Origin of the sequence: Agromyces bracchium (assembly GCF_009709675.1) — a bacterium.
Taxonomy (GTDB): Bacteria; Actinomycetota; Actinomycetes; order Actinomycetales; family Microbacteriaceae; genus Agromyces; species Agromyces bracchium.
Genome location: NZ_WMLB01000025.1, coordinates 1 through 57,671, shown reverse-complemented (window position 1 = coordinate 57,671; position 57,671 = coordinate 1). Strand labels below are relative to the sequence as shown.

The 57,671-nt window shown below is 70.7% G+C and carries 51 protein-coding genes and 1 tRNA gene (1 of these 52 running past the window's edge); 38 read left to right on the top strand and 14 right to left on the bottom strand.

From position 1 onward, the window contains the following. From polA to rpsA, 3 genes are all read left to right on the top strand, one after another. A protein-coding gene (gene polA / locus GJ743_RS11670; protein ID WP_328289105.1) for a DNA polymerase I crosses the window boundary here: on the top strand, positions 1-959 show its 3' end. Its footprint begins 1,729 nt before the window's first position; the window shows 959 of its 2,688 coding nt (coding positions 1,730-2,688); its start codon lies off the left edge, out of view; the stop codon is at positions 957-959. A gap of 89 nt (positions 960-1,048) precedes the next feature. Next, the gene (locus tag GJ743_RS11665) at positions 1,049-2,713 is read left to right on the top strand and encodes a DUF885 domain-containing protein (RefSeq protein WP_155052100.1); all 1,665 of its coding nucleotides are present in this window, start codon (positions 1,049-1,051) and stop codon (positions 2,711-2,713) included. A gap of 230 nt (positions 2,714-2,943) precedes the next feature. Beyond that, entirely contained in the window at positions 2,944-4,392 is a 1,449-nt protein-coding gene (gene rpsA / locus GJ743_RS11660; RefSeq protein WP_155052099.1) for a 30S ribosomal protein S1, read from the top strand. Positions 4,393-4,497: 105 nt separating this feature from the next. On the opposite strand, the gene GJ743_RS11655 is transcribed toward rpsA, so the two are convergent. Further along, positions 4,498-5,106 (bottom strand): DUF4126 domain-containing protein, encoded by a 609-nt coding sequence (locus tag GJ743_RS11655; RefSeq protein WP_155052098.1) that lies wholly within the window; start codon positions 5,104-5,106, stop codon positions 4,498-4,500. A gap of 58 nt (positions 5,107-5,164) precedes the next feature. On the opposite strand from GJ743_RS11655, the gene coaE reads away from it, so the two are divergent. From coaE to GJ743_RS11595, 12 genes are all read left to right on the top strand, one after another. After that, a complete protein-coding gene (gene coaE / locus GJ743_RS11650; RefSeq protein ID WP_328289104.1) occupies positions 5,165-5,782 on the top strand; it encodes a dephospho-CoA kinase in 618 nt (205 codons plus the stop codon). 108 nt (positions 5,783-5,890) lie between these two features. After that, a complete protein-coding gene (gene uvrB / locus GJ743_RS11645; RefSeq protein ID WP_155052097.1) occupies positions 5,891-7,954 on the top strand; it encodes an excinuclease ABC subunit UvrB in 2,064 nt (687 codons plus the stop codon). Positions 7,955-8,061: 107 nt separating this feature from the next. Beyond that, on the top strand, positions 8,062-10,953 hold the full coding sequence (gene uvrA / locus GJ743_RS11640) for an excinuclease ABC subunit UvrA (RefSeq protein ID WP_328289103.1): 2,892 nt from the start codon (positions 8,062-8,064) through the stop codon (positions 10,951-10,953). A gap of 2 nt (positions 10,954-10,955) precedes the next feature. Next, the gene (uvrC, locus tag GJ743_RS11635; RefSeq protein ID WP_155052096.1) at positions 10,956-12,926 is read left to right on the top strand and encodes an excinuclease ABC subunit UvrC; all 1,971 of its coding nucleotides are present in this window, start codon (positions 10,956-10,958) and stop codon (positions 12,924-12,926) included. Between the two features lie 42 nt (positions 12,927-12,968). After that, positions 12,969-13,841 (top strand): RNase adapter RapZ, encoded by an 873-nt coding sequence (rapZ, locus tag GJ743_RS11630; protein WP_155052095.1) that lies wholly within the window; start codon positions 12,969-12,971, stop codon positions 13,839-13,841. Positions 13,842-13,884: 43 nt separating this feature from the next. Next, a complete protein-coding gene (gene whiA, locus GJ743_RS11625; protein ID WP_328289102.1) occupies positions 13,885-14,865 on the top strand; it encodes a DNA-binding protein WhiA in 981 nt (326 codons plus the stop codon). Between the two features lie 127 nt (positions 14,866-14,992). Then, the gene (locus tag GJ743_RS11620) at positions 14,993-15,619 is read left to right on the top strand and encodes a superoxide dismutase (RefSeq protein WP_155052094.1); all 627 of its coding nucleotides are present in this window, start codon (positions 14,993-14,995) and stop codon (positions 15,617-15,619) included. A 98-nt stretch (positions 15,620-15,717) separates the two neighbouring features. Then, a complete protein-coding gene (gap, locus tag GJ743_RS11615) occupies positions 15,718-16,722 on the top strand; it encodes a type I glyceraldehyde-3-phosphate dehydrogenase (RefSeq protein WP_328289101.1) in 1,005 nt (334 codons plus the stop codon). Between the two features lie 11 nt (positions 16,723-16,733). Next, the gene (locus GJ743_RS11610; RefSeq protein WP_328289100.1) at positions 16,734-17,948 is read left to right on the top strand and encodes a phosphoglycerate kinase; all 1,215 of its coding nucleotides are present in this window, start codon (positions 16,734-16,736) and stop codon (positions 17,946-17,948) included. Then, complete coding sequence (tpiA, locus tag GJ743_RS11605; protein WP_155052093.1) at positions 17,939-18,727, top strand: triose-phosphate isomerase; 789 nt, start codon at positions 17,939-17,941, stop codon at positions 18,725-18,727. Before GJ743_RS11610 ends, tpiA begins: the two co-directional genes overlap by 10 nt. 128 nt (positions 18,728-18,855) lie before the next feature. After that, positions 18,856-19,107 carry a preprotein translocase subunit SecG gene (secG, locus tag GJ743_RS11600; protein WP_067947350.1) on the top strand — a complete coding sequence of 84 codons (252 nt, stop codon included), beginning with the start codon at positions 18,856-18,858 and terminating at the stop codon, positions 19,105-19,107. 10 nt (positions 19,108-19,117) lie between these two features. Continuing rightward, positions 19,118-19,483, top strand: coding sequence for an RNA polymerase-binding protein RbpA (locus tag GJ743_RS11595; protein WP_166548841.1), 366 nt, complete (start codon positions 19,118-19,120; stop codon positions 19,481-19,483). A gap of 89 nt (positions 19,484-19,572) precedes the next feature. On the opposite strand, the gene pgl is transcribed toward GJ743_RS11595, so the two are convergent. From pgl to tkt, 6 genes are read right to left on the bottom strand one after another with little or no spacing between them, the layout of a single operon-like run. After that, positions 19,573-20,343: a 6-phosphogluconolactonase gene (gene pgl, locus GJ743_RS11590; protein WP_155052091.1), complete on the bottom strand. Its 771-nt coding sequence runs from the start codon at positions 20,341-20,343 to the stop codon at positions 19,573-19,575. Beyond that, a complete protein-coding gene (locus tag GJ743_RS11585) occupies positions 20,340-21,305 on the bottom strand; it encodes a glucose-6-phosphate dehydrogenase assembly protein OpcA (RefSeq protein WP_155052090.1) in 966 nt (321 codons plus the stop codon). Before GJ743_RS11585 ends, pgl begins: the two co-directional genes overlap by 4 nt. After that, entirely contained in the window at positions 21,302-22,843 is a 1,542-nt protein-coding gene (gene zwf / locus GJ743_RS11580; RefSeq protein WP_155052089.1) for a glucose-6-phosphate dehydrogenase, read from the bottom strand. Before zwf ends, GJ743_RS11585 begins: the two co-directional genes overlap by 4 nt. 13 nt (positions 22,844-22,856) lie before the next feature. Next, positions 22,857-24,461 carry a glucose-6-phosphate isomerase gene (locus GJ743_RS11575; RefSeq protein WP_328289099.1) on the bottom strand — a complete coding sequence of 535 codons (1,605 nt, stop codon included), beginning with the start codon at positions 24,459-24,461 and terminating at the stop codon, positions 22,857-22,859. Further along, positions 24,458-25,567, bottom strand: a complete 1,110-nt coding sequence (gene tal / locus GJ743_RS11570; RefSeq protein WP_155052088.1) for a transaldolase — start codon at positions 25,565-25,567, stop codon at positions 24,458-24,460. The genes GJ743_RS11575 and tal overlap by 4 nt, the downstream gene beginning before the upstream one ends. A gap of 24 nt (positions 25,568-25,591) precedes the next feature. Further along, a complete protein-coding gene (gene tkt, locus GJ743_RS11565; protein WP_328289098.1) occupies positions 25,592-27,688 on the bottom strand; it encodes a transketolase in 2,097 nt (698 codons plus the stop codon). Positions 27,689-27,974: 286 nt separating this feature from the next. On the opposite strand from tkt, the gene GJ743_RS11560 reads away from it, so the two are divergent. Then, the gene (locus GJ743_RS11560) at positions 27,975-28,895 is read left to right on the top strand and encodes a heme o synthase (RefSeq protein WP_155052295.1); all 921 of its coding nucleotides are present in this window, start codon (positions 27,975-27,977) and stop codon (positions 28,893-28,895) included. A gap of 53 nt (positions 28,896-28,948) precedes the next feature. Here the strand turns inward: GJ743_RS11560 and GJ743_RS11555 are convergent, their stop codons facing one another. Beyond that, positions 28,949-29,887 carry a COX15/CtaA family protein gene (locus GJ743_RS11555; protein WP_328289097.1) on the bottom strand — a complete coding sequence of 313 codons (939 nt, stop codon included), beginning with the start codon at positions 29,885-29,887 and terminating at the stop codon, positions 28,949-28,951. Between the two features lie 245 nt (positions 29,888-30,132). On the opposite strand from GJ743_RS11555, the gene sufB reads away from it, so the two are divergent. From sufB to GJ743_RS11525, 6 genes are all read left to right on the top strand, one after another. Then, the gene (gene sufB, locus GJ743_RS11550; protein ID WP_155052087.1) at positions 30,133-31,551 is read left to right on the top strand and encodes a Fe-S cluster assembly protein SufB; all 1,419 of its coding nucleotides are present in this window, start codon (positions 30,133-30,135) and stop codon (positions 31,549-31,551) included. A gap of 3 nt (positions 31,552-31,554) precedes the next feature. Then, the gene (gene sufD / locus GJ743_RS11545; protein WP_155052086.1) at positions 31,555-32,736 is read left to right on the top strand and encodes a Fe-S cluster assembly protein SufD; all 1,182 of its coding nucleotides are present in this window, start codon (positions 31,555-31,557) and stop codon (positions 32,734-32,736) included. A 1-nt stretch (position 32,737) separates the two neighbouring features. Further along, positions 32,738-33,064 carry a non-heme iron oxygenase ferredoxin subunit gene (locus GJ743_RS11540; RefSeq protein ID WP_328289096.1) on the top strand — a complete coding sequence of 109 codons (327 nt, stop codon included), beginning with the start codon at positions 32,738-32,740 and terminating at the stop codon, positions 33,062-33,064. A 65-nt stretch (positions 33,065-33,129) separates the two neighbouring features. Then, positions 33,130-33,897 (top strand): Fe-S cluster assembly ATPase SufC, encoded by a 768-nt coding sequence (gene sufC, locus GJ743_RS11535; RefSeq protein WP_155052085.1) that lies wholly within the window; start codon positions 33,130-33,132, stop codon positions 33,895-33,897. A gap of 19 nt (positions 33,898-33,916) precedes the next feature. Beyond that, positions 33,917-34,246: a metal-sulfur cluster assembly factor gene (locus GJ743_RS11530; protein WP_092669939.1), complete on the top strand. Its 330-nt coding sequence runs from the start codon at positions 33,917-33,919 to the stop codon at positions 34,244-34,246. An 89-nt stretch (positions 34,247-34,335) separates the two neighbouring features. Further along, positions 34,336-35,157 (top strand): methyltransferase domain-containing protein, encoded by an 822-nt coding sequence (locus GJ743_RS11525; RefSeq protein ID WP_155052084.1) that lies wholly within the window; start codon positions 34,336-34,338, stop codon positions 35,155-35,157. A gap of 28 nt (positions 35,158-35,185) precedes the next feature. Here the strand turns inward: GJ743_RS11525 and GJ743_RS11520 are convergent, their stop codons facing one another. From GJ743_RS11520 to GJ743_RS11505, 4 genes are all read right to left on the bottom strand, one after another. Next, positions 35,186-35,416, bottom strand: a complete 231-nt coding sequence (locus GJ743_RS11520; RefSeq protein ID WP_155052083.1) for a hypothetical protein — start codon at positions 35,414-35,416, stop codon at positions 35,186-35,188. Then, on the bottom strand, positions 35,416-35,862 hold the full coding sequence (locus GJ743_RS11515) for a GNAT family N-acetyltransferase (RefSeq protein ID WP_155052082.1): 447 nt from the start codon (positions 35,860-35,862) through the stop codon (positions 35,416-35,418). The genes GJ743_RS11520 and GJ743_RS11515 overlap by 1 nt, the downstream gene beginning before the upstream one ends. After that, a complete protein-coding gene (gene valS, locus GJ743_RS11510) occupies positions 35,859-38,453 on the bottom strand; it encodes a valine--tRNA ligase (protein WP_155052081.1) in 2,595 nt (864 codons plus the stop codon). The genes GJ743_RS11515 and valS overlap by 4 nt, the downstream gene beginning before the upstream one ends. 191 nt (positions 38,454-38,644) lie before the next feature. Next, positions 38,645-39,985: an MFS transporter gene (locus GJ743_RS11505; RefSeq protein WP_328289095.1), complete on the bottom strand. Its 1,341-nt coding sequence runs from the start codon at positions 39,983-39,985 to the stop codon at positions 38,645-38,647. Between the two features lie 90 nt (positions 39,986-40,075). Here GJ743_RS11505 and GJ743_RS11500 point away from each other — a divergent pair, with 90 nt between their 5' ends. The 5 genes from GJ743_RS11500 (at position 40,076) to ndk (ending at position 46,331) form a co-directional block, all read left to right on the top strand. Further along, on the top strand, positions 40,076-40,426 hold the full coding sequence (locus GJ743_RS11500; RefSeq protein ID WP_328289094.1) for a GntR family transcriptional regulator: 351 nt from the start codon (positions 40,076-40,078) through the stop codon (positions 40,424-40,426). 286 nt (positions 40,427-40,712) lie between these two features. Then, positions 40,713-44,051 carry an isoleucine--tRNA ligase gene (gene ileS, locus GJ743_RS11495; protein WP_155052080.1) on the top strand — a complete coding sequence of 1,113 codons (3,339 nt, stop codon included), beginning with the start codon at positions 40,713-40,715 and terminating at the stop codon, positions 44,049-44,051. Then, the gene (locus GJ743_RS11490; RefSeq protein ID WP_155052079.1) at positions 44,048-45,421 is read left to right on the top strand and encodes a bifunctional folylpolyglutamate synthase/dihydrofolate synthase; all 1,374 of its coding nucleotides are present in this window, start codon (positions 44,048-44,050) and stop codon (positions 45,419-45,421) included. Before ileS ends, GJ743_RS11490 begins: the two co-directional genes overlap by 4 nt. Next, positions 45,418-45,912, top strand: a complete 495-nt coding sequence (locus GJ743_RS11485) for a DUF4233 domain-containing protein (RefSeq protein WP_155052078.1) — start codon at positions 45,418-45,420, stop codon at positions 45,910-45,912. Before GJ743_RS11490 ends, GJ743_RS11485 begins: the two co-directional genes overlap by 4 nt. Then, positions 45,909-46,331, top strand: coding sequence for a nucleoside-diphosphate kinase (gene ndk / locus GJ743_RS11480; RefSeq protein WP_155052077.1), 423 nt, complete (start codon positions 45,909-45,911; stop codon positions 46,329-46,331). Before GJ743_RS11485 ends, ndk begins: the two co-directional genes overlap by 4 nt. A gap of 96 nt (positions 46,332-46,427) precedes the next feature. On the opposite strand, the gene GJ743_RS11475 is transcribed toward ndk, so the two are convergent. After that, positions 46,428-47,051, bottom strand: a complete 624-nt coding sequence (locus GJ743_RS11475; protein WP_155052076.1) for a vitamin K epoxide reductase family protein — start codon at positions 47,049-47,051, stop codon at positions 46,428-46,430. A gap of 272 nt (positions 47,052-47,323) precedes the next feature. Here GJ743_RS11475 and GJ743_RS11470 point away from each other — a divergent pair, with 272 nt between their 5' ends. Continuing rightward, a complete protein-coding gene (locus GJ743_RS11470; protein WP_155052075.1) occupies positions 47,324-50,047 on the top strand; it encodes an Rne/Rng family ribonuclease in 2,724 nt (907 codons plus the stop codon). Here the strand turns inward: GJ743_RS11470 and GJ743_RS11465 are convergent. Next, complete coding sequence (locus GJ743_RS11465; RefSeq protein ID WP_155052074.1) at positions 50,033-50,314, bottom strand: DUF4031 domain-containing protein; 282 nt, start codon at positions 50,312-50,314, stop codon at positions 50,033-50,035. The genes GJ743_RS11470 and GJ743_RS11465 overlap by 15 nt on opposite strands. 239 nt (positions 50,315-50,553) lie before the next feature. On the opposite strand from GJ743_RS11465, the gene rplU reads away from it, so the two are divergent. From rplU to GJ743_RS11415, 10 genes are all read left to right on the top strand, one after another. Next, entirely contained in the window at positions 50,554-50,862 is a 309-nt protein-coding gene (gene rplU, locus GJ743_RS11460; RefSeq protein ID WP_166548834.1) for a 50S ribosomal protein L21, read from the top strand. Positions 50,863-50,883: 21 nt separating this feature from the next. Then, complete coding sequence (gene rpmA, locus GJ743_RS11455) at positions 50,884-51,141, top strand: 50S ribosomal protein L27 (protein ID WP_067948501.1); 258 nt, start codon at positions 50,884-50,886, stop codon at positions 51,139-51,141. A gap of 72 nt (positions 51,142-51,213) precedes the next feature. Beyond that, positions 51,214-52,749, top strand: coding sequence for a GTPase ObgE (gene obgE / locus GJ743_RS11450; protein WP_155052073.1), 1,536 nt, complete (start codon positions 51,214-51,216; stop codon positions 52,747-52,749). Further along, complete coding sequence (proB, locus tag GJ743_RS11445) at positions 52,746-53,531, top strand: glutamate 5-kinase (RefSeq protein ID WP_155052072.1); 786 nt, start codon at positions 52,746-52,748, stop codon at positions 53,529-53,531. The genes obgE and proB overlap by 4 nt, the downstream gene beginning before the upstream one ends. A gap of 46 nt (positions 53,532-53,577) precedes the next feature. Further along, a complete protein-coding gene (locus GJ743_RS11440; RefSeq protein ID WP_155052071.1) occupies positions 53,578-54,858 on the top strand; it encodes a glutamate-5-semialdehyde dehydrogenase in 1,281 nt (426 codons plus the stop codon). A 69-nt stretch (positions 54,859-54,927) separates the two neighbouring features. After that, entirely contained in the window at positions 54,928-55,146 is a 219-nt protein-coding gene (locus tag GJ743_RS11435) for a hypothetical protein (RefSeq protein ID WP_155052070.1), read from the top strand. A gap of 16 nt (positions 55,147-55,162) precedes the next feature. Then, a complete protein-coding gene (nadD, locus tag GJ743_RS11430) occupies positions 55,163-55,762 on the top strand; it encodes a nicotinate-nucleotide adenylyltransferase (protein WP_155052069.1) in 600 nt (199 codons plus the stop codon). Continuing rightward, positions 55,759-57,030 carry a hypothetical protein gene (locus tag GJ743_RS11425; protein WP_155052068.1) on the top strand — a complete coding sequence of 424 codons (1,272 nt, stop codon included), beginning with the start codon at positions 55,759-55,761 and terminating at the stop codon, positions 57,028-57,030. The genes nadD and GJ743_RS11425 overlap by 4 nt, the downstream gene beginning before the upstream one ends. 52 nt (positions 57,031-57,082) lie before the next feature. After that, positions 57,083-57,490 carry a ribosome silencing factor gene (rsfS, locus tag GJ743_RS11420; protein WP_155052067.1) on the top strand — a complete coding sequence of 136 codons (408 nt, stop codon included), beginning with the start codon at positions 57,083-57,085 and terminating at the stop codon, positions 57,488-57,490. 79 nt (positions 57,491-57,569) lie between these two features. Then, a tRNA-Ala gene (locus GJ743_RS11415) sits at positions 57,570-57,645 on the top strand. Positions 57,646-57,671 lie beyond the last annotated feature (26 nt).

The following is a 57,671-nucleotide window of genomic DNA, read 5'->3' as shown; positions in this document are numbered from 1 at the left end:
GGGCGCTCGCCGACCTGCAGGAGACGAATCCGCACCCGTTCCTCGGCCTCCTCCTCGAGCACCGCGATGCGACCAAGCTCCGGCAGATCGTCGAGACGCTCGACAAGTCGATCCAGTCCGACGGCCGCGTGCACACGAGCTACGTGCAGGTCGGCACCACGACGGGCCGCATCTCCTCGACCGACCCGAACCTGCAGAACATCCCGGTCCGCACCGAGGAGGGGCGGCGCATCCGCGCCGCGTTCACGCACGGCGCCGACTACGTCGAGCTGCTGACGGCCGACTACTCGCAGATCGAGATGCGGATCATGGCGCACCTCTCGGAGGATCCGGGGCTCATCGAGGCCTTCCACTCCGGGGAGGACCTCCACCGATTCGTGGGCGCACGCATCTTCGACGTCGACCCGGGCGAGGTCACGCCGCTCATGCGCACGAAGGTCAAGGCGATGTCGTACGGGCTCGCCTATGGGCTCAGCGCCTTCGGCCTGTCGAAGCAGCTGCGCATCGATCGCGCCGAGGCGACGCAGCTGATGAAGGACTACTTCGAGCGATTCGGCGCCGTCCGCGACTACCTGCGCGGGGTCGTCGCCCAGGCGAAGCTCGACGGGTACACCGAGACGATCTTCGGCCGACGCCGTCCGTTCCCCGACCTGAACAGCCCGAACCGGGTGCTGCGCGAGAACGCCGAGCGTGCCGCGCTCAACGCACCGATCCAGGGCTCAGCCGCCGACATCATGAAGTTCGCGATGATCGGCGTCGAGCGCGAGCTGCAGGAGCGCGACCTCCGTTCGCGCATGCTCATGCAGGTGCACGACGAGCTCATCTTCGAGGTGGCCGCGGGCGAGGGCGACGAGCTCGAGGCGCTCGTGCACGACCGGATGGCGCATGCCACCGACCTCCTCGTGCCCCTCGACGTGCAGGTCGGGCGCGGGCGCGACTGGGAGGACGCGGCGCACTGAGCCCGACGCCGACGCCCCTCGCCGGGTTCGGACCCGAGGCCTCCTCGCGACTTCGCGGACGCGGCATCCGCTCGTCTAGGCTCGCCGTCATGGCCACCGAAGACCGCGCTCCCACGGACGTCGACCGCATCGCCGAGGAGTGGGTCGACACGATCGTCGTGCTCAATCCGACCGTCGGCACGTACATCGGTCGCACCGACCAGGACCACCGGCTTCCGGACTTCTCGCCCGACGGCCACGAGGCCCGCATCGCGGCCGTCCGAGCGACGCGAGCGGCGCTCGAGGCGGCGAACCCGGTCGACGACGTGGACCGGATCACGGTGGCCGACCTCGGAGGCGAACTCGGGCTCGACCTCGGGGCGGACGCCGCCGGGCTCCACCTGCGCGACCTCAACGTCATCGCGAGCCCCGCCCAGGAGATCCGCGAGGTCTTCGACCTGATGCCCACCGCCGCCGAGGAGGACTGGGCGCGGATCGCCACGAGGCTGGGTGCGGTCGCCGGAGCGATCGACGGATACGTCGAGACGCTCCGCCTCGGAGTGGAGCGCGGCATCGTGCCGGCGGTCCGACAGGTCCACGAGGTCGCGGTGCAGGCACGGCGTCATGCGCGGCACGACGGGTTCTTCCCCACCTTCATCGGGGGCGCGGGCGCGGTGGCCGGCGAGGCGCTGCGACGCGACCTCGACGCGGGCGCCGCGGGCGCCGCATCAGCCTACGGCCGTCTCGCCGAGTTCCTCGAGGTCGAGCTCGCGCCGCGCGCGGGCGAGGCCGACGCGGTCGGCCGCGAGGTCTACGCGCTCCGGTCCCGTCACTTCCTCGGCGCGGTGATCGACCTCGACGAGACGTACGAGTGGGGCATCGAGGAACTCGCCCGGATGGTCGCCGAGCAGGAGGCCGTCGCCGACCAGATCCTCCCGGGTGCGAGCGTCGAGGAGGCGGTCGCGCACCTCGAGTCCGACCCGGCGCGCAAGCTCGTCGGCACCGACGCGCTGCAGCGATGGATGCAGGAGACGAGCGACCGTGCCGTCGCAGAGCTCGGCGCGACCCAGTTCGACATCCCCGAGGAGATCCGCACGCTCGAGTGCCGCATCGCGCCGACCCAGGAGGGCGGCATCTACTACACGGGTCCGAGCGACGACTTCACGCGCCCGGGGCGCATGTGGTGGTCGGTGCCCGAGGGCGTCACCGAGTTCGACACCTGGCGCGAGAAGACCACGGTGTACCACGAGGGGGTCCCGGGCCATCACCTGCAGATCGGCCAGGCCGTCGTCAACCGGCGGCAGTTGAACACCTGGCGACGCCAGCTCGCCGGCACGTCGGGGCACGCCGAGGGCTGGGCGCTCTACGCCGAGCGGCTCATGCAGGACCTCGGATACCTCGACGACCCGGCCGACCGGCTCGGCATGCTCGACGGGCAGCGGATGCGAGCGGCGCGCGTCGTGCTCGACATCGGCGTGCACCTCGGCAAGCAGCGTCCGGACGGTGAGGGCGCCTGGACGGGGGAGTACGCGTTCGAGTTCATGGGCCGGAACGTGAACATGCCGCCCGAGTTCGTGCGCTTCGAGGTGCACCGCTACCTCGGCTGGCCCGGACAGGCGCCGTCGTACAAGGTCGGGCAGCGGATCTGGGAGCAGCTGCGCGACGACGTGCGCCGGCGCGAGGGGGAGCGCTTCGACATCCGCGCCTTCCACCGCCGGGCGCTCTCGCTCGGCGGGGTCGGGCTCGACACGCTGCGGGGTGCGCTGGCGGCGTGAGGCGGACCCGCCCGACCATCGGTATCGCGCGCCGACGGGGCGTGGGCGACCGGGGGTGCGGCGCCGGCGGCTCGCATCGCGACACGCCCGGGTTGCCCGGCGCTGCCGTGTCCCGCTAGGATGGAGCGTCACTCGTGTGACGATCCTGTCCGCCTGCCCGTCGCGGACCAACCAAAGACACCGCTCTTCCCGCGTCGGGCCCGATACTGTCCATTCGGAGCATCCACTACATGACAACCGCAACGACCAAGGCGCCCAAGCAGGTCGCGATCAACGACATCGGATCTGCTGACGATTTCCTCGCCGCGGTCGAGAAGACGCTCAAGTTCTTCAACGACGGCGACCTCATCGAGGGCACCGTCGTGAAGATCGACCGCGACGAGGTCCTCCTCGACGTCGGCTACAAGACCGAGGGTGTCATCCCCTCGCGCGAACTTTCCATCAAGCACGACGTCGACCCCAGCGAGGTCGTCGAGGTCGGCGACACCGTCGAGGCCCTCGTCCTCCAGAAGGAGGACAAGGAAGGCCGCCTGATCCTGTCGAAGAAGCGCGCGCAGTACGAGCGCGCGTGGGGCGACGTGGAGAAGATCAAGGAGAACGACGGCGTCGTCACCGGCTCGGTCATCGAGGTCGTCAAGGGCGGCCTCATCGTCGACATCGGCCTCCGCGGCTTCCTGCCCGCGTCGCTCATCGAGCTGCGCCGCGTCCGCGACCTCACGCCGTACCTCGGCCAGGAGATCGAGGCGAAGATCCTCGAGCTCGACAAGAACCGCAACAACGTGGTCCTGTCGCGTCGCGCCCTCCTCGAGCAGACCCAGTCGGAGTCGCGCTCGACCTTCCTGCAGAACCTCCACCCGGGCCAGATCCGCAAGGGTGTCATCTCGTCGATCGTCAACTTCGGTGCGTTCGTCGACCTCGGTGGCGTCGACGGTCTCGTCCACGTCTCGGAGCTCTCGTGGAAGCACATCGAGCACGCGTCCGAGGTCGTCGAGGTCGGCCAGGAGGTCACCGTCGAGGTGCTCTCCGTCGAGCTCGACCGCGAGCGCGTCTCGCTGTCGCTCAAGGCGACCCAGGAGGACCCGTGGCAGGTCTTCGCGCGCACGCACGCGATCGGCCAGGTCACCCCGGGCAAGGTCACGAAGCTCGTCCCGTTCGGTGCGTTCGTCCGCGTCGCGGACGGCATCGAGGGCCTCGTGCACATCTCGGAGCTGTCGGGCCGTCACGTCGAGCTGGCCGAGCAGGTCGTTTCGGTGGGCGAGGAGGTCTTCGTCAAGGTCATCGACATCGACCTCGAGCGTCGCCGCATCTCGCTCTCGCTCAAGCAGGCCAACGAGGGCGTCGACCCCGAGGGCACCGAGTTCGACCCGGCGCTCTACGGCATGCTCACCGAGTACGACGAGCAGGGCAACTACAAGTACCCCGAGGGCTTCGACCCCGAGACCAACGAGTGGCGCGAGGGCTTCGAAGCCCAGCGCGAGAAGTGGGAGCAGGAGTACGCTGCAGCCCAGGCTCGCTGGGAAGCGCACAAGAAGCAGGTCGCGGCCTCGCTCGCGGCGCAGGCTTCGGACGACTCGTTCTCGTCGGGCACCTCGTCGTACTCCAGCGAGTCGGCCGGCGCGGGCACCCTCGCCGACGACGCCTCGCTGGCGGCGCTGCGCGAGAAGCTCTCGAGCAACTAGTCGCGACGCGCGGCTCGCGCTGCGCGAACGGCACACGGAAGGCCGGTCCCCTCGGGGGCCGGCCTTCCGGCGTCTGCACGCCTGCGCCGTGGGGCGCGTCCCGGTTCAGGGGCCGGATGCCGCGGCATCCCGTCGTCGTCGCCGGTCGCGCCGGCGCCGCGCGAGCACGACGAGGAGCGCGATCATGATGACGAGCGCGATGATGACGAGCAGGGGAGCGAGCAGTGCGGCGATCGACAGCGAGACGCTCCCGACGTCCTCGATCGAGCTCGCGATCGGTGCGCCGACGCCCGCGGTGGACGCGTTGACGACGGGCCGTGCCGCAGCCTTGGCGACGTGGACGCCCAACGCGAGCACGACGCCGACCGCGACCGGGATCCAGTCGGGCGAGGAGAAGAATGCCTCTGGATCCTGCACGGCGACGGTCGTCGCGCCGATGCCCGATCCGAACGCGAGGCCGCCCGCCGTCGGCCGGACGAACGTCTGGATCGCATCGTTCACGGAATCGAGCCCCGGGATCTTGTCGGCGACGACCTCGACGACGAGGAGGACGAACAGGATGAGGAGGACCCACTCGTTCGACAGCCACTCCCAGCCGGAGGGCAGGTCGACGAGGTCGGTCCAGCGGTCGAGCGCTCCGAGCAGGATGAGCGGGATCCAGGCGTTGAGTCCGGCCGCGAGCGCGAGGCCCGATGCGGTCAGCACCTCGAGCATCCGCGTCTCCCGTCGCCTCGCCTTCGGGTGAAGTGTCGCACACCAATAGAGTGGTGGTGTGTATCTGATCGGCCTCACCGGCGGCATCGCGTCGGGCAAATCCACCGTTGCGCGTCGGCTCGTGGAGCACGGCGCCATCCACCTCGACGCCGACCAGCTCGCCCGCCGCGTCGTCGAACCGGGAACGACCTGCCTGGAGGAGATCGTCGCCGCGTTCGGCGAGGAGGTCCGGAAGCCCGACGGGACCCTCGACCGGCAGCGGCTCGGCGATCTCGTGTTCCACGACGACGACGCGCGAGCCAGACTGAACGCGATCGTGCATCCGGCGGTCCGCGAGCTCTCCGCCAAGCTCATCGCGAAGGCCGAGGCCGAGGACCCGCAGGCCGTCGTCGTGTACGACGTCCCGCTCCTCGTCGAGGCGCAGGTCGACCACCCGTTCGACCTCGTCGTCGTCACGAGCGCCCCGAAGCGGGCGCAGGTCAAGCGACTGGTCGAGGAGCGCGGCCTCGATCCGATCCAGGCCGAGGCTCGCGTCGACGCGCAGGTGAGCGACGAGGAGCGACGCGCGGTGGCGGATGTCGTCATCGACACGGGCGGCACGATCGCGCACACCATGAGCCAGGCCGACGCGCTGTGGGTCGACATCGACCGGGCGAGGCGCGCCAAGCACGCCTGATCGGTCCCGGCCCGCGGGCCGACGGGCGGGCGTCGCGTCGAGACGGTCGGGGGTACGCCCTCGGCGTACCCGGCCCGCGTGTCGGTGGGCCGACCTAGACTCGAATCCATGCAGTCGACCCGTTCCGTGCGCCCGTTCGAGGTCGTCAGCGAGTACGCGCCGAGCGGCGACCAGCCCCAGGCGATCGCCGACCTCGCGGCGCGCATCAACGCGGGCGAGACCGACGTGGTGCTGCTCGGCGCGACCGGCACCGGCAAGTCCGCCACGACGGCGTGGTTGATCGAGCAGGTGCAGCGGCCGACGCTCGTGCTCGCGCACAACAAGACGCTCGCGGCGCAGCTCGCGAACGAGTTCCGCGAACTCATGCCGAACAATGCGGTGGAGTACTTCGTCTCGTACTACGACTACTATCAGCCCGAGGCGTACGTGCCGCAGACCGACACCTTCATCGAGAAGGACTCGTCGATCAACGCCGAGGTCGAGCGGCTCCGCCATTCGACGACGAACTCGCTGCTCAGTCGCCGCGACGTGGTCGTGGTCTCGACCGTCTCGTGCATCTACGGCCTCGGCACGCCCGAGGAGTACCTCAGCGCGATGATGCCGCTCCAGGTCGGCCAGCGGGTCGACCGCGACTGGCTCATCCGCAAGTTCGTGTCGATGCAGTACCAGCGCAACGACGTCGACTTCTCGCGCGGCACGTTCCGCGTCCGCGGCGACACGATCGAGATCATCCCGGTGTACGAGGAGCACGCGATCCGGATCGAGATGTTCGGCGACGAGATCGAGGCGCTGCACAGCCTGCATCCGCTGACCGGAACGGTCGTCGCGAAGCTCGACGCGGTGCCGGTGTTCCCGGCGTCGCACTACGTAGCGAGCGTCGACGTCATGCAGCGGGCGATCGGCACGATCCGCGACGAGCTCGACGAGCGGCTGCAGGAGCTCGAGCGCGAGGGCAAGCTCCTCGAGGCGCAGCGGCTCCGCATGCGGACGACCTTCGACCTCGAGATGATGGAGCAGATCGGCTTCTGCTCGGGCATCGAGAACTACTCGCGCCACATCGACGGCCGTGCACCGGGCGAGGCGCCGCACTGCCTGCTCGACTACTTCCCCGACGACTTCCTCGTCGTGATCGACGAGTCGCACGTCACCGTGCCGCAGATCGGCGCGATGTACGAGGGCGACGCGTCGCGCAAGCGCACGCTCGTCGAGCACGGCTTCCGCCTGCCGAGCGCCCTCGACAACCGGCCGCTGAAGTGGGACGAATTCAAGGACCGGGTCGGCCAGACCGTGTACCTCTCGGCGACGCCGGGCAGGTACGAGATGGGCATCGCCGACGGCGTGGTCGAGCAGATCATCCGTCCGACCGGGCTCGTCGACCCCGAGATCGTCGTGAAGCCCAGCAAGGGACAGATCGACGACCTGCTCGAGGAGATCAGGGCCCGGGCCGAGCGCGACGAGCGCGTGCTCGTCACGACGCTCACCAAGCGGATGGCGGAGGAACTCACCGACTTCCTGACCGAGGCCGGCGTGCGCGTGCGGTACCTGCACTCCGACGTCGACACGCTCCGGCGCGTCGAGCTCCTGACGGAGCTGCGGGCGGGTGTCTACGACGTGCTGGTGGGCATCAACCTCCTCCGCGAGGGTCTCGACCTGCCCGAGGTGTCGCTCGTGGCGATCCTCGACGCCGACAAGGAGGGCTTCCTGCGGTCCTCGACCTCGCTCATCCAGACGATCGGTCGAGCGGCCCGCAACGTCTCGGGCCAGGTCCACATGTACGCCGACGTGATGACCGAGTCGATGCAGCTCGCGATCGACGAGACGAACCGGCGCCGCGACAGGCAGGTCGACTACAACCGCGTGAACGGCATCGACCCGACCCCGCTTCGCAAGCGGATCGCCGACATCACCGAGGTGCTCGCGCGCGAGGAGGCCGACACCGCCGCACTCCTCGCCGGGCGCGATGGGCGGAAGACCTCGCCGGTCCCGATGCGGCGCGACGGCATCGCCGCGGCGGGGGCGAACGACCTCGAGGAGCTCATCCGCGACCTCAACGACCAGATGCTCGAGGCCGCGGGCGAGCTGAAGTTCGAGCTCGCGGCGCGGCTGCGCGACGAGGTCTCGGAGCTGAAGCGTGAGCTGCGCCAGATGGAGAAGGCGGGGCACCTCGGCTGAACGCACGGGCGCGATCGCGCGACATCCGGGCGGACTTCGAACGTGTGTTCGCTCTCAGCAGGTGCGCTCACGGCGAGAGTGTCGGAGGCCGTTCGTAGACTCGTAGGGTGCCAGTTTCACGTCTCGATGCCCATTCGCGCCTGAGTGTCCGCGGGGCACGCGTCCACAACCTGCGTGACGTCGACGTCGAGATCCCTCGCGATGCGATGGTGGTGTTCACCGGCCTGTCGGGGTCGGGCAAGTCGTCGCTCGCGTTCGACACGATCTTCGCCGAGGGCCAGCGCCGGTACGTCGAGTCGCTCTCCGCATACGCGAGGCAGTTCCTCGGTCAGGTCGATCGGCCCGACGTCGACTTCATCGAGGGGCTCAGTCCTGCGGTGTCGATCGACCAGAAGTCCACCAACCGCAACCCGAGGTCGACGGTCGGCACGATCACCGAGATCTACGACTACATGCGGCTGCTCTGGGCGCGCATCGGCGTGCCGCACTGCCCGGTCTGCGGGGAGCGGATCCAGCGGCAGACGGTGCAGCAGATCGCCGACCGGCTCATGGAGCTCGAGGCGGGCACGCGCTTCCAGGTGCTGAGCCCCGTCGTCTCGCAGAAGAAGGGCGAGTTCGTCGACCTCTTCCGAGAGCTGTCCGGGCAGGGCTACTCCCGCGCGGTCGTCGACGGCGAGCTCATCCGCCTCGACGAGGCGCCCAAGCTGAAGAAGCAGGTCAAGCACGACATCTCGGTCGTCATCGACCGGCTCGTCGCCTCCGACGACATCCTCGGGCGGCTCACCGACTCGCTCGAGACCGCGCTGCGACTCACCGACGGCCTCGTGCAGGTCAACTACGTCGACCGCGAGGGGGAGGCCGCGTGGCAGACCTTCTCCGAGAAGCTCAGCTGCCCGAACCAGCACCCGATCGCGCTCACCGAGATCGAGCCGCGCACGTTCTCGTTCAACGCCCCCTTCGGCGCGTGCCCCGAGTGCTCGGGGCTCGGCACCCGCATGTCGGTCGACGAGGAGCTGCTGCTCGGCGACCCTGCGATGAGCATCGCGGAGGGCGTCATCCTCCCGTGGACCTCGCAGGGCAAGAGCCTCTACAACTACTACGAGAAGCTCCTCGACGGGCTGGCCCGCGACCTCGGGTTCTCGCTCGACACCCCGTGGGAGGAACTCGACGCGGACGCCCGTCACGCGGTGCTGCGGGGTGACAACTTCGAGGTGCGCGTGCGCTGGCGCAACCGGTACGGGCGCGAGATGAGCTACACCTCCGGCTTCGAGGGCGTCGTGCCCTACATCGAGCGGCAGTACCTCCAGGCCGAGACCGACGTGCAGCGCGCGCGCTGGGCCGAGTACCTCCGCGAGATCCCCTGCCCGGTCTGCCGCGGCGACCGGCTGAAGCCCGAGGTGCTCTCGGTGCTGATCCACGACGCGTCGATCGCCGACGTGTGCCGGCTCAGCCTGCACGATGCGAGGGCGTTCATGGACCGCCTCGAGCTGACCGACCGCGAGCAGGCGATCGCGGCCCAGGTGCTCCGCGAGATCAAGCTCCGACTCGACTTCCTCATCCGCGTCGGCCTCAGCTACCTCGACCTGGCGCGTGCCGCCGGCACGCTCTCGGGCGGCGAGGCGCAGCGCATCCGGCTCGCGACCCAGATCGGCTCGGGCCTGACCGGCGTGCTCTACGTGCTCGACGAGCCCAGCATCGGCCTCCACCAACGCGACAACCGTCGCCTCATCGACACGCTCGTGGCCCTGCGCGACCTCGGCAACACCCTCATCGTGGTCGAGCACGACGAGGACACCATCCGAACGGCCGACTGGATCGTCGACATCGGCCCGGGCGCCGGCGTGCACGGCGGCACGGTCGTGCACAGCGGCAGCTACGCCGACCTCATGAAGAACACCCGATCGCTGACGGGCGACTACCTCGCCGGTCGCAAGGAGATCGCGATCCCGCCGACGCGTCGCGCCGTCGACCCGTCGCGGGTCATCCGCGTCGAGGGTGCGCAGGCCAACAACCTGCGCGGCGTCGACGTCGAGTTCCCGCTCGGGACCTTCACCGCCGTCACGGGCGTGAGCGGGTCGGGCAAGTCGTCCCTCGTGAACGACATCCTGTACCGCGTGCTCGCCAACCGCCTGAACGGGGCGCGCAAGGTGCCCGGCAAGCACCGCCGCGTGAGCGGTCTCGAGCACCTCGACAAGGTGGTGCACGTCGACCAGGCGCCGATCGGGCGGACGCCGCGATCGAACCCGGCGACCTACACCGGCGTCTTCGATCGCATCCGCACGCTGTTCTCCGAGACGGCCGAGGCGAAGGCACGCGGCTACCTGCCGGGGCGGTTCAGCTTCAACGTCAAGGGCGGTCGCTGCGAGGCGTGCTCGGGCGACGGCACGATCAAGATCGAGATGAACTTCCTCCCCGACGTGTACGTCGCGTGCGAGGTGTGCGGCGGCCAGCGCTACAACCGCGAGACCCTGCAGGTGCACTACAAGGGCAAGAACATCGCCGAGGTGCTCGAGATGCCGATCAGCGAGGCGGCCGAGTTCTTCGAGCCGATCTCCGCGATCCACCGCTACCTCAAGACCCTCGTCGACGTCGGCCTCGGGTACGTGCAGCTCGGCCAGAGCGCGACCACGCTCTCCGGCGGCGAGGCGCAGCGCGTCAAGCTCGCCACCGAGCTGCAGCGTCGGTCGAACGGCCGCAGCGTCTACGTGCTCGACGAGCCGACGACGGGCCTGCACTTCGAAGACGTGCGCAAGCTGCTGAAGGTCCTCGGCAAGCTCGTCGAGAAGGGCAACACGGTGATCGTCATCGAGCACAGCCTCGATGTCATCAAGTCGGCCGACTGGATCATCGACCTCGGGCCCGAGGGCGGCTCCGGCGGCGGGCAGGTCGTCGCGACGGGCACGCCCGAGCAGGTCGCCGAGGTCCACGAGAGCCACACCGGGTACTTCCTGCGCGAGATCTTCGAGGCCGCCGCCGGCCCGGCGGTCGCCGCCAGCTGAGCATGGCGAGCACCGTCCCGTACCGTCCGCGTCCGGGCGAGATCCCGACGAACCCCGGCGTCTACCGGTTCCGCGACGCCGACCGGCGCGTGCTCTACGTCGGCAAGGCCATGAACCTGCGCGCCCGGTTGTCGAACTACTTCGCACCGCTCCACACCCTCCACGAGCGCACGCGTCGGATGGTGACGACGGCGGCCTCGGTCGAATGGACCGTCGTCGGCAACGACATCGAGGCGCTCCAGCTCGAGTACACGTGGATCAAGGAGTTCGATCCGCCGTTCAACGTCAAGTACCGCGACGACAAGTCGTACCCGTACCTCGCGGTGACCATGGGCGACGAGGCGCCGCGCGCGATCGTCACGCGCCGTCGCGGCATCCCCGGCGCGAAGTACTTCGGCCCGTACCCGAAGGTCTGGGCGGTGAACGAGACGCTCGACCTGTTGCTGAAGCTCTTCCCGATCCGCACCTGCAAGGACTCCGACTACAAGCGCGCGATGCAGACCGGCAAGCCCTGCTTCGCCGGCCAGATCGGGCGATGCTTCGGTCCCTGCTCGGGCCGGGTCACGATGGCCGAGCACCGGGCGAACGTCGACCGCTTCGTGGCGTTCATGCAGAACCAGGACCGCCGCATCATCACCGACCTGACGCAGCAGATGCGCGCGGCGGCCGCCGTGCAGGACTACGAGACCGCCGCCCGTCGGCGCGACGAATTGCAGGCGGCCGAGTCGTTCTTCGAGAAGAGCGCGGTCGTGCTCCGCGAGCACGTCGACGTCGACGTCTTCGGCATCGACCACGACGAGCTCGCCGCTGCGGTGCACCTGTTCATGGTCCGCGGCGGCCGCATCCGAGGCGTGCGGTCGTGGACCGTCGACACCGAGCTCGACATGAGCCTCGGCGACCTCGTCGATTCGGTCGTGCAGAACGCGTACGGCGACGACATCCGTCCCCCCGCAGAGGTCGTCGTGCCGGCGCTGCCCGACGACGCCGAGGCGCTCGAGGGCTGGCTGGCGGCGCTCGGGGGTCGGAAGGTGCGCCTCAGAGCCGCCCGGCGGGGCGACAAGGCGGCGCTGCTCGAGACCGCGACCCAGAACGCGCGCCAGACGCTCGTGCTGTACAAGACGCGGCGGAGCGCCGACTTCACCGCGCGATCGCGCGCGCTGGAAGACATTCAGGAGGCGCTCGGTATGGCCGACGCACCGCTGCGCATCGAGTGCTTCGACGTCTCGCACCTCAGCGGCACGAACGTCGTCGCCTCGATGGTCGTGTTCGAGGACGGCCTGCCGCGGAAGGACGAGTACCGGCGCTTCACGATCCCGAGCACCACCGACGACACCGACTCCATCCACCAGGTGCTCACGCGGCGCCTCGCCTACCTGACCGCGTCGGCGAACGGCGGGGGCGAATCGGATGCCGCGGGCGCCGGTCCCACGGAGGGCGGCACCGTGGCGCGGGTCGCCGAGACAGCCCTCGACCCCGCGGGCGACGGCGAGGTCGTCACGCCGACGCGCCGCGCGAAGTTCGCGTACCGCCCGAACCTGCTCGTGGTCGACGGCGGTCAGCCGCAGGTCACGGCCGCGGAGCGCGCACTCCGCGAATCCGGCGTCGAGGGGATCTACCTGTGCGGGATCGCCAAGCGCCTCGAGGAGATCTGGACCCCCGAGTCGGACTTCCCGGTCATCCTCCCGCGGAACAGCGACGCGCTGTTCCTGTTCCAGCGCATCCGCGACGAGGCCCACCGCTTCGCGATCACCCACCAGCGCCAGCGCCGCAAGCGCGACATCACGACGATCCTCTCCGAGGTGCCGGGGCTCGGGCCCGCACGTGTGAAGGCACTGCTGAAGCACTTCGGTTCGGTCGCCCGACTCCGTCAGGCCGACGAGTCCGCGATCGCGGAAGTGCCCGGCATCGGTCCGAGCCTCGCGGCGGCGATCCGAGCGCACCTGGAGGGAACGCGCCGCTCCGCCGCGGACTAGGCTGGACCACCGGGGGAACGCAGGAAGGGAGCGCCGAGCGAGATGACCGACGGCGATCGCCAGGAGATGCTCATCGTCACGGGGATGTCGGGAGCAGGCCGTTCCACCGTCGCCGACGCGCTCGAGGACCTCGGCTGGTACGTCGTCGACAACCTGCCGCCCCAGATGCTCAGGCCGCTCGTCGAACTGGCGCAACGGGCGGGGGCATCGCTGCCGCGGATCGCGGCGGTCGTCGACATCCGCGGCGGCACGTTCTTCTCGGAGCTGCAGGAGATGGTCGAGTCCCTGCGCGACAAGGTCGACGTCCGCGTCGTCTTCCTCGACGCCAACGACGCGGTGCTCGTGCGCCGATTCGAGTCCGTGCGCCGACCCCACCCGCTGCAGGGCGACGGCACGCTGCTCGACGGCATCACCGCCGAGCGCGCGAGGCTCGCCGAGGTGCGCGAATCGAGCGACATCATCGTCGACAGCTCCGACCTCAACATCCACCAGCTCGCCACGCTCGTCACCGAGACCTTCGCCGAGGAGGACCGCGCGGGCCTCCGCGTCATCGTCCAGAGCTTCGGATTCAAGTACGGCCTGCCGCCCGACGCCGACATGGTGGCCGATGCGCGGTTCCTGCCGAACCCGTTCTGGGAGCCCGAGCTGCGCGCGCACACCGGCGAGGACGCCGAGGTCGCGGACTACGTGCTCGGGCAGCCCGGGGCCCGCGAGTTCCTCGACGCGTACGTCGAGGCGCTCCGACCGGTGCTCGAGGGCTACCAGCGCGAGAACAAGCGCCATGCGACGATCGCGCTCGGCTGCACCGGCGGCAAGCATCGCTCGGTGGCCCTGGTCCGCGAGCTCGCGTCGCGACTGAGAACGATCCCCGGCCTCGCGGTCAGCATCAAGCACCGCGACCTCGGGCGCGAATGAACGGGCGCCCACCGCGCCGACGCAACACAGAGAGGACGACCACGTGGCCCTGACCGCTGAGGTGAAAGAGGAGCTGGCGAAGGTCGAGGTGACCCGGACCTCGGTCCGCGCCGCGGAGCTCGCATCGGTGCTCCGATTCGCCGGGGGACTCCACATCATCTCGGGGCGCATCGCCATCGAGGCCGAACTCGACGCGCCATCGATCGCGCGCAGGGTCACCCGCGACCTCGGGGAACTGTACGGCGTGCGGCCTGACGTCTCCGTCATCTCGGCGTCCGGCCTGCGCCGCACCAACCAGTACCTCGTGCGCGTGCTCGACGGCGGCGAGACGCTCGCGCGCCAGACCGGGCTGCTCGACGCGCGACGTCGTCCGGTGCGGGGCCTCCCGAACAAGCTGACGACGGGCTCGCGCGACGAGGTCGCCGCCGTCTGGCGCGGCGCGTTCCTGGCGCGGGGGAGCCTCACCGACCCCGGTCGGTCCGCCGCCCTCGAGGTGACCTGCCCCGGGGGCGAGACGGCGATGGCGCTCGTCGGCGCCGCCGGCCGTCTCGGCGTCTCGGCGAAGGCGCGCGAGGTCCGCGGCGTGCACCGCGTCGTCATCCGCGACGGCGAGGCGATCAGCTCGATGCTCGCGGTCATGGGTGCCGACGAGACGGTCCGCAACTGGGAGGAGCTGCGCCAGCGTCGTGAGGTCCGGGCGACGGCGAACCGGCTCGTGAACTTCGACGACGCGAACCTCCGGCGCTCCGCGCAGGCCGCGGTCGCGGCCTGCGCGCGGGTCGAGCGCGCCATGGAGATCCTGGGCGACGAGATCCCGGAGCACTTGAAGTACGCCGGCGACCTGCGCCTCGCGCATCGCGACGCGAGCCTCGACGAGCTCGGCCACCACGCCGACCCGCCACTGACGAAGGACGCGGTCGCCGGACGCATCCGCCGCCTGCTGGCCATGGCCGACAAGCGCGCCGTCGAGCTCGGCGTGCCGGGCACCGAGGCGAACCTGCCGCCCGACCTCGACGACGTCTGAACGGCGCCCGAGCGGGGCCCGAACGCCGTCAACCCCCGTCATCCGGCCCGACCACGGGCATAGGATCGAGAACGCCGCGGTCCCCGGGCAGACGTCCGGTTCACCCGGCTGCTGACAAGGAGAAGCAATGGCTGACTACACCCTCCCTGAGCTCGCCTACGATTATGCGGCCCTCGAGCCGTCGATCAGCGGCACGATCATGGAGTTGCACCACTCGAAGCACCACCAGGCCTACGTGACCGGTGCGAACACGGCGCTCGCGCAGCTCGCCGAGGCGCGCGACTCCGGCAACCTGGCGAACGTGAACAAGCTCGAGAAGGACCTCGCGTTCAATCTCGGCGGTCACGTCAACCACTCGATCTTCTGGACCAACATGTCGCCCGACGGCGGCGACGAGCCGACCGGCGAGCTCGCCTCGGCGATCGACGACCACTTCGGCTCGTTCGAGAAGTTCCAGGCGCACTTCACCGCCACCGCCCTCGGCGTGCAGGGCTCGGGCTGGGCCGTGCTCGCGTGGGACTCGATCGGACAGCGCCTGATCATCGTCCAGTTCTTCGATCAGCAGGCGAACCTCCCGGCCGGCATCGTGCCGCTCCTGATGCTCGACGTGTGGGAGCACGCGTACTACCTCGACTACAAGAACGTGCGAGCCGATTACGTGAAGGCGTTCTGGAACATCGTGGCCTGGGAGAACGTCCAGCAGCGCTTCCAGGCCGCCACTGAGAAGACCTCAGGCCTGCTGCTACTGTCATAGCGGATGGTGTCCCCGGACGCCGTCCGGGGACACCGCCGTCCGGTCAGAACCATCTCCAACAAGCGCGCTCGCGCCCATCACAACAGGGGAGAATTCCTGTGTCTGTAAAGATCGGCATCAACGGCTTCGGCCGTATCGGCCGCAACTACTTCCGTGCGGCCCTCGCCCAGGGGGCCGACCTCGAGATCGTCGCGGTGAACGACCTCACCGACAACAAGACGCTCGCGCACCTGCTGAAGTACGACTCGATCACCGGGCGCCTCGACGCGACGGTCGAGTACGACGACGAGCACCTGATCGTCGACGGCAAGTCGATCCGCGCCTTCGCGGAGCGCGACCCCGCGAACCTGCCCTGGGGCGACCTCGGCGTCGACATCGTCATCGAGTCGACCGGCTTCTTCACCAAGGCCGCCGACGCGAGGAAGCACCTCGACGCCGGTGCGAAGAAGGTGCTCATCTCGGCGCCCGCGACCGACGAGGACGCGACCTTCGTCATGGGCGTCAACGAGGACTCGTACGACCCCGCGAACCACCACATCATCTCGAACGCCTCGTGCACGACGAACTGCCTCGCGCCGCTCGCGAAGGTCTTCAACGACGAATTCGGCATCGAGCGCGGCCTGATGACGACAGTGCACGCGTACACCGCCGACCAGAACCTGCAGGACGGCCCGCACAAGGACCTCCGTCGCGCCCGCGCGGCCGCGATCAACATCGTGCCGACCTCCACCGGGGCCGCGAAGGCCATCGGACTCGTGCTGCCCGAGCTCGTCGGCAAGCTCGACGGCTTCGCGCTGCGCGTGCCCGTCCCCACCGGCTCCATCACCGACCTCACCGTGACGGCATCGCGCCCGGTGACGGTCGACGAGGTCAAGGCGGCCTACAAGAAGGCTGCCGAGGGACCGATGAAGGGCATCCTCAAGTACACCGAGGACCCGATCGTCTCGAGCGACATCACGACCGACCCGCACTCGTCGATCTTCGACGCGGGGCTCACGCGCGTGATCGGCGACCAGGTCAAGCTCTCGGCGTGGTACGACAACGAGTGGGGCTACTCCAACCGGCTCGTCGACCTCACCGAGTACGTGGCCGAGCGACTCTGAGGCGCGACGACGTGACCCTCAGGACCATCGATTCCCTGGGTCCGCTCGCCGGCACGCGCGTCGTCGTCCGCTGCGACCTCAACGTCCCGCTCAAGGACGGGGTCATCACGGACGACGGCCGCGTGCGCGCGTCGGTCCCCACGCTCACCGCGCTCGTCGAACAGGGCGCGAAGGTGATCGTGATCTCGCACCTCGGCCGCCCCGAGGGCGCGCCCGACCCGAAGTACAGCCTCGAACCCGTAGCCGTGCGCCTCGGCGAGGTGCTGGACGCGCCCGTCTCGTTCGCGACCGACACGGTCGGCGAGGATGCCGCGGCCAAGGTCGCCGCACTCGGCGACGGCGAGGTGCTCGTGCTCGAGAACCTCCGCTTCAACCCGGGCGAGACGAGCAAGAACGAGGCCGAGCGCACCGCGTTCGCCGGGCAGCTCGCCGAGTTCGCGGATTCCGTCGTCTCCGACGGCTTCGGCGTCGTGCACCGCAAGCAGGCGAGCGTGTACGAGCTCGAGCAGCTGCGTCCGAGCGCCGCCGGCCTCCTCATCGCGGCCGAGCTCGACGTGCTCGACCGGCTCACCGAGAACCCCGAGCGCCCGTACGTGGTCGTGCTCGGCGGCTCGAAGGTGTCCGACAAGCTCGGCGTCATCGAGCACCTGCTCCCGCGCGTCGACGCCCTGCTCATCGGCGGCGGCATGCTGTTCACGTTCCTCGCGGCGCAGGGCCACAAGGTGGGCTCGAGCCTGCTCGAGGCCGATCAGATCGACACCGTGAAGGGCTACCTGGCGGATGCCGCAGAGCGCGGCGTCGACATCGTCCTGCCGACGGACGTCGTGGTCGCCGCGTCGTTCTCGGCCGAGGCCGACCACCAGGTCGCCGCGGCCGACGCGATCGAGGAGACGCCGTTCGGCGCTTCCGGGCTCGGCCTCGACATCGGCCCCGACACGGCGGCCGCCTTCGCGGAGCGCGTCCGCGGCGCGAAGACCGTGTTCTGGAACGGCCCGATGGGCGTGTTCGAGCTCGCCCCGTTCGCCGACGGCACCCGCACCGTGGCATCCGCCCTCATCGAGGTCGAGGGCCTCAGCGTGGTCGGCGGCGGCGACTCGGCCGCGGCCGTGCGTCAGCTCGGATTCGACGAGTCGGCCTTCGGGCACATCTCGACGGGCGGCGGCGCGAGCCTGGAATTCCTCGAAGGCAAGAAGCTCCCCGGACTGGAGGTCCTCGGATGGCAGTGACCCGCACCCCGTTCATCGCGGGCAACTGGAAGATGAACCTCGACCACCTGCAGGCGATCGCGTTCGTGCAGAAGCTCGCGTGGAACCTCTCCGACGCGAAGCACGACTTCGCCGACGCCGAGGTCGCCGTGTTCCCGCCGTTCACCGACCTCCGGTCGGTGCAGACGCTCGTCGCCGCCGACGACCTGCCCGTGAAGTACGGCGCGCAGGACCTCTCGGCGAAGGACTCCGGCGCCTACACCGGCGAGGTGTCGGGCGCGTTCCTGTCGAAGCTCGATTGCGCCTACGTCATCATCGGGCACTCGGAGCGGCGCACGATGCACGCGGAGACCGACGAGGTCGTGAACGCCAAGGTCGTCGCGGCGCACCGACACGGGCTCGTGCCGGTGCTCTGCGTGGGCGAGACCGCGGAGGACCTCGAACAGCACGGTGCGAGCGCCGTGCCCGTGGCGCAGCTCCGCGGCGCGTTGGAGGGTGTCGACGTGTCGAAGGGCCTCGTCGTCGCCTATGAGCCGGTCTGGGCGATCGGGTCGGGCCAGGCGGCGACGCCCGAGCAGGCGCAGCAGGTCGCCGCGGCCCTCCGCGGCGTGCTCGCCGAGATCGCCGGCGCCGACCTCGCGGCGTCGACGCGCATCCTCTACGGCGGCTCGGTGAAGGCGGCGAACATCGCGGCGTTCATGCGCGAGCCCGACGTGGACGGCGCGCTCGTCGGCGGTGCGAGCCTCGACCTCGACGAGTTCTCGAGCATCGTCCGTTTCAAGAAGCACGTCGGGGCCTGAGCCGAAGACCCCGAACCACTGCCGCGCCGTCCGGCCGCGTCCGCCTCGCGGACGTCGGCCGGACGGCGCTGCGGCTATACTCGACAGGCGGCATCGACATATTCGGTCATGCCCGGAAAGGTTTCACCGTGGAGATTCTCCAGGTCGTCCTGCAGGTGCTGCTCGGCCTCACGAGCATCCTGCTCACGCTCCTGATCCTGCTGCACAAGGGCCGCGGCGGCGGGCTGTCCGACATGTTCGGCGGCGGCGTCACCTCGAACCTCGGTGCCTCCGGGGTCGCGGAGCGCAACCTCAACCGCATCACGATCATCCTCGGACTCGTCTGGGTGACGTGCATCGTGGTGCTCGGCCTCATCACCAAGTTCGACGCCGGAATCTGACGGAGGAGACGTGGTTTCTGGAAACAGCGCCATCCGCGGTTCGCGGGTCGGGTCGGGGCCGATGGGCGAGCAGGACCGTGGATTCCACGCCGAGCGGGTCGCCGTGAGCTACTGGGACGCCCAGGGCAACGAGACCGTGCGGTACTTCGCGGCGAACGTGCCCGAGGAGGAGATCCCGGACGTCATCGACAGCCCGTCGACCGGCCTGCCAGCCGGTCGCGACAAGGACAACCCGCCGGCTGTCGCGAAGCTCGAGCCGTACAAGACCCACCTCGCGTACGTGAAGGAACGACGCAGCGAGGAGGAGGCGGCCGCACTCCTCGAGGAGGCGCTGCAGCAGCTGCGCGCTCGTCGGGGCACCGCCTCGAACGACTGATCCCGATCACGGGAACGAGAAAAGGGCCGCCTTCGGGCGGCCCTTTCTCGTGGCTGACGACTCGGTGTCCCGGTACTCGACCGGCCGGCTCAGTAGTCGCGCGCGATGAGCGCGTCGGGCACTTCGGCGGCGGCGTCCCGGTCGACGAAGAACACGGTGCGCCGGCGGCCCTTGATTCCAGCGACGGGCACCTCGTCGCGGCTGGCGCCGGCGAGGGCGAGCCCGAGGGCCGACGCCTTGTCGGCTCCGGCGAGCACCAGCCAGACGCGCTGCGCGGCGTTGATGACGGGTCGCGTGAGGCTCAGTCGCTCCGGCGGCGGCTTCGGCGACTCGCGCACCGCGATGACCGGCCGATCGACGACCTGGATGCCCGACCGGTGCGGGAACAGCGAGGCGATGTGCCCGTCCGGACCCACGCCGAGGAACACGATGTCGAACACCGGGTGCGGCAACCCCTCGGCGGCGTACCGGGCGAGCTCGGCGGTGTAGGCGTCGGCGGCCTCGTCGAGCGAGAGACCGGAGTCCGAGGCCGGGAACGGGTGGATGTGCTCCTCGGGCAGGTGCAGCGCGTCGAGGAGCGCCTCCCGCGATTGGCGGTCGTTGCGCTCGTCGTCACCCGCGGGGACCCATCGCTCGTCGCCCCACCAGAAGTGCACGCGCTGCCAGTCCACCGACTTGTGGGCGGGCGACGCCCCGACGGCCTCGAGCACGGCGCCGCCCATCGATCCGCCGGTGAGGACCACGTGGATCGTCTCCTGCACGTCGAGCAGGTCGAGGACCTTGGTGATGAATCGAGCGGCGACCGCCCCGGCGAGGGTGCCCTTGTCGGGGTGGACGAGTACGCGCCGCTCGTTCGTCATGCGGAGGCTCCTTCGCTCTCGGCGGTGCGGTGGTCGGGCAGCAGCCCGAGACCGCGGGTGATCACCTCACCGTACAGTTCGTCGGGATCGAGGCGGCGCAGCTCGTCGGCGAGGCAGTCGCGGAGGCTGCGTCGGGGGAGTGCGACGTCGTGCACGGGTTGCCCCGGCTGGCGGAGCGTCGCGACGCCCGGGTGATCCCGCACGAGCTCGATCGTGCCTGAGGCGCGGCCGAGGTGGACCCCGCGGATGCCGTGCGATCCGTGCTCGAGCCCGGTGAGGGCGCAGTTCGTCGACGCCCCGAGCTGCATCGAGAGCCATGCGGCGAGCAGCGTGGTCGACGGGGAGTCGATGGAACCGGTCACCTGGACGGTGTTGACGGATTCGAACGGCGGCTGGTCGAGCACCGCGGCCAGTTGCGCGCGCCACAGCGTCAGGCGCGTCCAGGCGAAGTCGGCGTCGCCCGGGCGGTAGCTCGCGGCGAGGGCGTCGAGCGCCGCCTGCGGGTCGGGCTGCGTCGAGGCGTCCGTGATGCGGCGCTGGGCGATCCGACCGAGCGGCGAGTCGCCCGGCACGGCCGGCGCGGCGCCCGGCCACCACGTGACGACCGGGGCGTCGGGCAGGAGCAGGCCCATCACGAGCCCCTGCTCGTCCTGGGACGCATCGCCGCTCGCGCGGAGGATGACGACCTCGCTGGCACCGGCGTCGCCGCCGACGCGGATCTCCGCGTCGAGGCGACTGGGGCCCGCGTCGCCCTCGTCCTCGGTCGAGACCACGATGACGCGCATCGGGTGCTCGCGGGACGCGTCGTTCGCGGCCTCGATGGCCTCCTCCTCGCCGTCGTGCGTGGTGGCGATGACGAGGGTCAGCACGCGACCGAGGGCGACGACGCCGCCCTCCTCGCGGATCTTCACGAGCGTCTTCGAGACCTTGCTCGTGGTCGTGTCGGGCAGTTCGACGATCATGGGCGCCTCCAGGTGCGTCCGTCGCGGGCGAGGAGCTCGTCGGCCGAAGACGGGCCCCACGAACCGGGCTTGTACTGCTCGGGCTGGCCCTGGGTCGCCCAGAACTCCTCGATCGGGTCGAGGATCTTCCAGGAGAGCTCGACCTCCTCCTGCCGGGGGAAGAGGGGCGGGTCGCCGAGGAGCACGTCGAGGATGAGGCGCTCGTACGCCTCGGGGCTGGCCTCGGTGAACGCGTGCCCGTACCCGAAGTCCATGGTCACGTCGCGCACCTGCATGCCCGCTCCCGGGACCTTGGATCCGAAGCGGATGGTCACGCCCTCGTCGGGCTGGACCCGGATCACGAGCGCGTTCTGACCGAGTTGCGAGGTCTGGCTGTCGGCGAACACCTGTTGGGGTGCGCGCTTGAAGACGACCGCGATCTCGGTGACCCGTCGCCCGAGGCGCTTGCCGGCCCGCAGGTAGAAGGGGACGCCGGCCCAGCGGCGCGTGCCGATGAGCAGCTTCATGGCCGCGTACGTCTCGGTCGTCGACTCGGGGTTCATGCCGTCCTCGTCGAGGAAGCCGGTGACCTTCTCGCCGCCCTGCCATCCGCCGGAGTACTGCCCGCGGGCCGTCGCCGTCGCGAGGTCGGACGGCAGGCGCACCGCGCGCAGGATCTTCTCCTTCTCGGCGCGCAGGTCCGCGGCGTCGAACGAGATGGGCTCCTCCATCGCGGTGAGCGCGAGCAGCTGCAGCAGGTGGTTCTGGATGACGTCGCGTGCCGCGCCGATGCCGTCGTAGTAGCCCGCGCGACCGCCCACGCCGATGTCCTCGGCCATCGTGATCTGCACGTGGTCGACGAAGTTGGCGTTCCAGATGGGCTCGTACAGCTGGTTGGCGAACCGCAGCGCGAGGATGTTCTGGACGGTCTCCTTGCCGAGGTAGTGGTCGATCCGGAACACCGAATCGGGCGGGAAGACCGATGCGACGACGTCGTTCAACTCGATCGCGGTCTTGAGGTCGGACCCGAACGGCTTCTCGATGACGACGCGTCGCCACTGGTCGCCCTTCTGCTCCGTCAGGCCCGAGCGCTTGAGCTGCTCGGTCACCTGGGGGAACGACTTGGGCGGGATCGACAGGTAGAACGCGTGGTTGCCCATCGTGCCGCGCTCGCGATCCAGGTTCTGGACGGTGGTGCGCAGACGCTCGAACGCCTCGTCGTCGTCGAAGGTGCCCTGGACGAAGCGGATGCCCTGCGAGAGCTGCTTCCAGACGTCCTCGCGGAACTCGGTGCGGGCGTATTGCTTCACCGAGTCGTGCACGACCTGGGCGAAGTCCTGGTCCTCCCAGTCGCGCCGAGCGAAGCCGACGAGCGCGAAGCCCGGCGGCAGGAGCCCGCGGTTCGCGAGGTCGTAGACCGCGGGCATGAGCTTCTTGCGGGAGAGGTCGCCGGTGACGCCGAAGATGATGAGGCTCGACGGGCCGGCGATCCGGTTCAGGCGGTAGTCCTTGGGCGATCGCAACGGATTGTGCGATGCCGTGATCTCGACCGGATGCATGTGTGCTCCAGGGTCAGCCGATGGCCTCGCGCAACGACCGGAGGTCGGCGCTCGGATCGGGCAGGGTCAGTGTGAGGACCGGCCGGCCGTGCTCGGCGAGGACGGATGCGTCGCCGGAGGCCTGGGCGGTGAGGAGCTCGCCGAACGTGAACGGCCGCCCTGGGATGGGCAGGTCGTCCGTCGGTCGCTGGACGAGCTGGAGGAACACGCCGTTCGCCGGACCGCCCTTGTGGTACTGACCGGTCGAGTGGAGGAATCGCGGACCCCACCCGAACGTGACCGGGCGGCCGCTGCGGGCCGCCAGCAGGTCGCGGAGCTCGGCGAATGCGGGGTGCGCCACTCGGTCGACGTACGCCTGGACCGACAGGTACCCGTCTGCGGGGAGTTCCTCGAGCAGGACCTCGATCGCGGAGGCGAGGTCGCTGGCCGCGCCGATCACGTCGGGCGTGCCGCGGACCTCGATGCCGTCGGCGACGAACGCCGCGGGTGCCGGCTCGGGCCGGGCCTCGAGCAGGCCCCGTGCCGCGACCTTCGCCGACTCGACGTCGGGCTGGTCGAACGGGTTGATGCCGAGCAGCCGGCCGGCGACCGCCGTGGCGTACTCCCATGCGAGCAACTGCGCGCCGAGGGTCCCGGACACGCGGATCTCGCCGTCGGTGCCATCGACGAACCGTTCGGTGCCGGCGTCGTCGACGAGGCGCACGACCTGCAGGTCGGAGGGACGCGACACGAGTTCGGGCGCGTCCGGGCCGAGGACGACGGGCAGGATGCCCGTGCCCTCCTTGCCGGTCGACTCCGCGATGAGCTGCTCGGCCCAGTCGGCGAAGCCGACGATGTGGGTTCCGTCGGCGACGACCGCGAGCTTGTCCCGTCGCGGGTCGGTCGCCGCGATGGCGGCGCCGAGCACCAGGCCGGGGTTCTCGTCGGAGTCGAGCGCGAGGGCGAGTTCGATCGCCTCGGCCTCGTCGAGCAGCTCGTCGAGGTCGACGCCGGCGAGGCCGGTCGGCACGAGGCCGAACGCCGTGAGCGCCGAGTAGCGCCCGCCGACCGTCGGGTCGGCGGTGAAGACCCGGTACCCGGCGGCGCGTGCGGATTCCTCGAGCGGCGAGCCCGGGTCGGTGACGACCACGATGCGCGTCGCGGGATCGATGCCCGCGTCGGCGAACGCCTGCTCATAGGCGCGCCGCTGCGAATCGGTCTCGACGGTCGAGCCGGACTTCGACGCGACGACGAGCACCGTCCGCTCGATCCGGTCGGCGAGTGCCGCGCGCACCTGGTCGGGTTCCGTCGAGTCGAGCACCGTGAGGTTCGCGCCCGCGGTCCGGGCGATGACCTCCGGGGCGAGCGAGGACCCGCCCATGCCCGCGAGCACGACGTGATCGACGCCGCGCGCGCGGAGTTCGTCGCGGAGCGCCGCGATCTCGGGCAGGAGGGGACGCGAGACCGCGATGGCCTCGGTCCACCCGAGCCGCTTCGCGGCCTCCTCCTCGGCGGCCGGCCCCCAGAGGCTCGAATCGAGCACGGTGATGCCCGTCGCCACACGGTCGGCCACCAGGCGCGGCACGGTCCGTCGCACCGCGTCGGCCGCAGGGCCGTTCACGGAGATGCGGACATTCACCGAGCTGCCTCCAGGGCGGAACGCACGGTCTCGAGCAGCTCGTTCCACGAGACGATGAACTTGTCGACGCCCTCGCGCTCGAGGAGCTCGGTCACGTCGTCGTACTCGACGCCGACGCTCGCGAGGGCGTCGAGCACCCGGCCCGCCTCGGCGAACGCGCCGGTCACGGTGTCGCCCTCGACGACGCCGTGGTCGAAGGTCGCCTCGAGCGTCTTCTCGGGCATCGTGTTGACGACGCCGTGGGCCACGAGCTCCGTCACGTAGAGCGTGTCGGGCAGCGCCGGGTCCTTCACGCCGGTCGAGGCCCACAGCGGGCGCTGCCGGTTCGCGCCGGCGTCGAGCAGTGCGACCGCGCGCGGCGCGGCGAACTGCTGGAGGTAGAGCTCGTACGCGAGGCGCGCGTTGGCGACGCCGGCCCGGCTCTTCAGCGCGATCGCCTCCGGTGAGCCGATCGCCTCGAGCCGCTTGTCGATCTCGGTGTCGACGCGCGAGACGAAGAACGAGGCCACCGAGTGGATGGTCGACAGGTCGATGCCGGCCGCCTTGGCCTGCTCGAGGCCGGTGAGGTACGCGTCGATGACCTCGCGGTACCGGTCGAGGCTGAAGATCAGGGTCACGTTGACGCTGATGCCCGCTCCGATCGCCGCGGTGATCGCGGGCAGGCCCGCGCGCGTGGCGGGGATCTTGATCATGACGTTGGGGCGGTCGACCTTGTCCCAGAGGCGGTGCGCCTCGGCGATCGTCGCCTCGGTCTCGTTCGCGAGGTCGGGCGAGACCTCGATCGACACCCGGCCGTCGTAGCCGTCGGTGCGGTCGTAGACCGGCCGGAAGTGGTCGGCTGCGTCGCGCACGTCGTCGGTCGTGATCTCGAAGACCGCGCGGTCGACGTCGGCGCCGTCGGCCGCGAGGGCGGCGACCTGGTCGCGGTACGCCTCGCCCTTCGCGAGGGCGCCGGCGAAGATGGTCGGGTTGGTGGTCACGCCGACGACGTCGCGCTCGGCGATGAGCCGCTCGAGGCCGCCCGAGACGATGCGCTCGCGCGAGAGGTCGTCGAGCCAGATGCTGACGCCGGCCTGGGACAGGGCGGCGGTGGGAGTGGTGCTCATGATGAATGTCTCCTTCGTGCTCGGTCAGTTCGACGCGAGCGATTCCTTCGCGGCGGCCACGACGTGCTCAGGCGTGATGCCGAACTCGCGGAAGAGGGTCTTGTAGTCGGCGGATGCGCCGAAGTGCTCGATCGAGACGGCGCGCCCGCGCGTGCCGAGGTAGCGGTACCAGGTGAGCGCGAGGCCGGCCTCGACGCTGACGCGCGCGGTGACCGAACTCGGGAGCACGGACTCGCGGTACGCGGCATCCTGCTCCTCGAACCATTCGAGGCTCGGCGCCGACACGACGCGGGCCGACACGCCCTCGGCGGCGAGCTGCTCGCGCGCGGCGAGCGCGACCTGCACCTCCGAACCCGTGGCGATCAGGATCACGTCGGGCGTGCCGGAGGCCGCCTCGGCGAGGACGTACGCGCCCTTCGCGACGTTCGAGGCCGCAGCGAGTGTGTCCCCGGATGCCGCGCCCTCGCCACGCTCGAACACGGGGATGTTCTGGCGGGTCAGCGCGATGCCCGCGGGCCCGCCGCGGCGCTTCAGGATCTCGAGCCACGCGTACGCGGTCTCGTTCGCGTCGCCGGGGCGCACGACCGAGAGGTGCGGGATGGCGCGGAGGGAGCTCAGCTGCTCGATCGGCTGGTGCGTGGGGCCGTCCTCGCCGAGCGCGACCGAGTCGTGGGTCCAGACGAAGATCGACGGGATCTGCATGAGTGCCGCGAGTCGGACGGCGGGCCGCATGTAGTCGCTGAAGATCAGGAACGTGCCGCCGAACGCGCGCGTCTTTCCGTGCAGCACGATGCCGTTCAGGATCGAGGCCATGGCGTGCTCGCGGATGCCGAAGTGCAGCACCCGCCCGTACCGGTTGCCGGGGAACTCGTGCGTCGAGTGCTCGGCCGGGATGAACGAGGGCGCGCCGTTGATCGTCGTGAGGTTCGACTCGGCGAGGTCGGCCGATCCGCCCCACAGCTCGGGCAGCTGCGCGGCGAGCGCGTTGATGACCTTGCCCGACGCGGCACGCGTCGAGACCTCGGTGCCGCCCTCGAAGACCGGCAGCGCCGCCTCGAGGCCGTCGGGCAGCTCGCCCGCCTCGAGCCGGTCGAGCAGCGCCTTGCGCTCGGGGTTCGCGGCCGCCCAGGCCTCGAACGAGGCATCCCACGACTGCTTGGCCTCGGCCGCGCGATCGCGCGCATTGGTGCGCGTGCGCTCGATGACCTCGTCGGCGACGACGAAGTTCTGCTCGGGGTCGAAGCCGAGCACCTCCTTCGTCGCGGCGAGCTCCTCGGCGCCCAGCGCCGAGCCGTGGATCTTGCCCGTGTTCTGCTTCTTCGGGGCGGGCCAGCCGATGATCGTCTTCAGGATGATGATCGAGGGCTTGCCGGTCTCGGCCTTCGCGGCCTCGACGGCGTCGTTCAGCTCGGCGACGTCTTCGACGTACTCGCCCGTCTTCTTCCAGTCGACCGTCTGCACGTGCCATCCGTACGCCTCGTAGCGCTTGGCGACGTCTTCGGTGAAGGCGATGTCGGTGTCGTCCTCGATCGAGATCTGGTTCGAGTCGTAGAACACGACGAGGTTGCCGAGCTGCTGGTGGCCGGCGAGCGAGGAGGCCTCGCTCGTCACGCCCTCCTCGAGGTCGCCGTCGGAGGCGATCACGTAGATGTGGTGGTCGAACGGGCTCTCGCCGGCGGGCGCCTCGGGGTCGAACAGGCCGCGCTCGTACCGGGACGCGTAGGCGAACCCGACCGCGGACGCGAGGCCCTGGCCGAGCGGTCCGGTCGTGATCTCGACGCCGGCCGTGTGGCCGTACTCGGGGTGGCCGGGGGTCTTCGAACCCCACGTGCGGAGGGCCTCGAGGTCGGCGAGCTCGAGGCCGTCGCCGGCGAGGTAGAGCTGGACGTACTGCGTCAGCGAGCTGTGGCCCGCGGAGAGGATGAAGCGGTCCCGCCCGAGCCAGTCGTGATCGGCCGGGTCACGGCGCATCACCTTCTGGAAGAGCAGGTACGCGACGGGAGCGAGGCTCATCGCCGTGCCGGGGTGGCCGTTGCCGACCTTCTCCACGGCGTCGGCGGCGAGCACGCGCGCCGTGTCGACCGCGCGATCGTCGATGGGGTCCCAGTGCAGAGTTGCCACGGGTTGGGGTTCCTTCCGGTCGTGACGGCGTCGGGGAGCCTCTCCATTCGGCTCCCGGACCCGCCGGGAAACGCGACGGCGCGGTGGAGCCCGGGACCGATCCGGTCATGCGTCAGGTGGAGTAGCACGTCGAATCCGCGCCACCGGGCGCGCTGGGTTCAGTATATGGAGTAGCCCTCACTCTATGACGGGGCTTGACGCGTCCGTCCGGCGACGATCGGATGGCCTAGAATCGAACGGGTTGCGCGCGCCCCGCCTCGTCGGCGCGCGCCCGGAAGAGGAACACATGCAGGCCGCGCCGACCATCCGTGACGCTCGACGGACGACGAACGTGCGACGCAAGGTCGCCGCGTACGTCGCGCTCACCAAGCCCCGGGTGATCGAGCTGCTCCTGGTGGTGACCGCGCCGACCATGATCCTCGCCTCGAACGGGCTGCCCGACGTCTGGCTGCTCCTCGCCACCCTCGTGGGCGGCGCGATGAGCGCCGGGTCCGCCGGCGCCTTCAACTGCTACATCGACCGCGACATCGACCGGGTCATGAAGCGCACGAAGGGGCGCCCGCTCGTCACGGGCGAGCTCACCGACCGCGAGGCCCTCGTCTTCGCGTACGCGCTCGGCGCGGCATCCATCGTCTGGCTCTGGGTGTTCGCCAACTGGCTCGCCGCACTGCTCTCGCTGGCCGCGATCCTGCTCTACGTCGTCTTCTACAGCCTGATCCTGAAGCGTCGCACGGCGCAGAACATCGTCTGGGGCGGCGTCGCCGGCTGCATGCCGGTGCTCATCGGCTGGGCGGCGGTGACCGAGAGCCTCAGCTGGGCGCCGTTCATCCTGTTCCTCATCATCTTCCTCTGGACCCCGCCGCACTACTGGCCGCTGTCCATGAAGTACAAGGACGACTACGCCGCCGCCGGCGTGCCGATGCTCGCGGTCGTGCGCGGCCGCGCGCAGGTGGGCCTGCAGGTCATCCTGTACGCCTACGCGACGGTCGCCGCGTCACTGCTGCTCATCCCGGTCGCCGGCATGGGGCTGCTCTACTCGAGCGTCGCGCTCGTCGCCGGCGTGTGGTTCGTCGCCGAGTGCCACCGCCTTTACAACCTCGCGATCCGCGGCCAGGAAGTCTCGCCGATGCGGGTCTTCCACGGGTCGATCGTCTACCTGTCGCTGCTCTTCCTCGCGGTGGGCGTCGACCCGCTGCTGCCATTCTGAACGACGGCGACCGCGACGGCGATCCTGCCGACGCTCCGCCGTGAGAACGGTCGTCAGCGAGCGGATGCCGCCACGGCCGGGGCGCCGGCGGAGGCATCCGTCGCCACCGGGCGCTTGAGCTTCAGCACGACGACGGTCATCGCTGCGGCCATGAGCGCGGCGAGGACCATGTGCACGCCCACCGCGAGCGGCGGGAGGCCGTTGCGGGCCTGGTAGAGGCCGACGGCGATCTGCACGATCTCCACCCCGAGGAGCACGAGCGTCCAGCGCGAGACCGGGAGCCGCAGGCGCCACGCGGCGATCGCGAGCACCACGGTCAGCGCGAAGAGCGCGTACCCGGGCCACGCGTGCACGTGCTCCAGCACCTCGGCGTTGAAGCCCGTGCGTCCGGCGTCGGCATCGCCCGAGTGCGGGCCGGAGGCGGTCGTGAGCACGCCGAACGCGATCGAGATCGCGAGCACCGCGGTCGTGAGGTGCGTGAGGATCGCGAACCATCGGGGGACCGCGAGTTCGCGCGGACCGGGCGTCGCATCCAGGCGCACGAGGTAGGCCGCCGTCACGCAGACGAGTGCGAGCGAGGCCACGTAGTGGAAGCCGACGATGAACGGGTTCAGGCCCGTCCAGACCGTGATGCCGCCGACGATCGCCTGCGCGACGATGCCGAGCAGCACGACGAGGGCGAGCCTCCAGAGGTCGCGCCGCTCGCGGCGCAGGCGCCAGATCGAGAGCAGCACGAGCAGGGCGACGATGCCGACGACGCCGGTCATGAGGCGGTTGCCGAACTCGATGACGCCGTGGATGCCCATCTCGGGCGTCGTGACGAGCGAATCGGCCGTGCACATGGGCCAGGTCGGGCAGCCGAGGCCCGACCCGGTCAGCCGCACCGCTCCGCCGGTGGCGATGATGATCGTCTGGGCGAGGAAGGACAGCCACGCGACGACGCGGACTCGCCGGTCGATGCGGTCGGGCAGCCAGGCGGTGACGCGGTTCACGGCTCGTCGGGTTCCTGATCCGGGTCGGAGTGGGAGGGTTCTGGGAGTCGGGACTCCGGGACCTTCGACCCTATAGACTTGATTGGTTGATGCGACCCGTCGCGCTCGCGCGCGCGGAACATCACCATTGTAGGTTCGCGACGAAGCCACCCGCACATCACCCCACGACCGAACCGGCACCTCGACCGGAAGGCCGGGGGTGGGCCGGACTGATAGCCGGTACGCGGGAGGAGAAGAGGGAGAGCATGACGGACGTACTCATCGACCGCCCCGAGTTGGAGGGGCTCGGCACGTACGAGTTCGGCTGGTCCGACTCCGACGTGGCCGGAGCATCCGCTCGCCGCGGCCTGTCGCCCGAAGTGGTGGCCGACATCTCGCAGCTGAAGGACGAGCCCGAGTGGATGCTGCAGCGTCGCATGCGTGGCCTGCAGCTCTTCGACCGCAAGCCCATGCCGTCCTGGGGCGCCGACCTGTCGGAGATCGACTTCGAGAACATCAAGTACTTCGTCCGGTCCACGGAGAAGCAGGCGCAGACCTGGGAGGACCTCCCCGAGGACATCCGCAACACCTACGAGCGCCTCGGCATCCCCGAGGCCGAGCGCCAGCGCCTCGTCGCGGGCGTCGCCGCCCAGTACGAGTCCGAGGTCGTCTACCACCAGATCCGTGAGGACCTGGAGGAGCAGGGCGTCATCTTCCTCGACACCGACACGGCGCTGAAGGAGCACCCCGAGTTCTTCGAGGAGTACTTCGGCACGGTCATCCCGGCGGGCGACAACAAGTTCGCCGCGCTGAACACCGCCGTCTGGTCGGGCGGGTCGTTCGTCTACGTCCCGAAGGGCGTGCACGTCGAGATCCCGCTCCAGGCCTACTTCCGGATCAACACCGAGAACATGGGCCAGTTCGAGCGGACCCTGATCATCGCCGACGAGGACAGCTACGTCCACTACATCGAGGGCTGCACCGCCCCGATCTACAAGTCCGACTCGCTGCACTCGGCCGTCGTCGAGATCATCGTGAAGAAGAACGCCCGCGTGCGCTACACGACGATCCAGAACTGGTCGAACAACGTCTACAACCTCGTCACCAAGCGTGCGGTCGCCCATGAGGGCGCCACCATGGAGTGGGTCGACGGCAACATCGGCTCCAAGGTGACGATGAAGTACCCGTCGATCTTCCTCATGGGCGAGCACGCCAAGGGCGAGACCCTCTCGGTCGCGTTCGCGGGCCCGGGCCAGCACCAGGACGCCGGCGCGAAGATGATCCACATGGCGCCGTACACGCAGTCGTCGATCGTCTCGAAGTCGATCGCGCGCGGCGGCGGCCGTGCGGGCTACCGCGGCGAGGTGCGGGTGGATGCCAATGCGCACCACTCCGCGAACACCGTGCGCTGCGACGCGCTCCTGGTCGACACCATCTCGCGCTCCGACACCTACCCGGCGATCGACATCCGCGTCGACGACGTGCAGCTCGGCCACGAGGCGACCGTCTCGAAGGTCAGCGAGGAGCAGCTCTTCTACCTGATGTCGCGCGGCCTCCCCGAGGACGAGGCGATGGCCATGATCGTGCGCGGCTTCATCGAGCCGATCGCGCGCGAGCTGCCCATGGAGTACGCGATGGAACTCAACAAGCTCATCGAGATGGGCATGGAAGGATCGGTCGGCTAACCGATGAGCACCGCGATGCAGAGCACCGCCCTGCCCACCCCCGAGCAGCACGGCATCCGTGCGCACTCCGACGGCCCGATCGTGCCCGTCCAGACGCGTTCCGAGCGGTTCCGCTCGACCGACGTCGCCGACTTCGCGCCCATCACCGGCCGAGAGCACGAGTGGAAGTACTCGCCCGTCGCCGCGTTCGCCGACCTCACCTCGGGTGAGCTCGACGGCTCGCGCGTCGAGGTCGAGGCGACGGATGCCACGGGCGTCTCCCTCTCCTGGATCCCGCGCGACGACGCCCGCGTCGGCCGTGCCGGCACCCCGGAGGAGCGCGCGTCGGCGAACGCCTGGTCGAGCTTCGGCGAGGCGCTGCTCGTCGAGGTCGCCGGCGAGGAGGCGAAGACCGTCACCGTGACCCGCTCGGGACTCGGCACGGCCCCGCGCGCCGCCCACACCGTCATCGAGGCCGCGCCCTTCAGTCAGGCACTCGTCGTGCTGCGCGGCATCGGCGACGCCCGGCTCACCGAGAACGTCGAGGTCGTCGTCGGCGAGGGCGCGAACCTCACCGTCGTCTCCCTCCAGGAGTGGACCGACGAGTCGGTCCACCTCGCGAGCCACTTCGCGCGCATCGGCCGCGACGCCAAGCTCAAGCACATCGTCGTCTCCCTCGGCGGGAAGGTCGTGCGGGTGAACCCGTCGACGCACCTCGCCGAGCAGGGCGCCGACGTCGAGGCGCTCGGACTCTACTTCTCCGACGCCGGCCAGCACCTCGAGCAGCAGGTCTTCGTCCACCACGACGCCCCGCACACGCGCTCGCGCGTGACGTACAAGGGCGCCCTGCAGGGCGAGGGCGCGCGCAGCGTCTGGATCGGCGACGTGCTCATCGGCAACACGGCGACCGGTACCGACAGCTACGAGCAGAACCGCAACCTGGTGCTCACCGACGGCACGCGCGCCGACTCGGTCCCGAACCTCGAGATCGAGACGGGCGACATCGAGGGCGCCGGCCACGCGTCGGCGACCGGCCGGTTCGACGATGAGCAGCTGTTCTACCTGCAGGCTCGCGGCATCCCGGAGGACGAGGCGCGCCGTCTCGTCGTGCGCGGCTTCCTCGCCGAGGTCGTGCAGCAGATCGGCGACGCCGAACTCGAGGAGCGTCTCATCCGGGCGCTCGAAGCGGAACTCCAGGGGAGCTGACGTGGCATCCACTCGCGTGTGCGGGGTCGACGACCTCGCGACCAATGAGGCGCAGAAGTTCGTCGTCGACGGCGTGCCGATCGCTGTCGTGAAGGACGCGGCCGGCGACATCTTCGCCATCGGCGACACCTGCACCCACGGCGACATCTCGCTCTCCGAGGGATTCGTCGAGGACGACACGCTCGAGTGCTGGGCCCACGGCTCGAAGTTCTCCCTCCTCACGGGCAAGCCGCTCACGCTGCCGGCGTACGAGCCCGTGCCCGTCTACCAGGTCGAGATCACCGACGGGGGCGTCTTCATCGACCCCGCGGTGAAGCTCGCCGTCTGACCACCGACTCCCATGAACTCCCGGCCCGAGCGGCCGGCCACCAACGAAAGAGACACCGAATCACCATGTCCGTGCTCGAGATCAAGAACCTGCACGTCAACGTCGAGACCGACCAGGGCACCCGCGAGATCCTCCGCGGCGTCGACCTGACCATCCGCGAGGGCGAGATCCACGCGATCATGGGGCCGAACGGCTCCGGCAAGTCGACGCTCGCCTACACGATCGCCGGCCACCCGAAGTACACCGTCGTCGAGGGCGAGATCCTGCTCGACGGCGAGAACGTGCTCGAGATGTCGGTCGACGAGCGCGCCCGCGCGGGCATGTTCCTCGCCATGCAGTACCCGGTCGAGATCCCGGGCGTCACGGTCACGAACTTCCTCCGCACCGCCAAGACCGCGATCGACGGCGAGGCGCCCTCGATCCGCACCTGGCTGAAGGACGTGCGCGGCGCGATGACGAACCTCAAGATGGACTCGGCCTTCGCCGAGCGCAACGTCAACGAGGGCTTCTCGGGCGGCGAGAAGAAGCGCAACGAGATCCTCCAGCTCGAGCTGCTGAAGCCCAAGTTCGCGGTGCTCGACGAGACCGACTCGGGCCTCGACGTCGACGCGCTGAAGGTCGTCTCCGAGGGCGTCAACCGCGCGCACGCGAACACCGGCCTCGGCATCCTGCTCATCACCCACTACACGCGGATCCTGCGCTACATCAAGCCCGACTTCGTGCACGTGTTCGTCGCGGGCAAGATCGCCGAGCAGGGCGGCCCCGAGCTCGCCGACCGCCTCGAGGAGGAGGGCTACGACCGCTACCACGTCGCCGAGTCGGCGACGCAGTAGTCGGGCGTAGGCTGAACGCATGGTCACCTCACTCGCACCCGAGCGCTTCGACGAGATCAGTGAGGCGCTGAAGGATGTCGTCGACCCCGAGCTGGGCGTCAACATCGTCGACCTCGGGCTCATCTACGACCTGAACTGGGACGACGAGCACGATGCGCTCGTCATCAACATGACCCTGACGAGCGCGGGCTGCCCGCTGACCGACGTCATCGAGGAGCAGACCGCCGAGGCACTCGACGGCACCGTCGAGCGGTTCCGCATCAACTGGGTGTGGATGCCGCCGTGGGGTCCCGAGCGGATCACGGACGACGGGCGCGACATGATGCGCGCGCTCGGCTTCGCGATCTGAGTCTTCGATCGATGAGGGAGGTCCCGGACGGGGCCTCCCTCGTTTCTTTTCCCGGCGCGTCGGGGCCCGTGGAGGCATAGGCTCGGGTCATGCAGCACACCGCGGCGTCGACCCGCGACGCATACATGCACGGCCACCACGAGAGCGTCCTCCGCGTGCACGAATGGCGCACGGTCGACAACTCCGCGGCCTACCTCGCCCCGCACCTCCGCGAGGGGATGCGGGTGCTCGACATCGGCAGCGGGCCTGGCTCCATCACGCTCGACCTCGCGCGCCGCGTGCGTCCGGGGCACGTCGTCGGCGTCGACGCCTCCGAGGAGGTCGTCGCGCGTGCGCAGGGCCTCGCGGAGAGCGAGGGCGTGCCGAACGCCGAGTTCCGTACGGGCGATGCCTACCGCCTCGACTTCCCCGACGGCGTGTTCGACGTCGTGCACGCGCATCAGGTGCTCCAGCACCTGGCTCGCCCGATCGACGCGCTGCGGGAGTTCCGGCGCGTGCTGCGGCCGGGTGGTCTGCTCGCCGCGCGCGACGTCGACTACGGCGGCGTGATCTGGAGTCCGGAGGCGCCTGAGCTGCTGCGGTGGCGTGAGCTGAACGAGCTCGTCTGCGCGTGGAACGGCGGCGACGGCAACGCCGGCCGCCACCTCACGCGCTGGGCGCGTGCGGCCGGGTTCGCCGAGGTCGAGGCGAGCGGCTCGGTCTGGGTGTTCGCGTCGGACCGCGATCGGGAGTGGTGGGGCGGCAACTGGGCCGAGCGCGCGCTCGAGTCGACCTTCGCCGCCCACGCGATCGAATCGGGCCACGCCTCGCGCACGGAGCTCGAGGCGATCTCAGCGGCCTGGCGTCGGTGGGCGGCCGACCCGGACGGGTGGTTCCTCATGCCGCACGGCGAGATCCTCGCCCGGGTGTAGATCGCACCGGACGCCCCTGCCGGGCGTGCTACCAGTCGTCGCCGTCGTCGCCCGCGCCCTGGCCGCCCGGGGCTTCGAGCGTCACGACCGTGCCGTCATCGAGCTCGGCGATCGGCCGGCCTTCGAGCCAGGTGAGGGTCCAGTGCCGGCCGGCGCCGTCGGGCGTGCCCGACTCCGCCGCGACGATTCCCGGTCGCAGTTCCATGGGCACCGATCGCGGCGGCTCGTCCCCGAAGGCCCAGCGTGTTCCGAGTTGCATCAGAGCTCCATCTCGAAGACGACGGCGGGGGAGCGGCGCGCGATCTCGTCGGAGAGCCGCAGGCCCTCGGCGTCGCTAGGATCGGTCGCCCACGTGATGCGGGTGGCGTGCAGCTCGGCCGCGAGCGTGCGCACGTGCTCGAGCAGGCGCCCGGCGACGCCGGCTCCGCGGTGCGCCTCGACGACGAAGAGGTCGTCGACGACGATGCCGGTGCTGGCGTCGAGCGTGCGCGGCTCGGGGTGCGCGTGGACCAGACCGACGAGGTTCCCCTCGTCGTCGACCGCGACGGCGGCGCGGAGCGCATTGCGCGGCTCCTGGATCCAGCTCCACACGATGAGCGCCTTGGTGTCGTCGAGCCGTCGCCCGCGACTGGTGCAGTACGCGTCGAAGAGCGGAAGCCAGGCGAAGAAGTCGTTCTCGGCGACCTCCCGGACGGTCACGTTCATGCGCTCGCCTCCTCCTGCGGGATCTCCAGCACGACGTCGCGCACCTCGAGCACCTCGGCCTCGGCGAAGCCGAGGTCGCCGATGCGTCCGACGGCGCGCAGGTCGCCCTCGGCCGAGGCGAGGAGGGCCGTCGCGGCGGCGGGTGCGGCGATCACGGCGCTCGCCACCGGCGTCTTCTGCGAGGCCTTCGCGTCGGTCTTCGCGCGGCGGATGCCGGTGAGGGCGAGGCTCGCGAGCTCGAGGAGCTCCACGCCCGCCTCGCCGCGTGCGGCGAGCTCCTCGACGGCCGGCCACGCGGCCCGGTGCACCGAGCCCTCGTTCGACCAGCTCCACGCCTCCTCGGCGGCGTACGGGATCACGGGCGCGAAGAGGCGCAGCAGCACGCTGAGCGCGGTCTTCAGCGCGGCGACGGCCGAGGCCTGCTCGGGGCTCGCCTCGCCGTACGCGCGCTCCTTGACGAGCTCGAGGTAGTCGTCGCAGAACGTCCAGAAGAACGTCTCCGAGACCTCGAGGGCGCGGGCGTGGTCGTACGACTCGAGCGCCCGCGTCGCCTGCTCGACGACCGTCGCGAGCCCGGCGAGCATGCTGCGGTCGACAGGCACCGTGACCGCGGCATCCGCTGCGCCGTCGAAGGTGAGGATGAACTTGGCGGCGTTCAGGACCTTGATGGCGAGGCGCCGGCCGATCTTCACCTGCGTCGGGTTCTGCGGGTCGAAGGCCGCGTCGGTGCCGAGGCGCGAGGATGCTGCCCAGTAGCGCACCGCGTCGGCGCCGTGCTGGTCGAGGAGGCCGGCGGGCGTCACGACGTTGCCCTTCGACTTCGACATCTTCTTGCGGTCGGGGTCGACGATGAAGCCGGAGATGGCCGCGTTCGTCCACGGCGCGACGCCGTGCTCGAGCTCGGCGCGCAGCGCGGTCGAGAAGAGCCACGTGCGGATGATGTCCTGGCCCTGCGGACGCAGCGAGTACGGGAAGAGCAGGTCGAACAGCTCCGGGTCGCGCTCCCAGCCGGCCGCGAGCTGCGGCGTGAGCGACGAGGTCGCCCACGTGTCCATGATGTCGTGCTCACCGACGAAGCCGCCCGGCTGGTCGCGCTGCGCCTCGTCGTACCCGGGCGCGGGCGTCGACGAGGGGTCGACCGGCAGCATCTCGCGGGGCGCGATGATCGGCTGGTCGTGCACCGGGTTGCCGTCGGCGTCGATCGGGTACCAGACGGGGATCGGCACGCCGAAGAACCGCTGGCGCGAGATGAGCCAGTCGCCGGACAGCCCGCCGACCCAGTTCTCGTAGCGCACGCGCATGAAGTCGGGGTGCCAGTCGATCTCGCGGCCGCGCTGCACGAGTCGATCGCGCAGGCCCGCGTCGCGAGCGCCGTTCACGATGTACCACTGGCGCGTCGACACGATCTCGAGCGGGCGGTCGCCCTTCTCGTAGAACTTCACGGGGTGCGTGATCGCCTTGGGGTCGGCGAGCAGGTCGCCCGACTCGCGGAGGAGCTCCACGACGGCCTGCTTGGCCGAGAACGCGGTCTTACCCGCGAGCTTCGCGTACGCCTCGCGGCCGGCCTCGCTCGTGATCGCCTCGGGCGCCTCGGCGATGATGCGGCCGTCGAAGCCGATGATCGCGCGGTTGGGCAGGTCGAGCTCGCGCCACCACACGACGTCGGTCACGTCGCCGAAGGTGCAGATCATGGCGATGCCGGTGCCCTTGTCCTTCTGCGCGAGGTGGTGCGCCACGACGGGCACCTCGACGCCGAACAACGGCGTGGTCACGGTCGTGCCGAACAGCGGCTGGTACCGCTCGTCGTCGGGGTGGGCCACGAGCGCCACGCACGCGGGGATCAGCTCGGGACGGCTCGTCTCGATCTCGATGTGGCCGCCGTCGGGCTTCGCGAACGCCACGCGGTGGTAGTGGCCCGGCTGCTCCCGGTCCTCCAGCTCGGCCTGCGCGACCGCGGTGCGGAACGTGATGTCCCACAGCGTCGGCGCGAGCGCCTGGTAGGCCTCGCCGCGCTCGACGTTCTTCACGAACGCGAGCTGCGACGTGAAGAGCGCCTCGTCGGCGATGGTGCGGTAGGTCTGGGTCCAGTCGACCGACAGCGCGAGCTGGCGGAAGAGCGCCTCGAACTGCTGCTCGTCCTCTGCGGTGAGGCGCTCGCACAGCTCGATGAAGTTGCGGCGGCTGATCGGCACCTGGTCGGCCGGCTTGATGGTCTTGCCCTCGGTGCCCTCGTGCGGCGGCGTGAAGTCGGGCACGTACGGCAGCGACGGGTCGCAGCGCACGCCGTAGTAGTTCTGCACGCGGCGTTCGGTCGGCAGGCCGTTGTCGTCCCAGCCCATCGGGTAGAAGACGTGCTTGCCGCGCATGCGCTGGAAGCGGGCGACGACGTCGGTGTGCGTGAACGAGAACACGTGCCCGATGTGCAGCGACCCGGAGGCGGTGGGCGGCGGCGTGTCGATCGAGTAGACGTGCTCGCGGGTCGCGCCGTCACGCTCGAACCGGTACGTGCCCTCGGTCTCCCAGACGCCGCCCCACTTGGTCTCGAGGCCCTCGAGGGCGGGCTTGTCGGGAATGCGCGCGGTGTCGGTCATGATGCTCCGGTTCGGTATGTGCGGCACCGAGTCCATTGGGGTGCCTGAATGTGCGACAGTCAAGCCTACCGGAGTCGGGGGAATCCGCCGTGACCGGCGGGGATGCGGGTGCCGGGGCGGCCCACGACGACGGGGGCGGATGCCGCGGGCTCGCGCCGCGGCATCCGCCCCCGTTCTCGGGCCGACCGGACTCAGACGGTCGCGGGCTCGACCTCCAGGCCGTCCTCGGAGATCGGCGCGCGCCGCATGCGCGCGGCCGCCCACGCGGAGACCAGCGTGATCGCCGAGAGCAGCGCGAGCACCACGCCCGGGTGCCACCAGACGTAGCCGGTCGACTCGCCGAGCAGCGTGGTGACGAGCGGGATGAATCCGCTGACCGCCGCCGCGACCGCGTACGCGACCGAGAGCGCCGAGTAGCGGTAGTGATCGGCGAAGAGGTCGTTCATGAGCCCGCCGAGCGCGGCCCACGACATGGTCGGCAGGATGCCGCCGACGATCATCGTGCCCACGAGCACCGGGAAGCTCGCGAACTGCAGCAGCCAGTACATCGGGAACGTGATGAGCAGCGTCCCGAGCGCGCCGTAGGCGACGACCTTCGCCGAGCCGACGCGGGTCGCCCACCAGCCGAACAGCGGGATGGTGACGAGCTGGAGGAGCCCGCCGATCGTCGTCGCGACGAGCAGGTCCTGGAAGGTGAAGCCGAGCGTCGTCACGCCGTAGTTGATCGTGTACGTGTTCATCAGCGAGTACGAGCCGATGCCGAGCAGGGCCGCGCCGAACGCGATGACGAGCGCGGTGGGCTGCGCTCGGAACATCGTGGCGAACGGCACGCGGTCGCGGCGCTGCTCCGAGACGACGGCCTTGAAGACCGGGGTCTCGTCGATCGAGAGGCGGAGGTACAGCGAGACGGCGAGGAGCGGGATCGCGAGGAGGAACGGGATGCGCCAGCCCCACGCCGCGAGCTCCTCGGCCGGGAGCGCGAGGGTCATCACGATGAAGACGACCGCGGAGAGGATCGACCCGACGGGGGAGCCGAGCTGCGGCACCGCGGCGTAGAACGCACGCTTGACGGGGCTCGAGTGCTCGGTCGCGAGGAGGATCGAGCCGCCCCATTCGCCGCCGAGGGAGAGGCCCTGCGCGACGCGGAGGAGGACGAGGAGCACGGCGCCGAGCCATCCGGCCTGCGCGTACGTCGGAAGGAGGCCGATGAGGCCCGTCGCGACGCCCATGATGCCGACCGTCCAGAGCAGCGTCGCGCGTCGGCCGAGCCGGTCGCCCATGTGGCCGAAGATCGCGGCGCCGAGCGGGCGCACCACGAACGCGACGCCGATCGTGGCGAACGCGGCGAGCGTGCCGCCGAACTGCCCGAGCGGGTCGAAGAACAGCGGGCCGATGAAGTACGCGCTGAAGTAGGCGAACACGTAGAAGTCGAACGACTCGAGCGACGTGCCGATCATGGACGCCCAGGCGACGCGCCGGACGGGCGACGAGGAGGCGGGAAGGGAAGCGGGGGATGGGGCTTCGGAGGTCACGTCGAGCCATCCTGACAGCGCGCGGATGCCTCGACAAGCCGATTGCGACAGTTGTGATGCTCCGACGAGCACAACTGGTACGCTCGGCGCGTGCGCATCGCCATCGATCCCGCGGCCCCGGGGCCGATCTTCGAACGGCTCGCCGACGCCCTGCGCGCCGCGATCGTCGACGGGCGGATCGGGTTCGGCGAGCGACTGCCGCCCGCGCGCGGGCTCGCCGGCCAGCTCGGGGTCAACGTGAACACCGCGCTCCGCGCCTACCGCCTGCTCCGCGACGAGGGGTTCATCGAGCTGCACCCCGGCCGGGGCGCGACGGTCGCGAAACGGCTCGGCCACCACACTGCGCTGGCGGGAGCCATCCACGACCTCGTCGACGAGGCGCGGCTGAACGGCGTCGACCGGGAGGCGCTGCTCGCGCTCGTCCGCGAGGCCTGGCGCTAGCGCCCCGCCCCGCCGCCGGCCCTGTCGCGACCGGGCGCGCGCCGCGCCGGAGCGCGCGGTACCATTGACGGCAGCGACGTCGATCCGGCCATCACCGGGGAGTCTTCGGAAGAACGCGGAACGGGTGCCCAGGCATCCGGCCCGTCAGTAGAACCGAACGGGTCCAGCCCGTCACAGCTGACGAACGAGAGGTTCCGGCATCGCCGGGGCAAGCGGGGTGGTACCGCGGTGGAGCTCGACGAGCCAGCCGTCCTCGTGAACCGGCGAGATCCAGCAGGAGCGAGCGTTGTACCCCAAGGGCCAGGACCCCGAGCCGCAGTCCGTCACGCCGTCGCCGTCCTTCCCGGCGATCGAGCAGGAGATGCTCGCGCACTGGAAGGCCGACGGCACCTTCCAGGCCTCGATCGACCAGCGCGAAGGTGCAGAGGAGTGGGTCTTCTACGACGGCCCGCCCTTCGCGAACGGCCTGCCGCACTACGGGCACCTCCTCACCGGCTACGCCAAGGACGTCTTCCCGCGCTTCCAGACGATGCGCGGCAAGCAGGTGCACCGCCGCTTCGGCTGGGACACGCACGGCCTGCCCGCCGAGCTCGAGGCCGAGCGCCAGCTCGGCATCACCGACAAGGTGCAGATCGAGGAGATGGGCATCGCGGCGTTCAACCGCGCCGCGCGCGACGCCGTGCTCCGCTACACCGAGGAGTGGCAGGACTACGTCACCCGCCAGGCGCGCTGGGTCGACTTCGAGAACGACTACAAGACGCTCGACGTGACCTTCATGGAGTCGGTGCTCTGGGCGTTCAAGACGCTGCACGAGAAGGGCCTCGCCTACGAGGGCCACCGCGTGCTGCCCTACTGCTGGCGCGACCAGACGCCGCTGTCGAACCACGAGCTGCGCATGGACGACGACGTCTACAAGCCGCGCCAGGACCAGACCGTCACGGTCACCTTCCCGCTCACGGGCGCGAAGGCCGAGGCGCTCGGCCTGACCGCGGTGCGCGCCCTCGCCTGGACGACCACGCCCTGGACCCTGCCGACGAACTTCGCGCTCGCCGTCGGGCCCGAGATCACGTACGCCGTCGTGCCCGCCGGCCCGAACGGCACGCCGGATGCCACGGTCCTCCGCGAGCACGCCCCCGGCGGCGCCGACGACACCGAGGTGCTGGGCGCCGAGTACCTGCTCGCGCAGGACCTCGTCGGCAACTACGCCAAGGAGCTCGGCTACGACTCCGCCGACGAGGCGCGCGCGGCGGTCTCCCGCACGGTGCAGGGCGCCGAGCTCGACGGCGTGACCTACGACCGGCTCTTCGACTACTACGCCGACGTCGAGAAGTTCGGCCTCGAGCGCGCCTGGCGCGTGCTCGTCGCCGACTACGTCACCACCGAGGACGGCACGGGCATCGTCCACCAGGCCCCCGCCTACGGCGAGGAGGACCAGAAGGTCTGCGAGGCGCACGGCATCCCCGTCGTGATCTCGGTCGACGACTCGGGCCGGTTCCTCCCCGAGGTGACGGATGTCGCGGGGCTGCTGTGGTCCGACGCGAACAAGCCGCTTACGCAGCTGCTCAAGGCCGAGGGTCGCCTGCTCCGACAGGCGAGCTACGAGCACTCGTACCCGCACTGCTGGCGCTGCCGGAACCCGCTCATCTACAAGGCGGTCTCGAGCTGGTTCGTGCGCGTGCCCGAGTTCCGCGACCGCATGAGCGAGCTCAACGAGGACATCACCTGGGTGCCGGAGAACGTCAAGTACGGCCAGTTCGGCAAGTGGGTCGGCAACGCCCGCGACTGGTCGATCAGCCGCAACCGGTACTTCGGCTCGCCGATCCCGGTGTGGAAGAGCGACGACCCCGAGTACCCGCGCGTCGATGTCTATGGCTCCCTGGAGGAGCTCGAGCGCGACTTCGGCCGCGTGCCGACGAACCCCGAGGGCGAGCCCGACCTGCACCGCCCGTATATCGACGAGCTCACGCGGCCGAACCCCGACGACCCGACCGGGAAGTCGACGATGCGACGCATCTCCGACGTGTTCGACGTGTGGTTCGACTCGGGCTCGATGCCGTTCGCACAGGTGCACTACCCGTTCGAGAACCAGGACTGGTTCGACACGCACAACCCGGCCGACTTCATCGTCGAGTACATCGGGCAGACGCGCGGCTGGTTCTACGTCATGCACGTGCTCGCCACCGCCCTCTTCGACCGTCCGGCGTTCAAGAACGTCGTGAGCCACGGCATCGTGCTCGGCAGCGACGGGCAGAAGATGTCGAAGTCGCTGCGCAACTACCCGGATGTCTCCGAGGTGTTCGAGCGCGACGGGTCCGACGCGATGCGCTGGTTCCTCATGTCGAGCCCGGTGCTGCGCGGCGGCAACCTCGTCGTGACCGAGGAGGGCATCCGCGAGGGCGTGCGCCAGCTCATGCTGCCGCTCTGGAGCACCTGGTACTTCTTCTCGCTGTACGCCAACACGGCGACGGAGGGCGGCTACGAGGCATCCCGTTCGACCGCGTCGACCGACGTGCTCGACCGGTACCTGCTCGCGAAGCTCCGCGACCTCGTCGAGGCCGTGACCGCCGACTACGAGGACTTCGACACGACGCTCGCGTCGCAGAAGCTCCGTGACTTCGGCGACGTGCTCACCAACTGGTACGTGCGTCGATCGCGCGACCGGTTCTGGCAGGGCGTGGGCGACGACGGCGCGGGCGCCTCGACCGGCACCGAGGCGTTCGACACGCTGTACACCGTGCTCGAGACGCTCACGCGTCTCGCGGCGCCGATGCTGCCGCTCGTGACCGAGAAGATCTGGCGCGGGCTCACGGGCGGCCGCAGCGTGCACCTGGCCGACTGGCCGGTCGCCGATGAGTTCCCGGCCGACCCCGAGCTCGTCGCGGCCATGGACGCCGTCCGCGAGGTCACCGGCGCCGTGCTGGCGCTCCGCAAGCAGGCCGGTCGCCGCGTGCGCCTGCCGCTCGCGTCGCTCACGGTCGTGACGACGGATGCCGCGAGCCTCGCGCCGTTCGAGTCGATCCTGCGCGACGAGCTGAACGTCAAGCGCGTCGACCTCGTCGAGCTCGACGACTCGAGCGCGGCGGCCTACGGCGTGACCAAGCGGCTCACGGTGAACGCCCGCGCCGCGGGTCCGCGTCTCGGCAAGCAGGTGCAGCAGGCGATCCAGGCGGCGCGCGGCGGCGACTGGTCGCTCGACGGCGACGTGGTCGTGGCCGGAGGCATCGCGCTCGAGCCGGGCGAGTACGACCTCGTGCTCGAGGCGAGCGGCGGCGCCGACGGCGGCAACGCGCTCGGCCTCCTCGCCGACGGCGGCTTCGCGATCCTCGACGTGCGCACGACGCCCGAGCTCGAGGCCGAGGGCCTCGCGCGCGACATCGTCCGCGCCGTGCAGGAGTCGCGCAAGGCCGCCGGGCTCGAGGTCGGTGACCGCATCCGCCTCGATCTCACGCTCGACGCCGCGGGGGCCGCGGCCGCCGAGGCGCACCGCGACCTCATCGGCCGCGAGACGCTCGCGCCCGAGGTGCTCGTCACGATCGGCGACGTCGACGGCGAGGCCGCCCACAAGCTCGGCGACGGCTCGAAGCTGCTCGTCGCCGTCGCGAAGCTGACGGAGGCCGCCCGATGACCGACGCGATCCCCGAGTCGACGCCCGAGGAGCGCGACGCGGCCGACGCCGTGTACGCCGACCTGCTCGAGCGCGTCGGCGAGTCGGCGCCGCAGCCGCGGCTCGACGCGACCAGGCGGGCCGTGGAGCTCCTCGGCGACCCGCACCGCGCGGCCCCCGTCATCCACCTCACCGGCACCAACGGCAAGACGTCGACGAGCCGGATGATCGAGTCCATCCTGCGCGCGCAGGGTCTCCGGACGGGCCTGCTCACGAGCCCGCACCTCGTGCGGTTCACCGAGCGCATCCGCATCGACGGCGAGCCCATCGCCGACGAAGCCGTCGCCCGCATCTGGGAGGAGATCACGCCCGTCGTCGCGATCGTCGACGACGAGCTGCGGGCCGCGGGCGAGGAGGCGCTGACCTACTTCGAGGCGCTCACCGTGCTGGCGTTCGCGGCGTTCGCCGACGCGCCCGTCGACGTCGTCGTGCTCGAGGTCGGCATGGGCGGCGAGTGGGACTCCACCAACGTCGCCGACGGCCAGGTCGCCGTGATCACGCCGATCGCGATCGACCACGAGCAGCGCCTCGGCCGGACGATCGCGGAGATCGCGCGCACCAAGGCGGGCATCATCAAGCCCGGCGCCGAGGTCGTGACCGCGTTCCAGGACCCGGCGGCCCTCACGGTGCTGAGCGAGGTCGCCGAGCGGAACGAGGCGAGCCTCGCGGTCGAGGGCGGCGCGTTCGCCGTGCTCGACTCGCGCGTGGCCGTCGGCGGGCAGCTCGTCTCGGTCCGCGGGCTCGCGGGGGAGTACCGCGACCTCGCGCTGCCGCTGCACGGCCGCCACCAGGCCGAGAACGCGGCCGTCGCGATCGCCGCGGTCGAGGCGTTCCTCGGCCGCGCCGTGCGGCTCGCCGACGACGTGCTCGAGGCCGGCCTCGGCGCCGTCACCTCGCCCGGCCGCCTGCAGCTCGTCTCGACCGACCCGACGATCCTCGTCGACGCCGCGCACAACCCGCACGGCGCGACGGCGCTCGTCGCCGCGCTCGGCGAGGTGTTCGACTTCGATGAGCTCGTGATCGTGCTCGGCGTGCTCGGCGACAAGGACGCAGCGGGCATCGTTCGCGCGCTCGAGCCGACGGGCGCCCACTTCATCGTGACCCGATCGGAGTCCGACCGCGCCGTGCCCGCCGAGGAGCTCGCGGCCGTCGTGGCATCCGTCGTCTCACCTGAACGCGTCGACGTCGCCGAGCGACTCGACGACGCGCTCGACGAGGCACGCGACTGGGCCGAGCGCGCCGAGAAGCGCGCCGTCGTCGTCACCGGCTCGATCACGCTCGTCGGCGACGTCCTCGCGATCGCCGAGGACCGCGGCTGGAGCGACCGATGACCGCCGCCGCGCCGAGCCCGGGCGACGAGCCGACGGGCGCGGAGGATCCGGCCGACGGCGCCGCGAGCGCGGACGCCGCGCCTGCGCGACCGGCGCGCCGCCCCCGCTCGGTGCGCGAGAGCCTCGCGTCGATCGTGCTCACCTTCGAGGTCGTCGTGGTCTTCCTCGCGGCCCTCGTGATCTGGGGGCTCTCGCGCGAGGACGGCGGCGCGTTCGGCCTGCCGACCTGGGTGCCGCTCGCCGCGGGCGGCGTCGTGATCCTCGGCCTCGTCATCACCATCCCCCTGCTCCGCTACGGGTGGGCGTACGTGCTGGGCTGGGCCCTGCAGGTGCTGCTCATCCTCTCGGGGCTCCTCAACCCGGCGATGTTCGTCGTCGGCGCGCTGTTCGGCGGCATGTGGGCGTACTGCATGATCGTCGGCGCGCGCATCGATCGTGCCCGGGCGGCCGAGGCCGCCGCGGTCGCCGACCCAGGAAAGGAATCCGCATGACCACCGCCATCGAAGAGACCCTCGTCCTCGTCAAGCCCGACGGCGTCGCGCGCAACCTCACCGGCGAGATCCTGCGCCGCATCGAGGCGAAGGGCTACTCGCTCGTCGACGTCCGCATGGTGCAGGCCGATCGCGACCTGCTCGCACAGCACTACGCCGAGCACGAGGGCAAGCCGTTCTACGAGCCGCTCATGGAGTTCATGGAGTCGGGCCCGGTCGTCGCGATGCGCGTCGCCGGCAACCGCGTGATCGAGGGCTTCCGCGTGCTCGCGGGTGCGACCGATCCGACCACGGCGCTGCCCGGCACGATCCGCGGCGACTTCGGGCGCGACTGGGGCCTGAAGGTCCAGCAGAACCTCGTGCACGGCTCCGACTCGGTCGAGTCGGCCGAGCGCGAGCTCTCGCTCTGGTTCGCCTGACGAACCTGCGTGGCGGGGCCGCGGCATCCGATCAGCGGATGTCGCGGCCCCGCCGCCGTCTGTGCGCCGAACCGGCGCGGACGCGCGCCGGGCGGTTCAGAAGAGGTTCTGCAGGTCGATGATGACGCGCGGGATCGCGTTCATCTGCGCCTGCGCGAGGACGATCACGACCGCGTAGCAGGCCGCGGTGATCACCACGATCCAGCCCATGGCGGATGCCCCGAACCGCCGGAGGCCCGGTGCGTCGCCGAACACGCCCTCGCGGAGGTTCCGCAGCGTGACGACGAGGAAGGTCGGGATCGTGACCGCCCAGGTGAGCATGCACCAGGGGCACAGCACGTCGAGCACGTAGATGCTCTGGTAGATCAGCCAGCCGACGAACACGACGGCGCCCGTGACGCCGACGTTCAGCCCGATCCAGAACCAGCGCGCGAAGCCGGCGCCGGCGAACAGGGCCATCGCGATCGTGATGACGACGGGCCAGGCCATGAGCCCGATGAAGGGGTTCGGGAACCCGAAGAGGCTGCCCTGCCACGACGCGAGGTTGGTGCTGCAGCCGACGAGCACGCCGACGTTGCAGTTCGGGATGTGGCTCGGATCGGCGAGCGTCAGCACCTTCTCGAGCGACAGCTCGAACGCGGCGAGGAGCCCCAGCGCCCCCGCGACGAGGAGGAAGACGGCGACGCCGATCGGTCGGGATCCGCGGGGGGAGTCGGGCATGCCCACGATTCTGGCACGGCGATTCGCCGGGTCGCTGGGAGAGCGTGCGATAATCGTTGCAGTCGCCCGGGCCGCGCCCGGTGCGACGCCAACGAGGGCTTCGAGGATGCACCGCATCCCATCCGCGGAGGAACCGCGAGATTTGGCGTCACCGGCACCCGCCGGGCGCAGCAGTGAAGGATTGGCGGAACGGCAGGAAACGCGCCGGACCGCTCTGAGGAGTACGGGAACGATGGCGCGGCCGTCGCACCCGGTGTAGGAGTGCACCAGAGATGGTGGAAGACAACGCAACACCGCCGAGCGAACCCGGAGGCGACGAGCCTCGACGTCGGGGCGGAATCTTCGGGGGTCGCCGTACCGGCCGCCGTGCGCAGGTCGTGCCGCGGAACGCGGCGGATGCTCCGGCAGGCGATCTCGCCGCCGACGTGCCGCCGCCCGCCGACGAGCCCGTGACCACCTCCGTCGAAGAGGCCGTCGTCGAGCAGCCGGCCGCCGAGGCATCCGCGGTCGCCGAAGCGCCCACGACCGAGCCGTCCGAGGCTGACGTGGCGGCCGAGCAGGCCGAGCCCGCCGAGGCCGCGACGACCGATGCCGAACCGGATGCCGCCGCCGACGTCGTCGCGGACGAGGCATCCGCCACGGATGACTCGGCCGAGCCCGGGTCGCCGATCCCGTCGGTGCTCTCGACCACCTCCCTGATCTTCCACGCGCCGCCCGTGTACGCGCCGCCCGCCGGGTCCGGTCCCGAGCGCGGCGACGACCGCGACGGCGCGCGCGAAGCCGACCGCGAGGGGTCGAGCGTGCGTCGCCGGTCGCGCCGCCGCAGCGGCGAGGAGTCGCGATCGAACGATGACGACCCCGCGAACACGGTCGTCAAGGTCCGCAAGCCCCGCGAGCCCGAACTCATCACCGAGCCGCAGAAGGTCAAGGGCTCGACCCGGCTCGAGGCGAAGAAGCAGCGCCGTCGCGACGGCCGTGACGCGGGTCGCCGCCGCGCGGTGATCACCGAGGCCGAGTTCCTGGCGCGCCGCGAGTCGGTCGACCGCCGGATGGTCGTCCGCCAGAAGGGCGGTCGCATCCAGATCGGCGTGCTCGAGGACGACGTGCTCGTCGAGCACTACGTCGCCCGCAACCAGGACGCGTCGCTCATCGGCAACGTCTACCTCGGTCGCGTGCAGAACGTGCTGCCCTCGATGGAGGCGGCGTTCGTCGACATCGGCCGCGGCCGCAACGCCGTGCTCTACTCGGGCGAGGTCGACTGGGAGGCCGCAGCCGAGAACGGCGAGAAGAACCAGCCGCGCCGCATCGAGCTCGCGCTGAAGCCCGGCGACCGGGTGCTCGTCCAGGTCACGAAGGACCCGGTCGGCCACAAGGGCGCGCGCCTGACCAGCCAGATCTCGCTCCCGGGCCGCTACCTCGTGTACGTGCCGAACGGTTCGATGAACGGCATCAGCCGCAAGCTCCCCGACACCGAGCGCGCACGCCTCAAGAAGATCCTGAAGGAGGTGCTCCCCGAGAACCAGGGCGTCATCGTGCGCACGGCCGCGGAGGGCGCCACCGAGGAGCAGCTCACGCGCGACGTGAACCGGCTCATCAGCCAGTGGGCCGACATCTCGCAGACCATCGAGAAGGTCCAGGCGCCGGCGCTGCTGCACTCCGAGCCCGACCTGCTCATCAAGATCGTCCGCGACGTCTTCAACGAGGACTTCCAGAAGATGATCATCGCGGGCGACGAGGCGCGCCGGACCATCGAGAAGTACCTCGGCCAGGTCGCCCCCGACCTCCTCGAGCGCGTCGAGGCGTACGAGGGCGAGCGCGACGCGTTCGACGAGTTCCGCATCACCGAGCAGATCGAGAAGGCGCTCGAGCGCAAGGTCTGGCTGCCCTCCGGCGGCTCGCTCATCATCGACCGCACCGAGGCGATGACCGTCGTCGACGTCAACACGGGCAAGTTCGTCGGTTCCGGCGGCAACCTCGAGGAGACGGTCACGAAGAACAACCTCGAGGCGGCGGAGGAGATCGTCCGCCAGCTGCGCCTGCGCGACATCGGCGGCATCATCGTCGTCGACTTCATCGACATGGTGCTCGAGTCCAACCGCGACCTCGTGCTGCGACGTCTCGTCGAGTGCCTCTCGCGCGACCGCACGAAGCACCAGGTCGCCGAGGTGACGTCGCTCGGCCTCGTCCAGATGACGCGCAAGAAGCTCGGCCTCGGGCTCCTCGAGACCTTCAGCGAGCCGTGCGAGGTCTGCGCCGGCCGCGGCATCATCGTGCACCACGAGCCCGTCGCGAAGCACCGCGCCCCGCAGCAGCAGGTCGAGCGTCGCCGCAACCGCGGCGGCGGCAACGGCGGCGGCCAGTCGCAGCCGCCCGCCGTCGACAAGGCGCACCAGGGCACTCATGCGATCACGGAGGACGTGAAGAACGCCCTCGCCCAGATCGCCGCGTCGACCGTCGCGCACCAGGAGCACCGTCCGGCCGCGCCCGCTGAGGCGCCGGCGTCCGCAGACGCGACCGCCGAGGCCACGTCGACGGCTCCCGCCGCCGAGTCCGAGACGACGGATGCCGCGCCCGCCGGCACCGAGTCCGGCCAGCGGAGCGAGCGTCGCCGCGGCCGTCGCCGCTCGCGCGGGTCGGGCTCGCAGCAGAACGGCGACCGCTCGCCGTCGGGCGAGCGCGAGGAGCGCGCGGCCGAGGCATCCGCAGACCGACCGGCGAATGAGTCGGCGCCCACTCCGGAGCAGGCGGAGACGCGCCCGACGGCGCTCATCGATCTGCCCGAGGCGCCCGCGCGCCGCGAACGGCCCGCTCGCGTTTCGGAAGCCGAGAACCTGCTCGACTCGGTGCTCGACGCGCTTCCGGCGCCGAAGGCCGCGGGGGAGGGGCGTTCGCGTTCGCGCAGCCGCCGCGTCTCCACGGCCGCGCTCAGCCCGGCGGGTGCACCGCCGGTCATCACGCGGCCCGACGGCTCGTCGGCGGACTCAGCGTCCGAGTGAGGCCCGCCGCTCGCGCGGCGTGACCCGCAGGCCGCTCGCCGCGAGCCGGCGGACCAGGTCGCGCGGCGGCACGGGCTCGGCGCCGGCCGCGACGAGCTCGTCGTAGCGTTCGGCGGGCACGTCGTAGTGGTCGAGGTCGAAGCCGCGCCGGGGGATCTCCATCCGATCGGCGAAGGAGACGAGTTCCTCGATCGACGTGTCGCTCACCAGGTGCGACCAGACGGTGCCGTGCTTGGGCCAGAGCGGCGGGTCGATCAGCACGGCCATGGGGCGAGTGTACGCCGCGCCCGCGGCATCCGCTCGGAGCACGTTCGACACGCGGTCGGCGCCCGTTTGACCGCCCTGCCGGCATCCGGTAAACTCGACCGTTGGTGCCGCCGCTTATCCCGGCCGGCACGCACAGTTTTCTGGCAGTGACGACCCTCCTTCCCGCTGGGGTCATCCGCGCAGTGACATCCCATCAAATTCGTAGGAGTCGCGAGACTCCCTGGAGATAGGTACGAGAAGTGGTTTACGCAGTAGTGCGCGCCGGTGGCCGGCAGGAGAAGGTCGAGGTCGGCACCATCGTGACGATGGACCGGATCGCGGCCGACAAGGACGGCAACGTCCAGCTCACGCCCGTCCTCCTCGTGGACGGCGACAAGATCACCTCCGACGCGAAGTCGCTCGCCAAGGTCACGGTCACGGCCGAGGTCCTGAACGACCTGCGCGGTCCGAAGATCGTGATCCAGAAGTTCAAGAACAAGACCGGCTACAAGAAGCGCCAGGGCCACCGTCAGGAGCTCACGCGCGTCAAGATCACCGGCATCAAGTAACGGCCAGAGGAGACAGGGACAATGGCACACAAGAAGGGTGCGAGCTCCACTCGCAACGGTCGTGACTCGAACGCCAAGCGCCTCGGCGTGAAGCGCTTCGGCGGTCAGGTCGTCTCGGCCGGCGAGATCCTCGTCCGCCAGCGCGGCACGCACTTCCACCCCGGTGCGGGTGTGGGTCGTGGCGGCGACGACACGCTGTTCGCCCTCGAGGCAGGCGCCGTCGAGTTCGGCAACAAGGGCGGCCGCAAGGTCGTGAACATCGTCTCGGTCGACGCGTAAGCAGCGACCGGTAGTCGTGAGGGCGAGCTTCGGCTCGCCCTCACGTGTTTCCACAGAAGGAGTGATGCGGCGATGGTGAGCTTCGTCGACCAGGTGCGCCTGTTCCTGCGCGCCGGCCACGGCGGCAACGGCTGCGTGTCGGTGCGCCGTGAGAAGTTCAAGCCGCTCGCCGGCCCCGACGGCGGCAACGGGGGCGACGGCGGCGACATCGTGCTCGTGGCCGACCCACAGGTCACCACGCTCCTCGCCTACCACGGGCGCCCGCACCGTTCGAGCGAGAACGGCCAGCCCGGCGCGGGCGACAACCGCTCCGGCGCCGCCGGCGAGATCCTCGAACTGCCCGTGCCCGTGGGCACCGTCGTCAAGGACGAGGCCGGCACCGAGCTCGTCGACCTCACCGAGCCCGGCATGCGCTTCGTCGTCGCCCCCGGAGGCCAGGGGGGTCTCGGCAACGCGGCCCTCGCCTCCCCGAAGCGCAAGGCGCCCGGCTTCGCACTGCTCGGTACGCCGGGCCACGAGGGCGAGGTCACGCTCGAGCTGAAGACCATCGCGGATGTCGCGCTCGTCGGCTTCCCGTCGGCCGGCAAGTCGAGCCTCATCGCCGCGCTCTCCGCGGCGCGGCCGAAGATCGCCGACTACCCGTTCACGACCCTGCACCCGAACCTCGGCGTCGTGCAGGCCGGCGATCACCGGTTCACCGTGGCCGACGTCCCCGGCCTCATCGAGGGCGCGAGCGAGGGCAAGGGCCTCGGCCTCGAGTTCCTCCGCCACGTCGAGCGCTGCTCGGCGCTGCTGCACGTGCTCGACTGCGCGACGCTCGAGCCCGGCCGCGACCCGATCACCGACCTCGACGTGATCCTCCGCGAGCTCGAGGCGTACGAGGTGCCCGAGGGCCAGGTGCCGCTCCTCGAGCGCCCGCAGCTCGTCGCGCTCAACAAGATCGACGTGCCCGAGGCGCGCGAGCTCGCCGAATTCGTTCGCCCCGAGCTCGAATCGCGCGGCTACCGCGTGTTCGAGATCTCCACCGTCAGCCACGAGGGCCTCCGCCAGCTCGGCTTCGCGCTCGGCGAGGTCGTCGACCACGCCCGAGCCGAGGCGGCTCAGGCGCCCGAGGCACCGCGCATCGTGCTCCGGCCCAAGGCCGTGCGCGAGGTGGAGTTCGTCGTGAAGCCCGAGGGCGGCAGCTACGGCACGATCTACCGGGTTCTCGGCACGAAGCCCGAGCGGTGGGTCGCGCAGACCGACTTCCAGAACGACGAGGCCGTCGGCTACCTCGCCGACCGGCTCGCCCGCCTCGGTGTCGAAGACGAGCTGGTCCGGGCCGGCGCCGTCGCCGGCTCGACCGTGGTGATCGGCCCCGGAGCCGGCGTCGTCTTCGACTGGGAGCCCACGCTCACCTCCACGGCCGAGCTCATCTCGTCGCCCCGTGGCACCGATGATCGCCTCGATGAGAACCGTCGCGCCACGCGCGCCGAGCGGCGCGCCGGTTACCACGACCGCATGGACGCCAAGGCCGAGGCCCGCGCCGAGCTCGAGCGCGAGCGCGAGGCCGGGATCTGGGTCGACGAGGACGATGCCGCCGACGTCGACGACGAGGGACGGGGATGACGGGCCTCACCCGCGATGCGATCACCACCGCGCGTCGCATCGTCGTCAAGGTCGGCTCCTCCTCGATCTCCGGTGAGAACGTCGGCCAGATCGCGCCGCTCGTCGACGCCCTCGCGTCCGCGCACGCACGCGGCGCCGAGGTGATGCTCGTCTCCTCCGGCGCGATCGCGACCGGCATGCCGTACCTGCAGCTCGACGCGCGACCTGACGACCTCGCGACCCAGCAGGCCGCGGCATCCGTCGGCCAGAACATCCTCATCTACCGGTACCAGGAGTCGCTCCGGCGTTACCGGATCGTGGCCGGCCAGGTGCTGCTCACCGCCGGCGACCTCGAGAACTCGACCCACCGCCTGAACGCCCAGCGCGCGATGGAGCGACTGCTCGGCCTCCGCATCCTGCCGATCGTGAACGAGAACGACACGGTCGCCACCCACGAGATCCGCTTCGGCGACAACGACCGGCTCGCCGCGATGGTCGCCGAGCTCACCGGCGCAGACCTTCTCGTGCTCCTCTCCGACGTCGACGCGCTCTACACCCGCCCCCCGCACCTGCCGGGTGCCGAGCGCATCGCGCACGTGCCCTTCGGCGACGAGCTCGAGGGCGTCGAGATCGGCTCGGTCGGCCGTGCCGGCGTCGGCACCGGCGGCGCCGAGACGAAGGTGTCGGCCGCACGCATCGCCGCGGCATCCGGCACCGGGGTGCTCGTGACCGCGACCTCGCTCGTCGACGAGGCGCTCGCGGGCGAGCCCGTAGGCACCTGGTTCGAGCCCGCCGAACGCTGACGTCACACGCGGCATCCGGCCCCTGAGCCGGAACTAGGCTGGACGCATGACCGACGTCGCCACCGCTCCCGCCGACCTCGCCGAGGTGCTCGACGCGCGCCTCGCCGCCGCGAAGGAGGCCTCGCGCCGCCTCGCGCGTGCGACGACCGCCGAGAAGGATGCCGCGCTCGCGGCGATCGCGGACCGGCTCCGGGCACGGGTCGACGACATCGTCGCGGCGAACCGTGAAGACCTCGAACGCGGTCGCGCGGCGGGGCTCGGCACGGGCCTGCTCGACCGACTCACGCTCGACGAACGCCGGATCGGCGCGATCGCCGACGCGGTGCTCGACGTCGTCGGGCTCGGCGACCCCGTGGGCGAGACCGTGAGCGGTCGCACGCTCCCGAACGGCGTGCGCATCGAGCAGGTGCGCGTGCCGCTCGGCGTCGTCGGCGCGATCTACGAGGCGCGCCCGAACGTCACGGTCGACATCGCGGCCCTCGCGCTGAAGAGCGGCAACGCGGTCGCCCTGCGCGGAGGCTCCGCAGCCGAGCGCACCAACGCCGTGCTCGTCGAGGTGCTCCGCGAGGCGATCGCGAGCACCGGCCTCCCGGGCGACCTCGTGCAGACTGTCGACGACTACGGCCGCGAGGGCGCCCGACACCTGATGCGTGCTCGCGACCACGTCGACGTGCTGATCCCGCGGGGGAGCGCGGCCCTCATCCGCGCCGTCGTCGACGAGGCGACCGTGCCCGTGATCGAGACCGGTGCCGGCGTCGTGCACATGTTCCTCGACGCGAGCGCGCGCGAGGACTGGTCGGTCGACCTCGTGCACAACGCCAAGGTGCAGCGACCGAGCGTCTGCAACGCGCTCGAGACGCTGCTCGTGCACGCCGACGCCGCCGAGCGGCTGCTGCCTCCCGTGCTCGCCCGGCTCGAGGCATCCGGCGTCACCGTGCACGGCGACGAGCGCGTGCGCGCCATGCACCCGGGCGCGCTGCCGACGACCGACGAGGACTGGGCCACCGAGCACATGAGCCTCGACCTCAACGTCGGCGTGGTCGACTCGCTCGACGACGCGCTCGCCCACATCCGGCGGTTCTCGACCAAGCACACCGAATCGATCGTCACGAACGACCTGGGCAACGCCGAGCGGTTCCTCGACGAGGTGGATGCCGCGGCGGTCATGGTCAACGCCTCCACCCGCTTCACGGACGGCGCGGAGTTCGGCTTCGGCGCCGAGGTCGGGATCTCCACGCAGAAGCTCCACGCCCGCGGCCCGATGGGCCTGCCCCAGCTCACGAGCACGAAGTGGATCGTGCGCGGCGCGGGCCACGTGCGCGCCTGAGCCGCGGCGGGGCCGCCCGCACCGATAGACTGTCCCGAGCGTCACCCGAAACACCTGGAGGAACGGCTGATGAGCCTGGCGACCGCACTGCAGACACGCGTCCTGACCGAGACCGAGTTCGCGAGGGAGCTCCCGTTCGACCCGATCTGGTACGGCGTCATCGTCTTCGGAATCTTCGTGACGCTCGGCTTCGTCGTCTACTCGTACCGCGACGTGGCGAACCGCCACCGCTCGAAGGCCGAGGCGTACGCGGCCCGCCACGCCGGAGGCGAGCACGGCGGTCACTGATCGCATCGGCCCGGCCATGACCTCGGCAGCGCGGCGCCCGCGCCTCGGCGTGATGGGCGGCACGTTCGACCCCATCCACCACGGGCACCTCGTGGCGGCCAGCGAGGTGGCGCAGGAGTTCGGTCTCGACGAGGTCGTGTTCGTCCCGACCGGCCGGCCGTACTACAAGGAGGTCGTGACGCCGGCGGAGCACCGCTACCTCATGACCGTGATCGCCACCGCGTCGAATCCGCGGTTCACGGTCAGCCGGGTCGACATCGACCGAGAGAAGCCGACCTACACGATCGACACGCTCCGAGACATCCGCCGGGAGCGGCCCGACGCCGACCTCTTCTTCATCTCTGGCGCCGATGCGATCGCGCAGATCCTGTCCTGGAAGGACGTGGAGGAGCTCTGGAACCTCGCGCACTTCGTGGCTGTGAGTCGACCGGGACATGTACTGTCCGTTTCGGGACTGCCCGAGCAGGACGTAAGCTTGCTGGAAGTCCCGGCGTTGGCGATCTCGTCGACCGATTGCCGGGATCGAGTGCACCGGGGATCACCGGTGTGGTACCTGGTGCCTGACGGGGTCGTCCAGTACATCTCCAAGCACCACCTCTACCGGAGTGTCGAATGACGTCGTCGCAGGAACCGCCGCTCACGCGCCGCGAGATGCGCGAGCGCGAGCGCATGCTGGAGCAGCAGCGCGCCGCGTCGTCGTCGCCCGAGGGCGCCGCACCAGCTCCGGCCCAGCCTCCAGCGCCGGCGGCGCAGCCGTACCCGCAGCAGCCGGCACAGCCGGCCTACTCGCAGGGCCCCGACCCACGCGCCGCGCAGCCCGCCCGAACCGCCCCCGGCGGGCCGTCGGGCCCGCCCCAGCGTCAGGCCGACCCGCGCCAGGCCCCGCCGGCGCAGCGACCGCCGCAGGGGTGGAACGACCCGCGCAGGCGGTCGCCTGCGCCCGCGCCCGGTGCGCCGGCCCAGGCCCCGCAGCGCGCCGCGCAGCCGCCGCGGTCCGCGACGACGTCGGGACCGATGCCCGTTCCGGTCGACAACCGGCCGTATCCGGGGCAGGTTCCGCCCGGCGGCGGCTCGCCGCGGCCCCCGCAGGGGCCGCCGCGAAGCGCGCCCGCGCCGCAGACGACGCCCGAGCGCACGCTGACCCGTCGCGAGCTGCGCGCGATGCTCGAGTCGCACTCGGGAGACGGCTTCGACGACATCGACGAAGTCGAGCAGGAGGCCGCCCCGCAGCGACCGATGCCCGCCGGCGGCGCTGCGCAGCGCCAGCCGCAGGCGCCCGCTTCAGGGCGGCCGCGCGACGAGTTCCAACCGCCGCGGCACCCCCACCAGCCGGCGCCGTCTCGCGCCGCGGCACCGCACACGACCGTCGACGCCGGGCTCGACGAGCCCGTCGCCGCTCCGAAGCCCGTCGGTCACTGGACCTCGCAGCTGAACCTCCCGGAGGACCACTCCGAGCCGTACGACCAGCTGCTCTCGCGCGGCGGCTCGCCGCGTGGGGTCCCTACCACGACGAACGCGCTGATCCTGCCGTCGCTGCCCGACGAGGGCCCGCTCGGCCAGCAGCTCGCACCGAGCGGCGAGATCATCGTGACCGGGTCGATCGACCTGCCCCGCAGCTACGGTGCGACCGGTGTGCACCCGAGCCAGATCGACTCGAGCGACGTCGACCGCCTGTTCGATTCGGTCGAAGACCTGGCGGGCCCCGGTGTCGCGCCGGTCGCGGCGACCCGGGCGATCAGCACGCAGCAGCCGAGCAAGGCCATGATGGCTCCGCCGAGCAAGGAGGGCATGAACGTGCCGCTCGTGCTCGCCGTCACCGCGGGCGTGCTCGCGCTCGGCGTGGTGGCGACCCTCGTCGTCGGCGCGATGGCGGGGCTCTTCTGATCGAGGGCATGATGGGGGCGGGCCGACCGCCGGCTCCCGGGAAGTCGAGGACATGACCGCAACCGACCACGCACACCGCCTGCTCGCCATCGCTGCGCGCGCAGCGGACGCGAAGGGCGGTGAGGACCTCGTCGCACTCGACGTGTCCGAGCCGCTTCCGTTCGCGGACGTCTTCCTGCTCGTCACCGGCTCTGCCGAGCGCAACGTCGTCGCGATCGCCGATGCGGTCGTCGAGGCGCTCCGCGAGGAGGGCCAGGACGTCGCGCGCCGCGAGGGACGCGACGGCGGACGCTGGGCCCTGCTCGACTTCGGCGACCTCGTCGTTCACGTCTTCCACCGCGAGGAGCGCATGTACTACGGTCTCGAGCGCCTCTGGCGCGACTGCCCGGCGATCCCTGTGGCCCCGCTCATCGAGCGCGACGAGTCGACGACGGGTGCCGGAAGCGCATCGCGCAGCTGAGGTCGGCTCGATTTCATTTCCCTCGGGGGGCTGGTGTAGGCTGAATCCGTTGCCCCGAGCGGGCAGCGAAATCCGAAACGGGTCTGTGGCGCAGCTGGTAGCGCACCTGCATGGCATGCAGGGGGTCAGGGGTTCGAGTCCCCTCAGATCCACCAAAAACCCCTGATGAATCGCAAGATTC

Coding starts and splice junctions, on each gene's coding strand:
- GJ743_RS11665 (WP_155052100.1), top strand. CDS start 1,049: ATGGCCACCGAAGACCGCGCTCCCACGGACGTCGACCGCATCGCCGAG.
- rpsA (WP_155052099.1), top strand. CDS start 2,944: ATGACAACCGCAACGACCAAGGCGCCCAAGCAGGTCGCGATCAACGAC.
- GJ743_RS11655 (WP_155052098.1), bottom strand. CDS start 5,106: ATGCTCGAGGTGCTGACCGCATCGGGCCTCGCGCTCGCGGCCGGACTC.
- uvrB (WP_155052097.1), top strand. CDS start 5,891: ATGCAGTCGACCCGTTCCGTGCGCCCGTTCGAGGTCGTCAGCGAGTAC.
- uvrC (WP_155052096.1), top strand. CDS start 10,956: ATGGCGAGCACCGTCCCGTACCGTCCGCGTCCGGGCGAGATCCCGACG.
- rapZ (WP_155052095.1), top strand. CDS start 12,969: ATGACCGACGGCGATCGCCAGGAGATGCTCATCGTCACGGGGATGTCG.
- GJ743_RS11620 (WP_155052094.1), top strand. CDS start 14,993: ATGGCTGACTACACCCTCCCTGAGCTCGCCTACGATTATGCGGCCCTC.
- tpiA (WP_155052093.1), top strand. CDS start 17,939: ATGGCAGTGACCCGCACCCCGTTCATCGCGGGCAACTGGAAGATGAAC.
- pgl (WP_155052091.1), bottom strand. CDS start 20,343: ATGACGAACGAGCGGCGCGTACTCGTCCACCCCGACAAGGGCACCCTC.
- GJ743_RS11585 (WP_155052090.1), bottom strand. CDS start 21,305: ATGATCGTCGAACTGCCCGACACGACCACGAGCAAGGTCTCGAAGACG.
- zwf (WP_155052089.1), bottom strand. CDS start 22,843: ATGCATCCGGTCGAGATCACGGCATCGCACAATCCGTTGCGATCGCCC.
- tal (WP_155052088.1), bottom strand. CDS start 25,567: ATGAGCACCACTCCCACCGCCGCCCTGTCCCAGGCCGGCGTCAGCATC.
- GJ743_RS11560 (WP_155052295.1), top strand. CDS start 27,975: ATGCAGGCCGCGCCGACCATCCGTGACGCTCGACGGACGACGAACGTG.
- sufB (WP_155052087.1), top strand. CDS start 30,133: ATGACGGACGTACTCATCGACCGCCCCGAGTTGGAGGGGCTCGGCACG.
- sufD (WP_155052086.1), top strand. CDS start 31,555: ATGAGCACCGCGATGCAGAGCACCGCCCTGCCCACCCCCGAGCAGCAC.
- sufC (WP_155052085.1), top strand. CDS start 33,130: ATGTCCGTGCTCGAGATCAAGAACCTGCACGTCAACGTCGAGACCGAC.
- GJ743_RS11530 (WP_092669939.1), top strand. CDS start 33,917: ATGGTCACCTCACTCGCACCCGAGCGCTTCGACGAGATCAGTGAGGCG.
- GJ743_RS11525 (WP_155052084.1), top strand. CDS start 34,336: ATGCAGCACACCGCGGCGTCGACCCGCGACGCATACATGCACGGCCAC.
- GJ743_RS11520 (WP_155052083.1), bottom strand. CDS start 35,416: ATGCAACTCGGAACACGCTGGGCCTTCGGGGACGAGCCGCCGCGATCG.
- GJ743_RS11515 (WP_155052082.1), bottom strand. CDS start 35,862: ATGAACGTGACCGTCCGGGAGGTCGCCGAGAACGACTTCTTCGCCTGG.
- valS (WP_155052081.1), bottom strand. CDS start 38,453: ATGACCGACACCGCGCGCATTCCCGACAAGCCCGCCCTCGAGGGCCTC.
- GJ743_RS11490 (WP_155052079.1), top strand. CDS start 44,048: ATGACCGACGCGATCCCCGAGTCGACGCCCGAGGAGCGCGACGCGGCC.
- GJ743_RS11485 (WP_155052078.1), top strand. CDS start 45,418: ATGACCGCCGCCGCGCCGAGCCCGGGCGACGAGCCGACGGGCGCGGAG.
- ndk (WP_155052077.1), top strand. CDS start 45,909: ATGACCACCGCCATCGAAGAGACCCTCGTCCTCGTCAAGCCCGACGGC.
- GJ743_RS11475 (WP_155052076.1), bottom strand. CDS start 47,051: ATGCCCGACTCCCCCCGCGGATCCCGACCGATCGGCGTCGCCGTCTTC.
- GJ743_RS11470 (WP_155052075.1), top strand. CDS start 47,324: ATGGTGGAAGACAACGCAACACCGCCGAGCGAACCCGGAGGCGACGAG.
- GJ743_RS11465 (WP_155052074.1), bottom strand. CDS start 50,314: ATGGCCGTGCTGATCGACCCGCCGCTCTGGCCCAAGCACGGCACCGTC.
- rpmA (WP_067948501.1), top strand. CDS start 50,884: ATGGCACACAAGAAGGGTGCGAGCTCCACTCGCAACGGTCGTGACTCG.
- obgE (WP_155052073.1), top strand. CDS start 51,214: ATGGTGAGCTTCGTCGACCAGGTGCGCCTGTTCCTGCGCGCCGGCCAC.
- proB (WP_155052072.1), top strand. CDS start 52,746: ATGACGGGCCTCACCCGCGATGCGATCACCACCGCGCGTCGCATCGTC.
- GJ743_RS11440 (WP_155052071.1), top strand. CDS start 53,578: ATGACCGACGTCGCCACCGCTCCCGCCGACCTCGCCGAGGTGCTCGAC.
- GJ743_RS11435 (WP_155052070.1), top strand. CDS start 54,928: ATGAGCCTGGCGACCGCACTGCAGACACGCGTCCTGACCGAGACCGAG.
- nadD (WP_155052069.1), top strand. CDS start 55,163: ATGACCTCGGCAGCGCGGCGCCCGCGCCTCGGCGTGATGGGCGGCACG.
- GJ743_RS11425 (WP_155052068.1), top strand. CDS start 55,759: ATGACGTCGTCGCAGGAACCGCCGCTCACGCGCCGCGAGATGCGCGAG.
- rsfS (WP_155052067.1), top strand. CDS start 57,083: ATGACCGCAACCGACCACGCACACCGCCTGCTCGCCATCGCTGCGCGC.